This window comes from Humitalea rosea (genome assembly GCF_003253705.1).
Classification (GTDB): Bacteria; Pseudomonadota; Alphaproteobacteria; order Acetobacterales; family Acetobacteraceae; genus Humitalea; species Humitalea rosea.
Window position 1 is genome coordinate 1 of sequence record NZ_QKYU01000008.1, and the last position, 53452, is coordinate 53452.

Sequence of the window (53452 nt, forward strand, 5' to 3'; positions counted from 1 at the left end):
CAGAGCAGGCGCGGGCGGCGTAGTCCCAACACAACGCAGCCGACCGCGCCTGCGGACCACACAAAAAGCGCTTGCTCAGCGTGACGGTATCTCATTGCACCAGTATCTCCACGAAGAGCACATCCACGACACGGGCCGGGGCGGCGACGAGGTTGGCGCGGGCCATCAGCTCCTCCCGCAGGCGATGCGTGCCGGCGCTGCCGCGCAATTCCTCGGGCCGCATCTCGCGCAGATAGGTGGTGTAGAGGTCGAGCAGGCGCGGCATCGCCGCCGCCAGGATCGCGCTGTCCTCGGGCCGCGCCAGCTCCAGCCGCGAACGGATGCGCAGATAGGGCGCGCGCCGCCCCGGCGCGTTCAGGTTCGCGGTGATGTCGGGCATGTCGAGGAAGACCGGCGGGCGCGGCGCGGGGACCGCCCCGGCCGCCGCATGCGCCTCCTCCGGCGGCAGCATTCCCAGCAGGCCAGGCAGGATGCCCGTGACCCACAGCCCCGCCCCGGCCCCGCCCAGGATCAACAGCAGCCCGACCAGCAGGATGATCTTCTTCTTGCCGGATTTGCGCGGCGCCTCGGCCCCGCCCTCCGCCCCCGCTGGTTTCGCCTTGCCCGCCATCCGGCCCACGACCTCCTGTCGCTCCCCGGCCTGCGCCGGGATCTGATGGCGGCAAACTGGCCCTCGAAAGATGAAGGAAGCTTTACGGCGGCGAGGTTTGCCGGGCGGTCGCGGCAAAATCTGCCGCCTCCTGGCACGCAATGTCCGCGAAACCCGGCATTCGGGCTGGCACGCCGCCTGCGTAGCCCCTGTCAGCCCCGTCGCCGCGCCCAGTCCCAGGATGGGGCAGCGCGGCGACGGTCGGCCCCTCACCTGCGGAGCCCGTCATGGACAGCCCCGGCTACATCATCCTCTCCCGCCTGATGGCGCAGACGCGCGCGACGGCGGTGCTGGCCAACAACATGGCCAATGCCGACACGCCCGGCTTCCAGGCGCAGCGCCCGATCTATGCGAGCTATGCGAGCCGCAGCCAGGAGCAAGGCAGCGCCGATGCCCGCAGTTCGGACTACATCTGGGACCGCGCGACCTATCGCGACACCGCGGCGGGGCCGGTGCAGCAGACCGGCAATCCGCTCGACATCGCGATCTCCGGCGAGGGGCTTTTCGTCGTCGAGACCCCGCGCGGCGAACGCTACACCCGCGCCGGGCATTTCACCCTCGATGCCACCGGCCGGGTGGTGACGCAGGCGGGCGAGCCGGTGCTGAACGGCACCGGCCAGCCGCTGACCGTGGCCCCGGGCGACGGGCGGCTCTCGGTCGCGGGCGATGGCACGCTGTCCTCCGAGAACGGGCCGATCGGGCGTTTTCGGGTGGTGCGCTTCGAGGACCCGCAGCGCTTGCAGGCCGAGGGCAACCGGCTTTTCGCCGCGGCCGATCCGCCGATCGACGTCGATCGCCCCGCGCTGCTGCAAGGGGTCGTGGAGGGCAGCAACGTCAGCCCGATCATGGAGATGACGCGGCTGACCGAGGAGCTGCGCGAGTTCCAGATGGCGTCCCAATTCGCCGACAAGGAAGGCGAGCGGTTGCAGGGCGCGATCGACCGCATCCTGAAGCGCCGGTGATGCATCCCGCCCAGATGAGGCCCTGATCCATGCGCTCGCTCTTCACCGCCGGCAGGCTGGTTTGCTGGCGCCGGCTCGCCGCCCAGATGAGGCCCTGATCCATGCGCTCGCTCTTCACCGCCGGCACGGGCATGATGGCCCAGCAGGCCAACGTCGAAGTCATCTCCAACAACATCGCGAACATGAGCACGACCGGCTACAAGCGCCGCCGCGCCGAGTTCCAGGATCTGATCTACCAGAACCTGCGCCGCACCGGCTCGCAATCCTCCGATACCGGCACGACGCTGCCCTCGGGCGCGCAGATCGGGCTCGGGGTGCGGACGGCGGCGATCTACCGCATCCATGAACAGGGCAGCCTGACGCAGACCCAGAACACCTTCGACCTCGCCATCCGCGGCAATGGCTTCTTCCAGGTCACGCTGCCCTCGGGCGAAACCGCCTATACCCGTGATGGCACCTTCGGACTCTCCGCCGAGGGCATGCTGGTCACCGCCGAGGGCTATACCGTGCAGCCCGGCATCACCGTGCCCCCCGCCGCGCGCGACGTCACCATCAATGTGAATGGCGAGGTGCTGGCCAAGCTCGACGGCGCCGTCGATCCGCAGAACGTCGGGCAGATCCAGCTTGCGGTCTTCGCCAATGAGGGCGGGCTGGAAGCGATCGGCGACAATATGCTGATGGCGACACCATCTTCGGGCGCGGCCCAGGTCGCGGCACCGGGCCAGCCGGGCTACGGCTCCACGATGCAGGGCTACATCGAAACCTCCAACGTCAATGTGGTGCAGGAGATCACCAACCTCATCACCGCCCAGCGCGCCTATGAGATGAACAGCAAGGTCATCACCACCAGCGACGAGATGCTGGCGACCCTGACGCGGCTGCGCTGACCATGCGCGCGCTGTTCCTGCTGCTGCTGCTGGCCGCGCCGGCCCTGGCACAGGAGCCCATGGCGATCGCCCGCGCGGTCACGCTGCTCGCCGATCCCACCATCCGCCTCGCCGATCTGTTCGACGGGCTCGGCGAACGCGGGATGGTGCCGCTTGGCGCCGCACCGCCGCCGGGCGGGCGCATCATCATCGAGACGGCACAGCTCGCCGCCATCGCCCGCGCCCAGGGGGTGGTCTGGCGCCCGCTGACCGGCAGCGAACGCGTCGTGCTGGAACGCCCCGGCCGCATGCTGGGGCGGGAGGAGATCGAGGATGTGCTGCGCGCCGCCCTCACACCCCTCGGCCTCGATGCCGAGGCGGAGTTGGAAACCCCGGGCTTCGCCGCGCCCAGCGTGCCGCTCGCGGCCTTCGTGCAGATCATGGCCGAGCAGGCGCATCTGGATGCGGCGACGCATCGCTTCTCGGTGACGCTGGTGGTGGTGGCCGAGGGCATGCCGGTCTGGCGCCAGCGGCTCGCGGGGCGCGCCGTCGCGACCAGCCCCGCCATCGTCGCGACACGGCGCCTCGCGCGGGGCGAGACCATCAGGCCGGAGGACGTGCGCCTCGTGCAGATCCGCGGCGAGCGGCTGCGCCCCGGTGTGGCGACCTCGCTCGACCAGGTCATCGGGCAGGAGGCCCGCCGCCCGCTCGGCCCGGAGCTGCCGGTGATGGCCAATGACGTGGCGGCCCCGGTGCTGATCGCGCGCAACAGCCTCGTCATGCTGCTGCTCGACAGCCCCGGGCTGGCCCTGGCCGCGCAAGGCCGCGCGCTGGAGAACGGCGCCCTCGGCCAGATCATTCCGGTGATGAACCTCGCCAGCCGCAGCATCGTCGAGGGTGTCGCATTCGCCGCCGGCCAGGTCCGCGTCACCTCCGGCAGCACGCCGGTGCTGCGCCCCGATGGCCGCGGCAGCGCCGCCGCCGCCCAGCTTGCCCGCCGCGCGCCCCGATAAGGAGTTTTCGCCATGCGCCTTCTGCATCTTCTGCCGCTGCTGGCGCTGGCCGGCTGCGGCACCGTCGAACGCCTGTCCCGCGTCGGCCAGGCGCCGGCCATGGCGCCGATCACCGACCCGACCCGTGCCCCCGGCTGGCGGCCGGTGAGCATGCCGATGCCGGCGCTGCAAGATGCCTATGCCTCGCCGGCCAGCCTCTGGCGCACCGGCAGCCGCACCTTCCTGCGCGACCAGCGCGCGGCGGCGGTGGGCGACATCGTCACCGTGCTGGTCGCCATCGCCGACAATGCGCAGTTGCAGAACCGCACGAATCGCACCCGCGCCAACACCGAGAACATGGGGCTGCCGCGCATCCTCGGCCTCGATTCCTCCTTCTCCCGCATCCTGCCGAACAGCATCGACCCGAGCCGCCTGATCGAGGCCACCAGCGACACCAGCAGCGACGGCCAGGGCCGCGTGCAGCGCACCGAGACGGTGACCCTGCGCGTCGCCGCGACGGTCACGCAGGTGCTGCCGAACGGGAACCTCGTGATCGACGGGCACCAGCAGGTGCGGGTGAACAATGAGCTGCGCGACCTCGGCCTTGCCGGGATCATCCGGCCGCAGGACATCGCCAGCGACAACACGGTGAAGCACGACCGCCTGGCCGAGGCCCGCATCACCTATGGCGGCCGCGGCACCGTCAGCGACGTGCAGCAGCCGCGCTACGGCCAGCAGGTGCTGGACGCGATCCTGCCGTTCTGATCGGACGGGCTGGCACGGACCAGCCGTGCCGCCGCGTCAGTCGATCAGGCGATCCAGCGTGATCGGGAACTGCCGCACCCGCCGCCCGGTCGCGTGCCAGACGGCATTGGCGATCGCCCCCGCCGTGCCGGTGATGCCGATCTCGCCCACGCCCTTGATCCCCAGCGCGTTCACATGCGCGTCGCGTTCCTCGACGAGGATCGCCTCCACCGACGGCACGTCGGCGTTCACCGGCACATGGTATTCGCCCAGGTCGGCGTTCATGATCCGGCCCGAGCGCCTGTCGGTGACCGCCTTCTCCAGCAGCGCGAAGGACAGGCCCCAGATCATGCCGCCGTAATACTGGCTGCGGACCATCCTCGGGTTGATGATGGTGCCGGCGGCGAAGGCGCCGACCAGCCGCGTCACGCGGATCTGGCCGAGGTCCGGGTCCACCTTCACCTCGGCGAAGACCGCGCCATGCGCGTGCATGGCATAGGCCGATTGCGCCACGGGGTTCGCAGCGCTGCCGCCGCTGCCCTCGATCCCGGCAAGGCCGGCGCGGTCCAGGATGTCGGCATAGCTCTCGCCGCGCGCCTCATCGTCGCGGCGCGACAGCCGCCCGCCGCGCGCCACCACCCCGGCATTCCCCGCGCCGAACAGCGGCGAGCGCTCGTCGCCGGTCGCAAGCTCCGCGAGCCTCGCGATCACATCGGCGCCGGCGCCATGCACCGCCATGCCGGCGGTCGCGGTATGGGCCGAGCCGCCGGCGATCCCGCCATCCGGCAGGTCCGAGGTGCCGGAGCGGAACTCGACCTGGTCGATGTCAAGCCCCAGCCCGTCGGCGGCGATCTGCGCCAGCGCGGTCCAGGCGCCCTGGCCCATGTCATGCGCGCCGATCTCCATCAGCCCGGTGCCATCCCGCCGCAGCGTCGCCCGGGCCTTGGCCTGGAACATCAGCGCCGGAAAGGTCGCCGTGCCCATGCCCCAGCCGACGAGCATGCCCGCCGCGTCGCGCATCATCCGGGGCGCGAGCGGGCGCGACGCCCAGCCGAAGCGCGCGGCGCCCTGCTCGTAGCACTGCCGCAGCGCCTTGGAGGAGAAGGGCTTGCCCGAGATCGGCTCCACCTCGGCATAGTTCTTCAGGCGGAAGGTGAGCGGGTCCATGCCGCAGGCATCCGCCATCTCGTCGATCGCGCTCTCCAGCGCGATGCTGCCGGTGGCCTCGCCGGGCGCGCGCATGAACAACGGCGTGCCGGTATCCAGCCGGACCCCCTCATGCGAGGTGGCGATCGCCGGGCTGGCATAGAGGCTGTGCGAGGCGCCCGAGGCAGGCTCGAAGAAATCGTCGAAGCTGCTCGACGCGGTCTTGGTATGATGCCCGATCGCGGTCAGCGCGCCCCCGGCATCCGCACCCAGGCGCAGCGTCTGCCGCGTCGGCGCCCGGTGGCCGACCGGGCCGTACATCTGCTCGCGCCGCAGCACCAGCTTCACCGGCCGCCCGACCAGCTTCGCGGCCATGATGCCCAGCACCTGCGGCCCCGAGATCATGCCCTTCGACCCGAAGCCGCCGCCCAGGAAGGGGCTGCGGATATGGATGTTCTCGGGCGGGATGCCGAACAGCCCGGCGATCCGCGCCTGTGCCATGGCCATGCCCTGGCTCGGCGTGTCCAGTCGCAGCTTGTCCCCGTCCCAGACGGCGACGATGGCGTGCGGCTCCATCGCGTTGTGGTACTGCGCCGAGGTGTCATAGGTGGCCTCGACCCGCACGGCCGCCGCCGCCATTCCGGCGTCCACATCGCCGTGGTGCTCGGCAGCCGGAGTGCCGGCACCGACCACGGCGGGGAAGAAGCTCTCGGCGTCATGCAGGTCCATGCGGGCCGGCTCCACCTCGTAGCGCGGGGCCAGCAGTGCCGCGCCCTCCGTCGCCGCCTCGATCGTCTCGGCGATCACCACGGCGATCGACTGGTTGGCGTAGCGCACGCGGTCGTCCTGCAGCAGGTCGAGCCGGAAGGCGAAGGGCCCGGCCTTCTCGTCGGGGTCCTGCGCCAGCGCCGGCTTGTGGCCCGGCGTCATCACCTCCACCACGCCCGGATGCGCGCGGGCCGCGGCGAGATCCAGTGCCGCGACCCGGCCGCGCGCGATGGTGCTGACCGCCAGCACCGCATGCAGCAGCCCCGGGGGATGGTTGTCGGCGGCATAGACCGCGCCGCCGGTGACCTTCAGGACGCCGTCGCGCCGCGTCAGCGGCTGGCCGATGCTGGAGCCCTGGCGGAGATGGACGGGCGCCTGGGCAAGGGTGTTCTCGGACATGGCTCAGGCTCCGATCGCGAAGGGGGAGGCCGGCAGCGCCGGCATGCGGGCCGGCGTGCCCGCGGCGGCCAGCGTCAGCGCGCGCACCAGGATGCGGCGCGCCAGCTCGATCTTGAAGGCGTTGTCGCCCGAGGGCCGCGCCGCTTCCAGCGCCGCCTCCGCAGCCAGTCGGAACGCGGCCTCGTCGGGGGTGGCGCCGACCAGCGCCGCTTCGGCGGCGCGCGCCCGCCAGGGCTTCAGCGCCACGCCGCCCAAGGCCAGCCGGGCCTCGGCGATGCGCCCGCCGTCCAGCCGCAGCCCTGCGGCCGCCGAGACCACGGCAAAAGCGTAGGAGGTGCGTTCGCGCACCTTGAGGTAGCGCGCATGGGCGGCGAAGGCTGCCTCAGTGCCCGGCAGCCGCAGGGCGAGGATCAGTTCGCCGGGGGCAAGCAGCGTCTCGCGCTCCGGCGTCTCGCCCGGCAGCAGATGGAACTCCTCCAGCGGGATGTCGCGATGGCCGGTGGCGCCGGCAACTTCCACGATGGCGTTGAAGGCGGCGAGCGGCACGCAGAAGTCGGAGGGATGCGTCGCGATGCAGCCCTCGCTCCAGCCGAGCACGGCATGCAGCCGGTTCTCGCCGCCGCGCGCGTCGCATCCGGCGCCGGGCTCGCGTTTGTTGCAGGCGCTGGCGACGTCATGGAAATAGGCGCAGCGGGTCCGCTGCAGCAGGTTACCGCCCACCGTCGCCGCATTGCGTAGCTGGGCCGAGGCGCCGGAGAGCAAAGCCTCCGCCACCGCAGGGAAGCGGCGCGCGAAACCGGGGTCGTAAGCGAGGTCGGCGTTGCGCACCAGGGCGCCGATCCGCACGCCGCCATCCGGCAGATGCTCGATCGCCGACAGCCCGGGCAGCCGGCCGACATCCACGAGGCGGCTGGGACGGGCGATGCCGCCCTTCATCAGATCGACCAGGTTGGTGCCGGCCGCGAGATAGGCGGCACCCGGCGCCGAAGCGGCCGCCACGGCCTCCGGGATCGTCGTGGGGCGGATGTAGTCGAAGCGATTCATGCCGCCTGCTCCTGTTCGGCGGCGTCCAGGGCGCGCTGCGCCTCCAGCACCGCCTCGGTGATGCCGGCATAGGCGCCGCAGCGGCAGAGATTGCCGCTCATGCCCTCCCGCACCCGCTCGGGGTCGGTGCCGGCCTGGCCTTCCCGGATCAGGCCGATGGCGCTCATGATCTGGCCCGGCGTGCAGTAGCCGCACTGGAACCCGTCATGCGCGATGAAGGCCGCCTGCACCGGGTCCAGCGTGTCGCCATGCGCCACGCCCTCGATGGTCAGGATGTCCGCGCCATCATGGCTGATGGCGAGCGCCAGGCAGGAATTGGTGCGGCGCCCATCGACCAGGATGGTGCAGGCGCCGCAGTGCCCGCGGTCGCAACCCTTCTTGGTTCCGGTGAGATCAAGCCGGTCCCGCAGCAGGTCGAGCAGCGTGACTCGCGGGTCCGGCAGCGCGAGCATCCGCTCCCGGCCGTTGACGGTGAGGGTAATTGATAGATTCATGCTGGACTCCGATCGGGCCTGATGTGGGACATGCGATCTGCCAGGAATATACGGAGGAGTCCTCCGTTTAGCAAGCAATAGGAGTTCGAGGAGTCGTATGACTGAGGCAGGCCGGGCCGCGCGCAAGCCAAGAGCCGATGCCGCGCGGAACCGGGAGCGCGTGCTGGAAGCGGCCAATGTCGTGTTCAACGCCGGCGGGCCCGAGGCGAGCCTGGAGGCGGTCGCCCGGCAGGCCGGCGTCGGCATCGGCACGCTCTACCGGCATTTCCCGACGCGCCAGGCCTTGTTCGAGGCGGTGTACCGGCGCGAGGTGCAGAATCTGGCCGAGTTGGCCGAGCAGTTGCTGGCCGATCGCTCGGCGGCGCTTTCCCCCGTCGAGGCATTGCGCCGCTGGATGCGCTCGAACGTCGCCTTCATCGCGACCAAGAAGGGCATGTCCGCCGCCCTGACCCAGGCGGCGCTGGCCCCGCCGGAACTGATGGCCAATTCGGTCGATCGCCTGACCCAGGCCCTCGGCGGCCTGATGGCGCGCGCGATCGAGGCGGGGGAGATCCGTGCGGATATCGAGCCGCTGGACCTGCTGCGCGGCCTGGTCGGCCTCTGCTACGCCCATGACAGGCCCGGCTGGCAGGAGAATGTGCTGCGGATGGTGGATGTGCTGGTCGATGGCCTGCGACGAGAGCCGGAGCAGCCTGCGCCGAATCACCGATGAGCGGCGGCGGCCCCGCATGCGCCGGCCGCCAAGGCACCGCCGGAGTGGCGGCGCCTTCTGGCGTATCGGAGAGAAGATTTGCTTCGGCGAGAAGCTCAAGGAATTCCTTGAGTCCTGGCGTCCCCAAGGGGATTCGAACCCCTGTTACCGCCGTGAGAGGGCGGTGTCCTAGGCCTCTAGACGATGGGGACATATCCGAGGGTTGCGCCGTGTAGCCCTGCTTCCCGCCGGGATCAACCCCACCTGTTTTCAATCCGCCAGGCGCACCTCGCCGGCGATCGTCCCGCGCCGCGGGTCCAGCAGCAGCACCCGGTCCCCATCGGGGCGATGCACCCAGACGGCGATCCGCCCTTCCGCCGCCGCCATGCCACCGATGGTGGTGCCGGCCGGCTGGCCCAGGCTCGTGGCCATCCGCGGCGCCTCAGCCCCGCCGCCTGCGCGCTGGACGAGCAGCACGACCAGCGTCACGGTGCCCGCCACGATCAGCACCCCCATCACGGTCACCAAAATCTTGAGCGCGCCCACAACCCCTCCCGATCATCACTCTGTCCTGGTCCTGCCCGAGCACGCCGGGGCGCGCCTGGACCGCTTCCTGGCCGAGGCGATAGGCTCGTTGTCGCGCTCCCGCGTCAAGGCGCTGATCGAGGCCGGGCACGCGACCCGGGATGGCATCGCGACCCGCGAGCCCGCCGATGCGGTAAAGGTCGGCGCCACCTACGCGCTGCAAGTGCCGCCGCCGGTCCCCGCGACTCCGCAGGGCCAGGACATCCCGCTGACCATCCTGTTCGAGGACCAGCACCTCATCATCCTCGACAAGCCGGCGGGGCTCGTCGTGCATCCGGCGCCGGGCAATCTCGACGGCACGCTGGTCAACGCGCTGATCTCCCATGCCGGCGACGAGCTGACCGGCATCGGCGGTGAGGCACGGCCGGGAATCGTCCACCGGCTGGACAAGGAGACCTCCGGCGTCATGGTCGTCGCGAAATCGGAGCTGGCGCATCGCCGCCTCTCCGACGCCTTCGCCGCGCGCGACCTGGAACGGGAATACATCGCCCTCGCCTGGGGCCTGCCCGCCCCTGTGAGCGGGGAGGTGGATGCCGCGATCGGCCGCCACGCGACCGACCGCAAGCGCATGGCGGTGGTGGGGCCCGGAGGCGCGCGCTCCGGCAAGAACGCGCTGACCCGCTACGCGACCGACCGGGCCTGGGGGGCCTCGGTCTCGCTGCTGCGGCTGCATCTGGCGACGGGGCGGACGCATCAGATCCGGGTGCATATGGCCCATATCGGCCATCCGCTGGTGGGCGACCCAGTCTATCTGCGCCGCACGCCGGCCGCGGCCAAATCGCTGGGCGTGGCGGTGCGGGAGACCCTGCTCGCCTTTCCCCGCCAGGCGCTGCACGCGGCGAGTCTGGGGTTCCGGCATCCGATCACCGGCGCGGAGCTGTCCTTCGCCACGCCGCTGCCGCCGGACATGCAGGGTCTGCTCGATCAGCTCGATGAAAAATCTCGATGAGGGCGCGTCATCCTCTTGTCTTTGCCCGGAAAACTAACTATTTACCCCATCGGCGCCGCAACAGGCGGTTACCATTCGCGCCCGACGGTCGCCGTCGGATGTTCTTGCACGCCACCCTACCTCCCTGTAATGTTCTGATGTTGGTGATGGCCGGTGCCACTCAAGGCGTCGCGATCTGACTTTCTTCAGCCTCGTTCGTGACCGAGGCGCAGGTTCGCGCGTTAGGGCCGGTAATTGCCAGGTGTCCCATCCCGGGCACCGACCACCGGCCATATGCGAAGCCCTGCCGTCACGGGTGGCTTCCTCTGGCCTAGGAGGATGTGTTCATGGCGTCTTTCGCCCTGCCCATCGCGCCGGAAGGCAACCTCTCCCGCTATCTGCAGGAGATCCGTAAGTTCCCGATGCTCACGCCGGAGGAGGAACTCTCCCTGGCCAAGCGTTGGCGGGACAACGAGGACCATCCGGCCGCCCATAAACTCGTCACCTCGCATCTGCGCCTCGTGGCCAAGATCGCCATGGGCTATCGCGGCTATGGCCTGCCCGTCGGGGAGCTGATCTCCGAAGGCAATGTCGGCATGATGCAGGCCGTCAAGCGCTTCGATCCCGACCGCGGCTTCCGCCTCGCGACCTATGCGATGTGGTGGATCCGCGCCGCCATCCAGGAATACATCCTGCACTCCTGGTCATTGGTGAAGATGGGGACGACCGCGGCCCAGAAGAAGCTGTTTTTCAACCTGCGCCGGCTGAAGGGCCAGATGGCGGCGTTGGAGGAGGGCGATCTGCAGCCCGAACAGGTCGCCAAGATCGCCCACCGGCTCCAGGTGCCGGAGCAGGATGTGATCTCGATGAACCGGCGCCTGGCCAGCTCCGACAACAGCCTGAATGCCCCTCTGCGCGCCGATGGCGACGGCGAGTGGCAGGACTGGCTGGTGGATGAGAGCGACAGCCAGGAGACGGAACTCGCCGAGCGTGAGGATATGGGCAACCGCCGCGATCTGCTGAACGGCGCGCTCAAGACCCTCAACGAACGCGAGCGCCACATCCTGATCGAGCGCCGCCTCAAGGACGAGCCCACAACGCTGGAAGAACTCTCGCAGCAGTACAACATCAGCCGCGAGCGGGTGCGCCAGATCGAAGTGCGCGCCTTCGAGAAGCTGCAGAAGAGCATGAAGACCCAGGTCGTCGAGCGCCGCCTCAGCCTCGCGTGACCGGGGGGCGATCGGAGGCCGGGGCACCATTGCCCCGGCTGATGATCGCCATACCGGCCCGGCATTGGATGCCGCCGCATCGCGATGCCACCTTCATGACTGAAGGAGCATTCGAACAATGACCACCCAACCCCCGAGCCTGCGCATCGGCCATGTGCATCTCAAGGTCGCCGACATGGAGCGCGCCTTGGGCTTCTGGCGCGATGTGATCGGGCTGACGGTGATGCAGCGGATGGGGACCCGCGCGGCCTTCCTCTCCGCCGATGGCTATCATCACCACGTCGGCCTCAACACCTGGGAATCCCTCGGCGGGCATGCCCCCCCGGATGATGCGACCGGGCTCTACCACGTCGCCCTGCTCTATCCCGACCGCGCCGCGCTGGCCGTCGCCCTGCGGCGCCTGGTGGGTGCCGGCGTGGCGCTCGAAGGCGCCTCGGACCATGGCGTCAGCGAGGCGCTGTACCTCCGCGACCCGGATGGCAATGGCGTGGAGCTGTACTGGGACCGGCCCGAGGCCGAATGGCCCCGCACCGCCGAGGGCAAGCTCGCCATGACCACCGCACGGCTGGATTTGCGCGCCCTGCTGGCCGAGGCGGCGCCGGTCAGCGCCACCTGACCGGGTCGCGGCGACCGGCGGCGGGCGGGCGCGTCAGCCCGTCGTGACGCCGGCGCTGCGCACCGCCTCGCGCCACTTCGCGATCTCGGCGAGGACGAAGGCGGTGCATTCCTCCGGGCTCTGCGGCGCCGGGCTGCCGCCCAACTGCACCATGCGCGCGGCCATGGCGGGATCGCGCAGGATCGCGGTCACATCGGTATTGATGCGGGCCACGATCTCACGCGGGGTCGCCGCCGGAACCGCGAGCCCGGCCCAGCCGATGGCCGAAAAGCCCGGCAGGGTCTCGGCGATGGTCGGCACATCCGGCATCTGCGGCGCCCGCTGTGGCGAGGTCACGGCGATGGCGCGGATGCGGCCGCCCTGCACCTGCGGCAAGGCGCTGGAAACGCTGTCGAACATCAGTGGAATATTGCCCGACAGCAGATCGGCCATCGCCGGGCCGCTGCCGCGATAGGGCACATGGCTCAGCTTGATGCCGGCGCGGGCCGAGAACATCTCGGCCGACAAATGCTGCGACGTGCCGGGGCCGCCGCTGCCGTAATCGATGGTGCCGGGGGCGGCACGGGCGGCGGCGATCAGCTCTTCCGTGGTGCGCGGGGCGAAGCTGGGGCCGGCCACGATCACCAGCGGCACGGTGAAGACCGTGGTGATGTAGGAGAAATCCTTCTCCGCATCATAGGGCAGGTTGGGGATCAGGCTCGGGTTGATCCCGATCGTCCCGCTGGTGCTGACGGTGACGGTATAGCCATCGGCGGGCGATCGGAGCCCGGCCTCGGTGCCGACGACGCCGGCGCCGCCGGCCCGGTTCTCCACCACCACCCGCTGCGGCCAGCGCTGGGACAGCGTATCGGCCAGCAGCCGCACCATGGTGTCGGTCGCCTGGCCAGGCGGAAAGGGGATGAGGAAGCGGACCGGCCGGTTCGGCCAGGCCTCCTCGGCGAAGGCGGGGGTGGCGGCCAGGGGGCCGGACGTCAGGGCGGCGGCGGCCGTCAGCAGGCCGCGGCGGCGGATCTCATGGGTCATTGGGGCGTCTCCTTCGGCCGAATCCGATATATCAGGAGCGCGCCCGTTACGAGCCCCGGTAGGTCGAATAAGCCCAAGGGGTGCAGCCCAGCGGCACATGGTAATGCCCCTGCCCCGGCGCGATCCAGACGTTGATCGCGACCACATCGAGGAAGGGCGGCATCGGCCCCAGCCCCCGCGCGGCGAAATAGGCGCCGATGTGGAAGCGCAGCTCGTAGCGCGCGGGCACCGCCGCTTCCTCGGGCAGCAGCGGCACCGGGGAGCGGCCATCGGCATCGGTCATCACGCTGGCCAGGCGCCGCGGCGGATCTTCCATCTGGAACAGCTCGACCAGGACGCCGACGCCGGGGATGCCCTCGGCCTGGTTCAGCACATGGGTGGTGAGCAGGCTCATTCGGCGGCACTCCGCACTTCCTGGGGGATCGGGCTGGTCAGTTCCCATTCATCATAGCCGAGCAGGCTGTCGAGGTGCTGCCCCGCATCCTCCAGCCACAGCATCCGGCAAATGCCATCCACGAGCCGCGCCACGCCGAATTTCAACCCGCTGATCGAGGCGCCGGAGAGGCCCATGCTCGGCGTCGCGCCGTAGTTGATCAGATGGATGTGGCGCAGCCCCGGTGCCGTGCCCGGCGTCTTTTCCCGCAAGGCGAAGGTGGGTTCGAGATACGGGCAGGCGCCGAGCGCCGGCCATTCCAGCCCCTTCGGCGGCGTATAGACGTCGCGCCAGAGCAGGATGTGGGGTGCCAACCCCGCAAGCTCCGGCCGCAGCCCCATGTCGAAGCTGGTGCCGGTGCCGACGATGACATGATCGGCGCGATGCGGGCCTTGCGGGGTGTCGATGACGACCTCCTCGCCCTCCATCCGCGCGCCGAGGCTGGGCGCGCCCATGAACAGCGAGAAGCGCGGATCATGCGCGACGCGGTCCCAGCTTGCCTGCGGCGGCGGCTGGTTCAGGTCGAAGATGTGCCGGGTGAAGCGCCATTTCAGCGCATCGGGCATCGCGTGGAACTGGCCGAGGAACCCCGCCTGCTCCATCCAGCGGAAGGGGTTCACCCGCGGCATGGTCGGGCGGCGGACCAGCATGATGCCGGCGGCCGCGCCTTCCTCCAGCGCCGTCGCCAGATTGTCGAAGGCGGAAGCCCCGGCGCCGATCACGATCACCCGCTTGCCCGCCAATGCGGCGAAATCGACCGGCCCCGAGGTATGCGACACCCGATCCGCCGGCAGCGCGTCGAAGGGGGCCGGGATCGACCAGGCGCCCATCCCATCCATCCCCGTCGCCAGCACCGCTTTTCGCGCGCGCAGCGTGACCGGGCCTTCGGCGGTCATGACCCGCAGCAGCAGCAGGTCGGTCGCCGGGTCATGGTCGATGCCGGTGACGTCGTGCCCATAGCGCACCGGCAGCGCGAGGGTCGCCTGCACCCAATCCAGATAGGCCTGCCAATCGACGCGGCCGATCTTTGCCAGCGCCTCCCAGGCGGCATCGCCATCGCGGGCGCGGAAGAAGGCCTCCGGTGTCAGCGCCGGCACGCCAAGGTCGGGGCCCGAGACATGCTTGGGCGTCCGCAGTGTCCTCATGCGGGCAAAACTGGTCCAGCAGCCGGCGCCGCCGGGTGCGGCGCGGTCCAGGATAGCGACCCGCCCCACCATCTGCCGCCGTAGCCCGAAGGCGGTGGCGAGCCCCGCCTGCCCACCCCCGATGATCGCCACATCCAGCACATCCTCCCCCCGCGACGGCACCCATTCCTCGCGCGGGTAGGAGAGCAGCGCCAATTGGCGATGCACCTCGGCGGTCAGGGCGGGCAGGCTGTCGGACATCGGCGGGCGGTCCCCAAAGCAGGCGGTCTTGCACCGCAGCATGAGGGGCGGTTCCTTGTCGGCGCAAGATCGGAGACAGGCATGACCGTGGCACCCAATCTGGTGGCGGCGGTGCTGGCGGATCTGGGCAATCGCTGAGGCGCCGACGCCAAAAGTTCGCTATACGTTCTTGCGGTGCCACATCGCCCCGGCCACACTCCCGGGGGCTGCTTCGCGGGAAAAGACATGTTCGTGGTCGGGGTCCTGTGGACGGCGTTCTTCCTCGTCAACTTCAACATCGCCATGATGATCCCCCTGCTGCCCTTCGTGCGGCAGGCCCTGGGGCTGTCCGCCGAGCAATCCGGCTGGGTGCTGGCCGCCTTCCCGCTTGCGGCCCTGGTCGGCAATCTCGTCCTCGGCCCCTGGATCGACCGCTTCGGCCGCAAGCGCTTCATCGTCACCGGGGCCGCCACCTGCGCCGGGATCTTCCTGCTGACCGCCCTGGCGACCGGCTCGACCATGCTCATCCTCTGCCGGGCGGCCATCGGGCTGTGCATGCCGATGATCGGCGCCTCCACCTTCGCCGCCATCGCCGATTACATCCGCGCCGAGGACCGGGCGCGGATCGCGGGCTATGTCACCACCGCCGCGCCCATCGCCTTCCTGCTGTCGATGTCCCTTGGCGTCGTGCTCGGCGGGCTGTTTTCCTGGCAGGTGCCGCTGGTGCTGATCGCCGCCGTGGCGGCGGGGCTCGCGCTCTGCGCCGCGCGGCTGCCGCCGACGCCGCCCGGGGCGATGTCGCTGGCGCCGGTCACCGGCCGGACCTACAGCACCCGGCTGCTCTCCCTGTCCATGAACGCGGCGACCCGCTCGCTGTTCATTGGCTATGTCTGCTGGTCGGCGGGGATCTTCGTCTTTCTCGGGCTGTACCCGAGCTGGGTCGTCCAGCGCGGGCTCGCCGGGCATGGCCCGGGCAGCATCGGCGGGATGCTGCTGCTGGGTGAGGTCGGCGGGCTGATCGGGGCGTTGATCGCCGGCCGCCTCGCCCGGCTCACCACCCGGCCCTTCGGCACCTGTGCCCTTGCGGCCCTCGCGACCGCCGGTCTGGTCCTGGCCGTCCCCTTTGGGGAGGGCAGCCCGCTCTGGCAAACCCTTGCCTATGGCGGCTTCGCCTTCGGGCGGGATCTGATGCTGGCCCTGACCCTGGGGGGTGCGATGCTGCTGGTGCCGGCGGTGCAGCGCGGCAGCCTGAGCGCCATCCTCAACGCCCTCTACCAGACCGGGGCCACCGCCGGGCTGCTGGCCAGTGCCTGGCTCTATCGGCTGGAGCCGGATTTCATGGGCAATGCGGCCGCCGCCGGCGTGCTGCTGCTCCTGGCGGGGGCGAGCCTGTGGTCGATCGCCCCGGCCAGGGCCGAGCCCCCGTAACGCCCGCCCCGCCGCCCGCGCGGGGCGGGCTTGCGGCCTCTGGCCTTCCCTCCGGGCTCGGTTACGGGCAGGAAGCGGGCCGAAACGCTTCCTTCACGGACAACTGGCATGAGCCCCAAACTCTCCCTGCCCAAGGACCGCATCCGCATCCTGTTGCTGGAGGGGATCTCCGACACCGCCGCCGCGACCCTGCACGAGGCCGGCTACCGCTCGGTCACCCGCATGGCCAAGGCGCTGGACGGGGCGCTGCTGCATAATGCGCTGAAGGGGGTGCATCTGCTCGGCATCCGCTCGCGCACCCAGATGGATGCCGCCGCCTTCGCCGCGGCGGACCGGCTGATCGCGGTCGGCTGCTTCTCGGTCGGCACCAACCAGGTCGATCTGGAGGCCGCCAAGGCGATCGGCGTGCCGGTGTTCAACGCGCCCTTCAGCAACACGCGCAGCGTCGCCGAGCTGGTGATGGGCGAGATCGTGATGCTGATGCGCCGCATCCCCGACAAGTCCAACGGCGCCCATGCCGGCCGTTGGGAGAAATCCGCCGAAGGCTCGCGCGAGGTGCGCGGCAAGACCCTCGGCATCATCGGCTATGGCAATATCGGCACCCAGCTCAGCGTGCTGGCCGAGGCTTTTGGCCTGCGCGTGATCTTCCACGACGTGATCCCCAAGCTCGCCCACGGCAATGCCTCGGGCAACACGCCGCTGCCCGTGCTGCTGGCGCAGAGCGACATCGTCAGCCTGCATGTCCCGGAAACCGCGGCGACCGAGGGGCTGATGTCGCGCGAGATGATCGCGCGGATGAAGCCGGGCGCGGTGCTGATCAACAACAGCCGCGGCACCGTGGTGGATCTGGACGCCCTGGCCGATGCGCTGCGCGAGGAGCGCCTCGCCGGGGCGGCCGTCGATGTCTTCCCGGTCGAGCCGGGCAAGCCCAACGACATCTTCCGCAGCCCGCTCCAGGGCCTGCCGAACGTGATCCTGACGCCGCATATCGGCGGCAGCACGATGGAAGCGCAGGAGCGCATCGGCGAGGAGGTCTCGCGCAAGCTGGTGGACTGGTCCGACACCGGCACCACCCTCGGTGCGGTGAATTTCCCGGAAGTGGCGCTGCCGGCGCGGCAGATCGGCACCCGCTTCATCCATGTCCACCGCAACCAGCCGGGCGTGCTGGCCGCGGTGAACGACATCTTCCGCGAGGCCCGCGCGAACGTCGCCGCCCAGTTCCTGCAGACCGATCCGCAGATCGGCTATGTGGTCGTCGATGCCGAGGGGATCGAGGACACCGAGGCCGTGCAGGAGGCCCTGCGCACCGTGCCGGGCACCCTGCGCTGCCGGGTGCTCTACGACCGCGGCTGACGCCCTTCAGGCCGGGTGCAAGGTCACCGCCAGGGTTTCCCAAGGGGCGGCGGCCAGCGCCGCCCCCATGGCGGCGGCATCGGGATAGGTCGCGGGGGCGGGCAGCCGCCGCACCTCGGTCTCGACCCGCAGGGCATCGCCCAGGAACGGCCAGGGGTCGCAGATCAACGCCCGCGGCCCGGCCCGGCGGAAGGTCAGCGGCCGGGTGCCGCCATCGGCGGTGGGGGCGTGGCCGGCGACGGTGCCGGCCTCGGTCGTATCGCCCCAGCAGATCACCAGCGACATCTGATCGACCGCGGCGAGCAGCGCGCTGTTGGCGGCGACCTCGGCCTCGCTCGCGCCAAGCTGGCTGATCCAATCGGCCTGCCTGACCGCCTGCTCGGCCATATAGGCATCGGCCGCGGCGGCATCCTCGGCGGCGACGCGGTGGCGGTCCATGAAGCGCGTGTAGATCAGCGTGCCGTGGCGCGAGATCAGCAGCGCCGGCCACAGCCCCCAGGCCGCGAGCGCACGGTCCACGCCGAGCGACCACATCGGCGCATGGATGCGGGCGCCGACATGGCGAAAACCCCGCGGCTGGCCTGTTTCGGCATCGAAGCCGGGCGCCAGCTCCCAGTCCAGCCAGGCGATGTCATGCTGGGCGCAGGCCAGCACCACCGGCTCCAGCGGCGCCGGGCGATGGAAGCCGGGCGCACCCCAGGCGCGGGCCAGTTGGCCGGAGACCACCGCATGCGCGGGCTGGCTGATGCAGAGCAGATCGCCGTCGGGAAGGGTTTGGAGCAGCATCCGGCCATGCTGCGGCGGGACGATCGGGTCCGCAACCATCGAGCGAGCTTGCGTCGTTACTCACGCTTCATCATGGTGCGGCGCGATAGGGTCAAGGGGACAGGCTATGCGCCTTGCGGTGCTGAAGGAACGTCGCGGGGGCGAGACCCGTGTGGCTGCGACGCCGGAAACGGTGAAGAAGTTCATCGCGCTGGGCTGCACCGTTGCCGTCGAATCCGGGCTTGGGCTGCATGCCGGGCTGACTGACGCCGCCTATGCCGAGGCGGGCGCAGACGTCTTCGCCGATGCCGCCACCGTGCTCTCCGGGGCGGGGATTGTGCTCAAGGTCCGCGCGCCCCTCGGCACCGGCGAGGGCGAGGTCGACGAGTTGATGCTGATCCCGCGCGGCGCGCTGGTGATCGGCACGCTCGGCGCCGATGCGGCCGCCGCACAGCGTTTTGCCATGCTCGGCCTGGATGCGGTCTCGATGGAACTGCTGCCGCGCATCACCCGGGCGCAGTCGATGGATGTGCTGTCCTCGCAGGCGAACCTCGCCGGCTACCGCGCGGTGATCGAGGCCGCCTTCGCCTATGACAAGGGCTTCCCGATGCTGATGACCGCGGCGGGCACCATTCCGGCTGCGAATGTGCTGGTGCTGGGTGCGGGCGTCGCGGGGTTGCAGGCGATCGCGACCGCGCGCCGCCTCGGCGGCCGGGTTTCGGCCAGCGACGTGCGCCCGGCGGCCAAGGAGGAAATCAAGAGCCTCGGCGCCGCCTTCGTCGGCTATGAGGATGAGGAGACCAAGGCGGCGCAGACCTCGGGCGGCTATGCCAAGGCGATGAGCCCGGAATACCTCGCCAAACAGGCCGAGGTCGTGGCCGTGGCGGCGGCGAAGGCGGACATCGTGATCTGCACCGCGCTGGTCCAGGGCCGCCGCGCCCCGATCCTGCTGAACGAGGCGATGGTCGCCGCGATGAAGCCGGGCTCGGTCGTGGTCGATCTGGCGGCCGAGGCCGGCGGCAATTGCGCCGCGACCGTCCCGGGCGAGGCCATCACCACCGTCAATGGCGTGAAGGTGCTGGGCTATCGCAACTGGCCGGGCCGCATCGCCGGTGCGGCGAGCAACCTCTACGCCCGCAACCTGCTGACCTTCCTGACCACCTTCTGGGACAAGGAGGCCAAGGCCCCCCTCCTGGTCGAGACGGATGACATCATCAAGGGCGCGCAGATCACGCGCGCGGGCGCCGTGGTGCACCCGAATTTCCTGCCCAAAGCGGCATAAGGAGAGCGAGCGATGAACCCGACCGATCTCGCCATCCAGGCGAAGGTCCAGGCCGAACAGGCCATGAGCCTCGCGGAACGCGCCATGGCCGCGGCCCATGCGATACAGCCGCTGGCCGAGGCGGCGCATCCCTTCCTGCTGCTGCTGACGATCTTCCTCCTCGCCTGCTTCGTCGGCTACTACGTCGTCTGGTCGGTGACCCCGGCGCTGCATTCGCCGCTGATGGGCGTCACCAACGCGATCTCCTCGGTGATCGTGGTCGGCGCCATCCTGGCCGCCGGCATGGCCGAATCGCCGACCGCCCGGGTCTTCGGCTTCCTCGGCGTCACCCTTGCGTCCGTAAATATCTTTGGCGGCTTCATCGTGACGCGACGGATGCTCGCGATGTTCAAGCGGAAGGGCTGAGGCCATGGAGACGATTTCCACCCTCGCCTATCTGGTCGCCTCGGTGCTGTTCATCCTCGCCTTGCGCGGGCTGTCCCACCCCGAGAGCAGCCGCCAGGGCAACATGTTCGGCATGGTCGGCATGGGCATCGCCGTGCTGGCGACGCTGTTCCACCAGGGGATCGATGCCGGCGGCTTCGCGCTGATCATCGTCGCCATCGCGATCGGCGGCAGCATCGGCACGGTGCTGGCGCGACGCATCCAGATGACCTCGCTGCCGCAGCTTGTGGCCTTCTTCCACAGCCTGGTCGGCATGGCGGCGGTGTTTGTCGCGGCCGCGGCCTTCTACTCGCCGGAATCCTTCGGGATCGGGACGCAGGGGCATATCAAGCCCTCCTCCCTCGTCGAGATGACGCTCGGCCTCGCGATCGGCGCGGTGACCTTCTCCGGCTCGCTGATCGCCTTCGCCAAGCTCGACGGACGCATGTCCGGCGCGCCGATCCTGTTCCGCAACCAGCATTGGCTGAACCTCGGCCTCGGCATCCTGATGCTGGTGCTGGCGATCGCCTTCATCACCACGGGGCACCCGCTGCTGTTCTGGGCGATCGCGCTGCTGGCCTTCGGGCTCGGCTTCCTGCTGATCATCCCGATCGGGGGCGCCGACATGCCCGTGGTCGTGTCCATGCTGAACAGCTACTCGGGCTGGGCGGCGGCGGGCATCGGCTTCACCGTCGGCAATCTGCTGCTGATCGTCACCGGCGCGCTGGTCGGTGCCTCGGGCGCGATCCTGTCCTACATCATGTGCAAGGGCATGAACCGCAGCATCATCAACGTGTTGCTGGGTGGCTTCGGCACCGATCCCTCGGCCGCGGCGGCCACTGGCGGCAGCGCCGGCCCCGCCCGCCCGGTCAAGGCGGGCAGCGCCGAGGACGCAGCCTACATCATGAAGAACGCCCAGAAGATCATCATCGTGCCGGGTTACGGCATGGCGGTGGCCCAGGCGCAGCAGGTGGTCCGCGAAATGGCCGATCTGCTGAAGAAGGAAGGGGTGGAGGTCTCCTACGCGATCCACCCCGTCGCGGGCCGCATGCCCGGCCATATGAACGTGCTGCTGGCCGAGGCGAACGTGCCCTACGACGACGTGCATGAGCTGGAGGAGATCAATCCGGAATTCGCCGAGGCCGATGTCGCCTATGTCATCGGGGCGAATGACGTGACCAATCCGGCGGCCAAGACCGACAAATCCTCGGCCATCTACGGCATGCCGATCCTGGATGTGGAGAAGGCGAAGACCGTCTTCTTCGTGAAGCGCGGCATGGCCTCGGGCTATGCCGGCGTCGAGAACGAACTGTTCTTCCGCGACAACACGATGATGCTGTTCGGCGACGCGAAGAAGGTGACGCAGCAGATCGTGCAGGCACTGCAGAAGTAACCCACACCGGGGTTGCGGGGCAGTGTCGCCCCGCAACCCCAGGATGAGGGGACGTGTTGGACGAAATCACGCGGCGGCTGCCGGACCGGATCCTGATGGGGATCGTGGGGGCCTTGGTCTCGCTACGCAGCCTCGCGCTGCTGTGGGGCATCGTTTAGGCAAGCCAAAAGGCGGGGCCACGCAATGCGCAGCCCCGCCTTCCAGAATTCCGGTGCGATACGCCCGCCGAAGCAGGCGTGGCGGCTTAGAAGCCTTCGCGTTCGAGCCGCTTGCGCTCGACCTTGCGGGCGCGGCGGACCGCTTCCGCGGCCTCACGCGCGCGGCGCTCGGACGGCTTCTCATAGTGGCGGCGAAGCTTCATCTCGCGGAAGACGCCCTCACGCTGGAGCTTCTTCTTCAGCGCCTTGAGCGCCTGATCGATGTTATTGTCGCGGACGACGACCTGCACGCGGGGCTACTCCTGCCGATATGGGCGAAAGGGAAACTGCGCCGAACCCGGGGCCCGTCGCGGAAGGCCTGTGTCTAGCATGGTGTCGCGCCGGGGGGAAAGCCCCCGTGGCTCAGGAACAGGGACGAATGCCCCTTTCACCAGGAAATCCCTGGCGGGGTGGTCGCAGGCCCTGTCGCGACGCCAATTCAGCCCCTATCTGCCATCCATGTCCATCCTGAAGATATCCCGACTCGGCCACCCCGTGCTGCTGCGCCCCGCCGAGCCCATTATCGACCCAAGCGCGCCCGAAATCCGGCGACTCGTGCGCGACATGGCCGAAACCATGCTGGATGCCTCCGGCCTCGGCCTCGCGGCGCCGCAGGTCTATCAATCGCTGCGCCTCTTCGTCTGGCGGCAGGGTGAGGGCGTGGCGGCGCTGCTGAACCCCGAGATCGTGGCGCTCGATCCGCCGGAGACCCTGGGCTGGGAGGGCTGCCTGTCCATCCCCGGCCTACGCGGCGCGGTGAAGCGCAGCCTGCGGGTCGGCTTCCGTGGCCTGGACCTTGAGGGCCATGAGGTCGAGGGCGAGGCCGAGGGCATGGTCGCCCGCGTGATGCAGCACGAGTTCGACCATCTGAACGGCGTGCTCTACCCGATGCGGATGCATGACCTTTCGCTGCTCGGCTTCACCGAGGAGCTTGCCCGCCATCCCCCCGCGGAGAATGCGACATGATCGAACGCAGCCCCGAACGCGACGCCGCCCTGCGGGCCATGCTGCCGCAGGTGCCGGAGTTCGGCTGGACCGAGCAGGCCCTGCAACGCGGCCTCGCCCGCGCCGGCCTGCCGGTGGAGGATGCGCCCTTCCTGTTCCCGGCCGGCCCCATCGGCATGGTCGAGGCGTTCAGCGACCTCGCCGATCGGGACATGGAGGCAGCCGCCCTCGCCGAGTCGCTGTCCGAACTGCGGGTTCCCGCGCGCATCCGCCGCGTGATCGCCCTCCGGCTGCAAGCGGCGCAGCCGCATAAGGCAGCGTTGCGGCGCGGCCTGGGGCTGCTGGCCTTGCCCTGGAACCTTCGGGTCGCGCTGCGCTGCACGGCACGGACGGTCGATTCCATGTGGCATGCGGCCGGGGACACCTCGGCCGATTTCTCCTGGTACACCCGGCGGGCATCGCTGGCGGCGGTCTATGCCACCACCCTCGCCTTCTGGCTCGCGAATGCCGATGAGGATCTGACCGCCACACTCGGCTTCCTCGACCGTCGCCTGGCCGGGTTGGCGCGGATGTCGCGGCGCCCGGCGGCACAAGCGGCCTGAGCCGCGCGTTTTCCATCGCCAGGCCCACCCGGCCCCGTTAACCTTCCGCACAATATTGTGAGGGGGGAGTATTCGGGTGGGTCATATCTTGCGCGGGCTCGTCATGGGGCTTGCCGTTGCCGTCTGTTCTCCGGCCGCGCGGGCACAATCCTGCCTCGCCGCAGCGGACCGCCAGGCCTTCGACGTCCGGGCGCTGCAAAGCCAGCTGATGGTCGCCGCCATCACCTGCGGGATGGAGCAGCCGTACAACCAGTTCGTGCGGCGCCACCAAGGCGAGCTGCGCCGCGCCTGGTCCACAATCCAGGGCCATTTCCGCCGGCGTGGTGAGGGGCAAGGCGGCACCGACCGCTACATCACCGGCCTCGCCAATACTCATTCGCAAGACAGTCTCCGCTACGGCGACGCCTTCTGCCGCAGTGTCGGTGGGTTGTTCGATGCGGCGCTGGCCGCACCCAATGGGGTGGCGCTGCAGCAGCTCACGCTAACGGGGCAGATTTCGACCTTGCAGGACGCGCCGGCCTGCACGCGCCCGGCGCCGCTGCGAGTGGCGACCACCAACGGGAGGTAATCTTCCCGGAGGCCAGACGCAAAAAAGGGGCACTCCTCGCGGAGCGCCCCATTCCTGTTGGACCCAGCCCCGGGGGGCTGGGTCCGGATGATCAGCGCAGGACGATCTCGACGCGACGGTTCTGCGGCTCACGCACGCCATCGGCGGTCGGGACCAGCGGGCGGCTCTCGCCGAAGGCCTGGACCACGATCTGCTCGCGGGCCACGCCAAGGCGGGTCAGCTCGGCAGCAACGGTCTCGGCGCGACGCAGCGACAGGCGCTGGTTGTACTGCGGGGTGCCCGAACGGTCGGCGTGGCCGGAGACCTCGATGCGGGTCACCTGGACGCGACGGCTGTTGGTGGCCGCTTCGCCGATGATCTGGCGGGCGCGGTCGGTCAGGTCGGCGCGATCCCAGTCGAAGAAGACCAGGTAGGTGCGGGCCGGGGCCGGGGCGGCCGGCGGGGTCGTCACGACGACGGGCACCGGGGCGGGAGCGACGCCGAAGGCGTAGCGCAGGCCAACGAGCAGCGAGTGGTTGAAGTTCTCGGTCTCGATCTTCGCACGGCCAGCGGTCACGACGCCGGTCGGGGTCGTCACGCGGCCATCGACTTCCGGCGAAAGCGTGCCGAGGAAGCGGTATTCGGCGGTCAGCGACAGGCCGGGGACGGCTTCGATCGGCAGGGCGGCGCCCACGATCGCCTGATAGGCGAAGCGGCCGTCATCGCCATCGATGCGCACGCCGTTCACGCCCGGAGCGGAAGAACGGACGTTATCCCAGTTCTGGATGACATAGCCGGCGCCGAGGCCGACGTAGGGGACAACCGGCAGGCCCAGGTCGAAGTCGTACAGGGCATTCGCCATGACGCCATAGGACTGGGTGAAGCCACCGCTGACGGCGCGGTTGCCCGTGGCGCCGCGGAAGCCCGAGATGCTGTCGATCTTGTTGGAGCGGAAGTTGCCTTCCAACTCGGCGCGGACACCATTGCCGAAGCCGTAGCCGATGCTGAGCACGCCGACGTAGCCGGTCTCGAACGAGGCGGTGCCGGTGCGGGTGCCGATGCCGGCATTGGTGAGAGCGGTGCGGCCCGCGGCGTTCGCGACCGAGAGGTCCGAATCCTGCAGGAAGTTCACACCAGCCCCACCGCCGATGTAGACACCCGAGACGGGCTGCGCCTGGGCGGCAAGCGGCAGGCTCAGGACGGTGGCGGCGAGAAGCGCCGTTTTGAGGTTCATCGAATTTCCCCTTCGAATTCTATTCGGCTGCGTCGGAAGTCGTGACCGAATGGCCGTCCTGACCAACACTGCGTTGAAAGGTCCGATAGCACTTCGTACGAAGCCTTGCCTACTGTGTCCGTACAAGAGATCGGTTACTGTTGCTGTGCGGCCACAGTGGTTATCGGCAAATTGGTCACAGTCCCGCGAGGGCGGCCCCATCCGGCAGGAACCCCAGCGCGCCCGTCGGAAAACGGCGCGTCGCATGGCCCATCTTCCGGCCCGGACGGGCCTCCGCCTTGCCATAGAGATGCAGCGCCACATCGGGCTGGGCGGCGAGGTCCAGGACCCGCGCCATCCCCTCCTGCCCCACCAGATTCCGCATCACCGCATCGGCATGGCGGCCCGGCGGCGGCAGCGGCAGGCCGGCCACGGCGCGGATATGCAGGTCGAACTGGCTGACCGCGCAGGCATCCATGGTCCAATGCCCGGAATTATGCGGCCGCGGCGCCATTTCATTGCCGAGCAGCCGTCCGTCTTCCAGCAGGAAGAACTCGACCGCGAGCACGCCCACCAGTTCCAGGGCCGTAGCCATCGCCGCCGCATGGGCGCGGGCCGCCGCCGCCGTGGCGGCGGGAATACGCGCCGGCGCATAGGAGAGGTCGAGAATATGGTTCCGGTGCCGATTCTCGATCGCATCGAAGGTGACGGTCGCGCCATCCGCCCCGCGGGCCACGATCGCCGAGACCTCGGCGACGAAGGGGATGAAGGCCTCGGCGATCAGCGGATGCGGCGCGAGGCGGTCGAAGGCGGCCTCGGCCTCGGCCAGCGTCTTCACCACCGCCTGGCCGCGACCGTCATAGCCAAGGCGGGTCGTCTTCAGCACCGCGGGCAGCCCGGTCCGCGCCAGCGCCGGGGCAAGGTCGGCCGGCTGCGCGATCAGCGCCCAGGCGCCGACCGGCACCCCGGCCTCGGCCAGCACGCGCTTCTCGACCGCGCGATCCTGGCAGGCGGCGAGCACATGCGGCCCGGGGCGGCAGGCGACGCGGCCCTCAAGCGCCGCCAGGGTCGCATGCGGCACATTCTCGAATTCGAAGGTCACGACATCGACCGCGTCGGCGAAGCCGATCAGCGCGTCCATGTCGCCGTACTCGGCCACGGTGCTCTGGCTCATGACCTGGGCGCCGGGGCCCGCGACCTCGGGCGAAAACACATGGGTGCGGTAGCCGAGCCGCGCCGCCGACAGCGCCGACATCCGCCCCAACTGCCCGCCGCCGAGGATGCCGATGGTCGCCCCCGGCGCCAAAGGCACGGGCAGGCTCATGTTGGCGCCTCGGCCACCGCCTCGGTCTGTTCGGCGCGCAGCGCCTCCAGCCGTTCGGCCAGCGCCGGATCGGACAGGGCCAGGATCGCCCCGGCCAGCAGCCCGGCATTCACCGCCCCCGCACGGCCGATCGCCAGCGTGCCGACCGGGATTCCGGCCGGCATCTGCACGATCGAGAGCAGGCTATCCATGCCGTTCAGCGCCTGGCTCTGCACCGGAACGCCGAGCACCGGCAGCCGGGTCATCGCCGCCGCCATGCCCGGCAGATGCGCCGCCCCGCCGGCCCCGGCGATGATCACGCGCAGGCCGCGCCCCGCGGCGCCACGGGCGTAGTCATAGAGCCGCTCGGGCGTGCGATGGGCGGAGACGACGCGGGTCTCGAAGGGGATGGCCAGGCGTTCCAGCATCTCGGCGGCGTGGCGCATGGTCTCCCAGTCGCTGCGGCTGCCCATGATGACGCCGACGAGCGGGCTCACGCCGAGATATCCGGCACCAGGCGGCTTTCGATCCAGGCGAGCTCATCCTTGAGCTTCAGCTTGCGCTTCTTCAGCCGCTGCAGGTGCAGCAGGTCCGCCGCACCGCCCTCGATCCGCGCGATCACGGTGTCGAGGTCGCGGTGCTCGGTGCGGAGCTCATGAAGGCGTCGGAGCAGGGCGTCGCGATCGGCAAGCATGGCGTGCGGGCGGTGTCCGACAAAAGGCCAGGGGGGAAAACAAACCCGGCGCGGGTTTTGAATGCGCGGGGAGCGCCCCATGTGGTTACCATGGACGGCGGCGGGCGCGCCAGTCGGCGCCGCCCCCGCCAGTCCATACGGTGAAGCACGAGGAGGACGCCTGCCCATGGCCAGCATCGCCAGATTGCGCGCACTCGAGGAACGTCATGCCGCGCTGGAGCGGCGGATCGAGAGTGAGGATGGCCGGCCCCAGCCGGACAATGCCGCCCTCAGCCAACTCAAGCGCGACAAACTGCGGCTGAAAGAGGAAATGCAGAAATTCCGACCCGATCCGCGATAGCGGACCGGGCTGACCCCCTCAGAGGGCCCTGGTTACAGGACCAAGCTCAGTGGTTACAGACTCAGGCGGCGTCATCCGCCTGGGCGTCGGCCAGCGGGACATTGGCCCGCTCGCCCAGCGGCGCGAGGGCCGTGTAAAGATCCGACTGGCTGCACAGGCCGAGGATCACCGGGTCGCGCGGCTTGATGTTGCTGCTGTTCCAATGGGTCCGGTCGCGCACCTTGGCGATGGTCTCCTTGGTGGTGCCGAGCAGCTTGCCGATCGCCGCGTCCGAGAGCAGCGGGTGGTTCCGCAGCAGCCAGGCGATGCCGTCCGGCCGGTCGTTGCGCTTGGCCACGGGGGTGTAGCGCGCGCCCTTGCCCCGCGCCTTCGGCGCCGGGGTGGCGGAGGCGAGGATTTGCAGCCGCAACGCGGGGTCGGCCTCGCAACGCGCGATTTCCTCCTTCGTCAGCTGCATGTTGGCGACCGGATCGTAGCCGACGATGCCCTGGGCGACCTCGCCATCGGCGATCGCCTGCACTTCCAATGGATGCATGCCGACGAAATCGGCAACCTGCTCGAAGGTCAGGGCGGTCTTGTCGATCAGCCACACGGCGGTGGCCTTGGGCATCAGGGGCGTGGACATGGGCGGCACCTTGGATCTGGCGTGCGTAAAAGATAACGCTGCGGCGGCACCAGGGACGCGGCCTTAGGCCGGCCGCGAAAAGGGCGGCCGGCGGCGAAAGGGCCGCGCCGCGGGTTCGGGGTCGATATAGGTGCCCCCGGCCGCAGGGTCAAAGCCGATATCTGGCTTCCATGCGCCGGGGCTGGCATTTTTGCCACGGCAGAACCGGGCAGGAGCAAAGACATGCAGGAAGAAGAGGGGCCACGCCGGCGGGACGCATTCCAGCCCCGCGTGCTGGACGCGATGGGGGAGGAGGATCTCTCCGCCTATATCGGCGAGCTGCGTGGGGAAATCGCCAGGGCCGAGGCGGCGATCCAGGCGCGCCGCGCGCAGAAGCTGGCCGCGGCGGCCTTCTTCCGGCCCGGCTGAGGCACAAAAAAAGGGGCCGGCGGTCGCCCGCCGGCCCCTCTTTGGTCAGGCGGCCTGCTGGGCCGGCTCGGCTTCCAGCACCCGCGGCGCCTGCGGCGCGGCCGAGGCGATCTGGATGCGGCGGGGCTTCAGCGCCTCCGGCACCACGCGGCGCAGGCTGACATGCAGCAGGCCATTGACCAGCTCGGCGCCCGAGACGGTCATATGGTCGGCCAGCACGAAGCGGCGCTCGAAGGCGCGGCCGGCGATGCCACGGTGCAGGTAGCGGTGCTGCCCCTTGTCTTCCGGCAGGCGGCCGGAGATCACCAGGGTATTGTCCTGCGCGCTGATATCGAGGTCGTCCGACGCGAAGCCGGCGACGGCCATGGTCAGGACATAGGTGTCCTCACCGGTCTTCTCGATATTGTAGGGCGGGTAGGACGGGACATCCGCCGTCGTGCGGGCGGTGTCGAGCAGGCGCGCCATGCGGTCGAAGCCGATGGCGGAACGGAACAAGGGCTGGAAATCGACGGTCATCTGAAAAACCTCCTGCATCAGCAAGGTCTGTGACATGGCGGATCGGTCAGGCAGGTCCCCGAGATGGGCAACCCATGGCGAAACCAGCAAGGGGAAAAAACCCAGCCGGACCGCGATCCACCGCCGACGACCCCATCAGGGCATCGCCAGCATGCAGGAGATGGAAAATCCCCCGCCCCGGTTCAAGAGGGGGGCGAGGGAGAAGGTTCAGGGCGCCTTCTTGATGCCGAGGCCGGCGAACTTCTTGTTGAACTTCGCGACCTGGCCGCCGGTGTCCATGATGCGCTGCACGCCGGTCCAGGCCGGATGCGACTTCGGGTCGATGTCCAGACGCAGGGTGTCGCCCGCCTTGCCCATGCAGGAGCGCGTCTTGAAGGTGCTCCCGTCGGTCATGATGAGGTTGATCTCATGGTAGTCGGGGTGGATGTCGGGCTTCATGGCGTGGATCCAGGGTCTGGCGCCGATACCGACCGGCGCGTGAGGATGGGGGCGTATAAGGGAGGGGGGCCGCCGCGGCAACCCGGGCGCGCGGTCAGGCGGCCGTGATCTCCCCCCGCTCGATGACGAAACGCGCCTCGACCAGCGGTTTCAGCAGCTCGGGGTTGCTCTCGGTGATCAATATCGCGACGTCGGGCAGCGCGTCCCGCAGGCGTCGCAGCGCCTCGGCATAGCGCTGCGCCAAAGCCGGGGCGAGGCCCTGGAAGGGTTCGTCCAGCAGCACAGCGCGGGTGCCCACCATCAGTGCCCGGCCGAGTGCCACCATCTTCCCCTGCCCGCCCGAAAGCCCGGCGGCGGGGCGGGGCGCCAGCACCTCCAGTTCCGGCAGCAGGGTGAAGATGGCGTCCAGCCGGCGCGCGATCTCGGCTTTCGGCAGGCGCAGCACCTCGGCCGGCAGCAGCATGTTCTGGCGCACGGTGAAGGCACCGAACAGCCGCCGCTCCTCGGGCGCATAGCCGATGCCGAGGCGGGCGCGGTGGTGCGCGGGCACCCTTGCCGCATCCTCGCCGGCCAGCAGCAGCCGCCCGCCCCCCAGCGGCACCAGCCCCATGATGGCGCGCAGGGTCGTGGTCTTGCCCGCGCCATTGCGCCCGATCAGGGCCACGCGCCCGCCGGGCGGCACCTGCATCGAGACGGCGCGGAGCACGCCGGTGCCGGCGATGGCGACGGAGACGCCCTCCAGCGCGATCATGGCAGCAGCGGGCCCGCTTCGATGCCGATGACCTCGCGGCGCACCTCCGGGTCCTCCAGCACCTGGGCGGCGGGGCCGAGCGCCAGGATCTGGCCCTGCGACCAGACCGCGACGCGGTCGGCGAAGCGGGCCACCACATCCATGTCATGCTCGACGAAGACGGCGGTGACGCCCGCCTGCCGCAGCACGCGGACCAGGGTCTCGACGATCGCCATCTTCTCCGAGGCCGCGACGCCGGAGGTCGGCTCATCCATCAGCAACAGCCGCGGCTTCAGCGCCACGGCCATGGCGATGTCGGTCAGCTTGCGTGCGCCCTCGTTCAGCGCATCGGCGCGGGCATGGGCCAGCGGCAGCAGGCCGAAGCTGTCCAGCAGCGCCTCCGCATCGCGCCGGTATTCGGGGCGCAGCAGGGCGCGCCAGGGCGACCAGAAGCCGGCATGGGCCGCGACGGCCAGGGCGGCATTCTCCAGCACGGTATGCTCGCCCGAAAGCTGCGGCAGTTGGAAGGACCGGGCGATGCCCCGGCGCACGATCTTGCGCGGCGGCAGGCCCAGGATCGGCTGGCCGTCGAAGGCGATGCTGCCCGCCTGCGGCCGCAGATAGCCGGTGGTCATGTTGATGAAGCTGGTCTTGCCCGCCCCATTCGGGCCGATGATCGCCAGGAACTCGCCCTGCATCACATCGAGGTCGATGCCATCCGCCGCGCGCACGCCCCCGAAGGCGAGCCGCAGGCCACGGGCCGAGAGCAGCACGCTCACGCGCGGCGCCCCCGGCGCAGCAGCGCCTCGATCACGCCCCAGAGCCCGCGCGAGGCGAAGAGAATCACCCCCAGCAGCACGCTGCCGAGGATCAGCTGCCAGGAATCGGCCAGGGTCGCGGCGGCATAGACGCGCACAAGCTCGAAGGCGATGGCGCCCAGGAACGGCCCCAGCACCGCCCCTGCCCCGCCGAGCACCGCGATGAAGACCAGCTCGCCGGATGCGGTCCAATAGCCCAGCAGCGGCGTCACATGCCGCGTCGTCATGGCGATGATCGCGCCCGCGCAGCCGGCCAGGAAGGCCGAGGCGACATAGGCGAACAGCAGCGCCGCGCGGGCGGAGATGCCCATGAATTCCAGCCGCGTCTCCCGCGTCTTGATCGCGCTCAGCGCCTGGCCCATCGGCGAGGCGAGGTAGATCCGCGCCAGCCACCCCGCGACCAGGCAGAGGCCCAGCGCGATCCCGAACAGCGCCCATTCGTAGCCGTCCCGCGTCAACGCCATGCCGGCGACGCGGGGCGGCTGGACCCGGATGCCGTCGGTGCCCCGGGTGAAATGGTAGAATTTCTCCAGCAGCGAATAGAACACCATGCTGAGGGCCAGGTTCATCATGCCGAAGAAGATCTCCCGGTAGCGGGAGACGAAGAGGCCGATCACCAGCCCGAGCAGTGCCGCACCCAAGGCCGCCAGCGGCAGCAGCACCAGCGCCTCGGGCACCAGAGGTGCGAGGAAGGCCACGACATAGGCGGCGAAGGCGACATACAGCGCGTGCCCAAAGCTGACCTGCCCCGCCCGCAGCAGCAGCAGGATGCCGAGCACCGCGAGCCCCTTGGCCAGCGCGATGGTCAGCACGAATTTCAGCCAGGGCGCGCCGAAGGCGATGGCGACCAGCGCCGCGGCACCGGCCAGCGCCAGCAGCGCCTCCTGTTTCCCGCCCGGCCTAGACACGCCGCGTCACCGCCACGCCGAACAGCCCCTGCGGCCGCACCAGCAGCACCGCGACCATGATGATGTAGGGCACCACGACCTCGAACTCCGGCGCGAAATAGACGGCGATGGAGCGACCCAGGCCGATCATCAGCGCCGCGATCGCCGCCCCCTCGATCCGCCCGAGCCCCGCCGTCGCGACCACGGCGAAGCTCAGCACGATGGTCGAGGCCCCGACCCCCGGCACCACCGAGGCGGTGGGCGAGGACAACGCGCCCCCGAGCGCCGCCAGCGCCGCGCCGAAGGTGAAGGTCAGCAGGAAGACCCGCGTGCTGTCGATGCCGATGGCGGTCGCGGCCTCGCGATCCTCGGTGACCGCGATGATGACGCGCCCGGTCAGCGTCCGCCGCAGGAACAGCGTCAGCCCGACGAGCACCGTCAGCGCCACCCCCGGCAGCAGAAGAAGCTGATAGGCGTTGAAGGGGATCACATCCGCGCCGAAGGGCACGTCGATGGTGCCGAGCAGCCGCGTCGCGGTGTCGTTCTGCATCGGCTGCACGCCCCAGATCAGTTTTTGGACATCCTCCAGGATCATGAACAGCGCGAAGGTCACCAGCAGTTGCAGCACCGGGTCCTTGTCATAGATCCGGCGCAGCAGCAGCGTCTCGATCAGCGGCCCCGTCACCGCCCCCACCAGCGCCGCCGAGAGCACGATCGCCGGCAGCGAGGCCCAGGCCGGCAGCCCGAGCGAGGCGGCGAAGATCCCGGCACTCGCCGCGGTATAGGCGCCGATCGCATAGAGCGAGCCATGCGCGACGTTCAGGATGCGCATCACGCCGAACACCAGGGTCAGCCCCACCGCGACCATGAAGATCAGGGCAGCGGAGGAAATCCCGTCCAGCAGCGCCAACCCCAGCAGCAGGCCGTTGTCGGCGAACCAGTCGGCCATCAGGCGTAGGGGATCGGCGCCGGCATATCCGCGAGAATGTCCGGCTTCAGGGTCTTCAGCCAGTCGGTGCTGATCTTGCCGGCCGGCGTCGTCACCATCTCGGCGGGGAAGATCACCATATTGTCCAGCACCGCGAAGTCATGCGTGTCCACGCGCTTGGAGGTGCCGATGAGCTGCTGCTCCAGCCCCTGGCCATCCGCGCGGATCGTCATGCGGCTGGTGGGCGTGTCGTATTCCAGCCCCGGGAAGGCCGCCGCCAGCTCGACCTGGTTCGGCCAGGCGCCGCCCTTGGCCGCCAGCGCCTTGGCGTAGCCCGCCTGCAAGGCCGACAGCGCCTGCGCCATGTGGAAGACCGGATAGATCGGATAGGCGTTGTAGCGGCGGCGGTAGTTTTCGACGAAGCGGGTCAGATGCGCCTTGTCGCGCGGGCGCGGATGCATGTGCCAGTGATCGCCGCGCGCGCCGATGATATGCCCCGCCGGCAGGCTGCGCCCGACCCGCTCCAGTGAGGATTCGGCCAGCGGCATCACGAAGGTCGAGCGTTCGAACAGCCGCCGCTCATTGGCCTGGCGGATGAAGGTGTCCAGATCCCCGCCCCAGGAGGCGGAGAGGATCACATCCGGCCGCAGCGCCAGCAGGCGGGTGATCTCGGTGGAGAAATCGGTGGAGCCGAAGCGCGGGAACAGCTCGGCGACGACGCGCGCATCGGGCTTCAGCGCCGCCTGCGCGGTGCGCCAGATCTCCCAGGAATCCCGGCCCCAGGCGTAATCCTGGTTGACCACGGCGACGGTGCGGAAATTCGGCTTGGTCTTCAGCAGATAGAGCAGCGGCGCCAGGATTTCCGGCGTCGCATTGGCCTGGGTGCGGAAGGCGTATTGGTAACTATGCTCCTCGAAGATGCGCTGCGTGCCGCAATCCCAGAGCAGCGTGACCTTCTTCAGCTCCTCGGCCAGCGGCGTGCAGGCGAGGCAGGAGCCGGAGGAGATCGAGGCGAGCATCACATCGACCTGCTCGTTCTGCACCAGGCGCCGGAATTCGCCGACCAGATGGTCCAGGCCCGGCCCCTCATCGACGAAGATCGCGCGCAGCGGGACGCCGCCGATGCCGCCCGCGGCATTGATCTCCTCGATCAGCATCTCCGCCGCCTGCTTGCCCGGCACGCCGAACACCGAGGCGGGGCCGGAGAGGAAGGTGGTGATGCCGAGCTTGATCTCGGTGGGTCTGGTGCCTTGTGCCTGCACCGCGTTGCGCAGCGCATCCGGCAGGAACACCCCGCCAAAGCCCGCGCCGAGCAGGAGTCCGCGACGGGAGAAATCACTGTCGATCATGGCCGTTTCCCTGGGGCACGTCCGCTGCGCGGATCATTGTCCGGGGAGTATGGAGACCGCCCGCATCCCGGCGCAAGGCCCGCGCCGGCCATGCGGCCCGCGCGCATTGCCCCGCCCGGCCCCCGCCCCTAGCCTCGCCGGAGCAGTGAACGGGGCTCGCGCCGCTTGAACATCCTCTCCATCCAGTCCTCGGTCGCCTACGGGCATGTCGGCAATTCCTCGGCGGTCTTCCCATTGCAGCGGCTGGGGGCCGAGGTCTGGGCGATCAACACGGTCCAGTTCAGCAACCACACCGGCTATGGCGCCTGGCGGGGCGAGGTGTTTTCGGCCGGGCTGATCCGCGAGCTGCTCCAGGGCATCGCCGAGCGCGGCGTGCTGCCGGGGTGCTCGGCCGTGCTCACCGGCTACATGGGCGATGCCGCGATCGGGGAAGCGATCCTGGATGCCGTCGCCCAGGTCAAAGCGGCCAATCCCGAGGCGATCTGGTGCTGCGACCCGGTGATCGGCGATGTCGGCCGCGGCATCTTCGTCCGCCCCGGCATCCCCGAGTTCTTCCGCGACCGCGCCCTGCCGATGGCCGATCTGGTCACGCCCAACCAGTTCGAGTTGGAATGGCTGACCGGCACCGCCGTCACCACGCTGGCTGAAGCGCGCGCGGCCTGCGCCGCCTTGTCGGCGCTGGGGCCCCGGATCGTGATGGTGACGAGCCTCGCGGTCGAGGACACGCCCGCCGATTGCGTCGATCTGCTGGTCGCCGAGGCCGGCCGTTGCCACCGGCTACGCACGCCGCGGCTGGCGCTTTCGGTCAATGGCGCGGGGGATGCGATCGCGGCGCTGTTCCTGTTCCACGTGCTGCGCGGCGCCGGCGGGGCCGGGGCCATGGCGGCGGCCGCCAGCAGCATCTGGGGCCTGCTGCGCGCGACCGAGGCCGCGGGTTCACGCGAGATCCTGACCGTCGCGGCGCAGGAGGAATTCGTCTCCCCGAGCCGGCACTTCACGCCCGAAGAGGTCTAGTTTGTGTGGACTCTAGGGAGTCCCGATCTGTGTTGGACGTGATTCAAGGCGGCCTTGGGCGTGATGGACGATTGGTGCTGAGCGATACGGCATGGGAGCGGATGGCGCCGCAAGGGCGTGTGATGGCGCATCTTCGAGGCCATGTCGGACGACCCTGACTTCGAATACCTGATCGTCGACAGCACCATCATCCGTGCCCATCAACACGCCGCCGGCGCCCCAAAGGGGGTCTGAAGATCAGGCCCTTGGCCGTTCCCGCGGCGGGCTGAGCACCAAGATCCATCTGGCCGTCCGGGGCCTCGGCATGCCTGTGCGCTTTACGCTGACCGGCGGCCAGCGCGGCGATTGTCCGCGGACCCACGCCCTGATCGAGAACCTGCCCGCCGAGGTCGTCATGGCCGACACCGCCTACGACCGCCGATCCTCTGCCACGCGCCACGAGAAGACCACAAGACACTACCGCGCCATCGTCACCATCCTAATGCCTATGGCAAGTGTCCACAGGGCCAGCATTACAGTTGTATTTTGGTTTACGGTGTAAGAGCCGCGCTGCGGCTTGATGCGGCGGATTTCCTGGATCGACCAACGGATCAGCGCAGGCGCGACAGCGTCCTCATCCTGGGTTGTGTTTTTGGGGGCGTCGTGGTGTTCGCATGATGCCGGATGGCCTGCTGACGCCAAGGGCCGGGGTCGCCGGTCGCCTCCGCCCGCATCCATCCGGTCTTGCGCCGTGGAGTTGCCCAGCAGCCCATCCAGGAACAGCCCCGCCGAAGCCGCTACCCGCGCTTGCGTGAACAAGGGGCGCATGCGTGCCTTGATGTCACGCAGCGAGGCAGCCCAGAGCTCCAGCGATCGTCTCGACCGATGCGCCAGACATCCATGACCTCCCAAATCATGGCTGCCCAGTGATTGCCAGGCCTGCTGTATCTCCGTCTTCAGCGGCACTGACGCGGCTCGGGCAATGGCCATCGTGAAACGCGGCCGATACCATCGTATGGCGTCCAATCTGGAGCGGCATCTGCGGATCATATGAGAGCGACATCTCAGAGCCTCACAATGCGGTCTGGAGGGAAGTCCTGAACATCGGGCAAAAGCCCGCCCGGTCTCGGAGCCCGGTCTCGGAGATCAACCTCGCGTCCTGGGCCTCCATTCGGCCACGGCCGCCGCCTGCCGCGACCGGGGGACCTCGCCGAGTGGCTTCTGCTGGCGAAGCCTGTGCAACCCGGGCACAACCCATCCAGACGCACCCCGATATTTTGCACGTTGCGCAACAGGATTTTACCAGAAAGCCGTTGCTATATCTACAATCTATCGTGTTCCCGCTGGCGCCTACCCTATTGGGATGGCATCATCGAACATCACCAGCGCGAGGATACCGCCGTGTCAGAGATCGCACATCCGATAAAGACGGCGATATGGCGTGACAGCCTCGTGAAGCGGTGCCTTGCCGCCGCCGCCTATCCGCTGGTCTGGGCCTTCAACCGCCCTTCCGCCGCCTGGGCCTCGCGGGCGCTCTATGATTTCGCGCTTCGCTGCAATGGCATCGCCATCAACTTCAAGGGCCGTCACGGGCTCAACCGCGCCGAGGAGCGCTTCCTCGACAGCATCGCGCCGCGGTTACAGGGCGGCGTGCTGCTCGATGTCGGTGCCAATTATGGCTCCTATGCCGACTACCTCTCACAGCTTGCGCCCACCGCCGAGATCCACGCCTTCGAACCACATCCGAGCACATTCGCCCGGCTCACCCGGCATCTCGCCGGCCGGCGCGTGACCCTGGTGCAGAAGGCGCTCGGCGATACCAGCGGCACGCTGTCGCTGTTCGATTTCGCAAGCGGCGACGGATCGACGCAGGCGAGCCTGAGCCGCGATGCCATCGGCATCTTCGACAGCCAGATCGTCGAGCATCAGATCGTCTGCACCACCTTGGATGACTATCTCCGGGACGAAGGGATCGGAACCGTCGATTTCCTCAAGATCGATACCGAAGGCTTCGACCTCAATGTGTTGAAGGGGGCCGCCGCCGCCATTCGCGGCCAGCGGATCAAGCTGATCCAGTTCGAGTTCGTGCCCGCGAATATCGCGACGCATGTGACCATGCGCGATTTCTTCGAGGCGCTGCCTGGCTACAACATCTATCGGCTCTGCCTGAACGGCGAGCTGATGCCGCTGTTCCCCTATGACGTGAAGCGCTGCGAGATCTACGTCACGCAGAACCTGATCGCGCGTCCGGCCTAGGCGTCCGGCGCCGGCAACCGCTCGGGCCCATGGGCGAATTGCGCGTGGTAGGTGCCGACCAGCGCGCGATCCGACACCGGCGCCCCATCCCGCCGCCGGCCAAAGAACCAGCAGCCGCCCGCCGCATCGGCACCGTGCCGCAGCAGCCCGTCGAGCAGCCGCAACGGCGGCGTGCACAACAGGCCAAAGCCCCGCGCGATCAGCCGCCATCGGCGCCCCGGCGAAACCGACTGCAGCAACGCGCCAAAGGTCCAGGCGGTGACGCTGCCGATTCCCATCGCGACGCCGGCCGCCACCTCGTCAAAGCGCCGGAACAGCCGGCGATGTCCGATCGGCGTGAACCGCGTAAAATCATACGCGCCCATGTGCACCGGTTGCAGGAAGGGCGTTACCGCGAAGACATGCCCGCCCTGGTCCAGCACCCGCCAGATCTCCGCGACGCAGCGTGCGGGATCGGCGACATGCTCCAGCACCGCGACCGCCACCACGAGATCGAAGACGCCATCAGGGAAAGGCAGCCCATGGGCATCGGCGATGGCATCGACCGCGGGGCCGAAGGCGACATCGCTGTGCAGCACATGATCATCCACCCCGCCGAAGCGCAAGCCGCCCGATCCGATCACCAGCACACGCGGGTTCGGGCGGGAGGCGGCGACATAGGCCAGCGCATCGGCGGGATCGGGATGGCGGATGCTCGACCCGGTATCGCCAAGCCACCGCGCCACACGGCGGTACAGCCGGCGCACTCCGCTCGCGCGATCCGCCTCACGGCCATAGCTCGGGCCGGTATAGCCATCACCGCTCTGGTAGTCGGCGATGGCGAAGGCCGAGGCCTCGTCGTCGATCAGCACCGGCACGCCGCCAACAACGGGAAAGCAGGTGCCGCAGCGGTGGCAGCGCAGGGCTGCCCCCTCGGCGTACAGGCTCTCGCCATCGCGCGGGCAGGCGAGCGGAAAGCCGCGCAGCATCGCCGTGGCACTGGTCTCGATCCCGTCCATCACCGCGCCACCAGCCCGTCGATCAGGGCCGCATGGGATTGGAACATCGTCTCCTGGTCATAGACCTGCTCCGCCCGCGCCCGGTTGGCGGCGCCAAGCCGCCGCCGCAGCGGCGGATCGCCCAGCAACCCATGCAGCGCCGAGGCCAGCGCCGCGTCATCGGGCCGCGCGATATGGGGATGGTTCTCAGGCGCCAGCATGGTGCGGATATCTCCCACATCGGTGGCCGCGACCGGCAGGCCGGAGGCCATGGCCTCCAGCACCGAGAACGGCATCTGTTCGGTATCGGAACACAGGCAAAACACGTCCAGCGCGCGATACGCCGCCGCCGGATCGGGCATATGCCCGGCGAAGAGCACCTGCTCCGCGATGCCCAACTCCGCTGCCAGCGCCTCAAGCATCTCCCGTTCCGGTCCCTCGCCGATAATCACCAGGCGAAACACCGCGCCATCCCGCCGCAGCAGCGCCGCGGCGCGCAGCAACCGTCCCAGGTTCTTTTCGGGCCGCAGCGCCGCGACGATGCCGATCAGCGGCCCCTCCCCCGGCACCGCCAATGCCGCCTTCGGTCCGGAGGGGGTGAAATGGCGCAGGTCGAGGCCGTTGGGAATATGGTGCAGCCGCGCCTCTGGCAGGCGCCAGGATCGCGCGGCGCGGAGCAAGGTCGTCGAGGGCAGCACCACCGTGCTCCAGCGCAGCGACAGGCGGCGCGCCAGCACGCGGCGGCCGATCTGGCCGCCGCTTTCCTCCTTGCCGAAACCGTCCTCGGTATGCAGATGCGGCAGCCGGGGTGAGGCGAGATTGGCGATGGCCCATTCGATGCTCCCCCAATTGCTGGTCACCAGAAGTGCGGGCCGCAACCGTCGCAGCACTGCGGCGATGCCAAGCAGGCGTTGCGGCCCCCCCCCGCCGGCGGGCGGCCGCACCAGGGTCAGCGACACGCCCCGATCGATGCGCAAGGCGCAGTCAGTCTGGCCATCGAGCGCGACCACCGCGTGGCGCCAGCGCGGCCCGAAGCGGTTGGCCACGGCGGCAAAGCGCACCTGCGCGCCCCCCACGGCGAAGCTCGGGAAAACATGCAGCAGCAGCGGCGCGGTGGAGGGCAGCCCGGCGACAGGACGCTGCGCGAGGGTCTGGCTCATTCGACGGGCTCCCATGCGGCGCTGCGTGTGGCCCCGGGCGCGGCCATGGCCTCCGTCGCCAGGGCGACGACGCGGCGCGCATGGCCGCTCCAGGTCAGATCCCGCCGCAGTATGGCGGCCCGCGCCGCCTCACCCAGCCCCCGGCGCAGCTCCGCGTTGCGCGCCAGCAGCAGCACATTCGCCCAGAAGGCCTCGGGGTGACGAGGATCGAACAGCAGGCCGGTGCTGCCATGTTCCAGCAACTCGCGCAGATTCGCCTGATCGGGGGCGAGGATCGCCCGCCCGGCCGCCATGTATTCCAACACCTTCAGCGGGCAGGCATACGCCACCGCCGCCGGCTGCAGCGCGATGTCGAAGCCCGCGATCAACCCCGGCACCGCGGTGCGCGCGGCGAGCCCGGTGAAGCGCAGCCGGTCGGCGATGCCAAGCTCCGCCGCAAGCCGCTCCAGGCCCGGCCGCGCCGGCCCATCGCCGACGATCTGCAACACCATCCGCGGCTCACCCTTCCAACCCGCGATGCCGCGCAGCAAAGCATCCAGCCCGTGCCAGTCACGCAGGAAGCCGATGAAGCCGAGCACGATCTCTCCCCCTTCGGGCCGGGCCGGAGCGGGCGGAAAATCGCGCGGGTCGATGCCATTCGGCACCACCGCGATGCGTGACACCGGCACGCCGGCCGCGACGATATGCTTGGCCAATACCGCGGTGACCGGCAGCACGCGTGTGGCCCGACGCCAGACGAAGCGTTCGCCCGCGGCAGCGATGCGCCGCAGCGCCAGCCCGCCGAAGCGCGCGCGTTCCTGCGCCAGCGGCGCATTCACCTCAAGCAGGAGCGGCAGCCCCCGTCGCCATGCCACCAGCGCCCCGGCGAAATGGAACAGATTGGCGCGTTCGTAGATGACATCGGGGTGGAAGGCTGCCGCGGCACGATCCAGTCGCCAGCTCGCGGGAAGGGCATAGGCGAGCTCGGCCAATTCCCCGACCCAGGCCGGCAGCAGCCGCCGGATCAGTGCCACCATGCGGCTGTCCTCGCCAAGGCCGGTGGTGGCGAAGCCCGCCGGCCCCACGACGCGGACCTCATGCCCCGCCGCGCGCAGCGCCGCGACCATGGCCTCCAGATGCACCGACTGCCCATCGCGCGACCGGATGCGGTGGCTGTAAAGGATCTTCATGCGCACCCCTCCACCGATTGCAGCCACCCCGCGATCCGCCGGCGGCCCTGGCCCATCGTCTGCCGCGCCAGTTCGAGCATCCCGGCCGGATGCCACGGGTCGGTCAGCGCGACGCCGATGCGTTGCCGCCGTTGCGTGACCCACTGCGCCTTGTACGGATCATCGCCCCGGCCGAAGTCCAGTTCGGCGACACCGACATCGTCGATCAGCCCGCGAATCATCAGCGCCGTCAGCGCCGTGCCGGGGGATGCCGCGCGCTGCGCCTCGTCATGCGCGAGCTTCAGCAGCGCCGCGCGCCCCCCGGAAACAACCCAGTACTGCGCCGCCACCGGCCGCTCCTCCCGATCGCGCAGCACGCCGAGGCGCAGCAGCCCCGCGGCGGCCGCGGCCCGCATCAGCGCCGCATCGAAATCGGGGAAGGGTTCGGCGGGCTTCCAGCTGCGGTCGCGCACCGCGACATAGGCGGCGATCCCGGCCTCCAGCGCGGGCCCCGGTGCGGTCATCAGGCTGAACCGCATCTCGCGCCCGGCGCGGGCCAGCTTGCGCAGGATGGTGGTGCGCAGGACCGGCGGCCGCGCCGCGAGATAGCCCGACCAGCTGAGGCCCGGCGGCAAAGCCTCCCGCCAATTGCCGAAATGGCGGTAGCGGCCGAGCGCCAGCCCCGCCGATGCCACGCCCTCCAGGATAGCCTCCAGCCCCGGCGTGTCATCCGCCAGCGCCTCCAGGAGCGTCGGGCCGCGCCGACGCAGCAGCCGGGCGAGGCCGCGCCCTGCCGCCCTCAGCGTCCCGGGCCCGGCCCCCGCCGCGTTCAAGGGGCGCCAACTGAGCGTATAGGGCGTCACCAGGCTGCGGAGCCGGCTGCCCTGCCGCAGCAGGGGCAGCAGCACCGCATCCGAGCGGCCGCAGACGGCAAGCACCGGCTCCGATCCCACCGGCAGCGCATGCGCCAGGATGCTGTCGTACCAGACCCGGCCGGCGAAGAAATCGCCGCTGTCCCCGGCTGCGAGATAGGCGTCGCACCAAGCCGGAAGACAGGACCGGGCCAGCGGGATCAGCCGTGCGGCGGGGTCAGTCGCGAAGCGCATAGACGAGCCTCCCCACCCATTCGCGAAGCGCGAACCAGCTTTCCGGCAACCGGTCGGGCCGCGGCATCCAATCGGCCCAGGACAGGTCCGGCGCGCGGCCGAGGCGCAGCGGCGCCGGCACCGTCGCCAGCCCCTGCCGCGCGAAGGCGGCCAGCGCGCGCGGCAGGTGCCAGGCGTGGCTGACGACATAGGCGGAGCCGATCCCGTCGGCGCGCAGCAGCGCGGCGCTGAAGGCGGCGTTGTCCCGGGTATCGGCGGCATGGGCCTCGATCCAGCGCGCCGGGGTGCCGAAATCCTCGGCGAGGCTGCGGGCCATCAGCACCGCGATCGCCGGATCGCCCGGCGACAGCACGCCGCCGGTCACCAGCAGCGGCAGGCCGGTGCGGCGATGCAGCGCCGCCCCCGCGCGCAGCCGCTCCAGCGTCAGCGGGCCGACCTCGGCGCCACCGCTGCCATGCGCCACCTCGGCGCCCAGCACGATGATCGCGCCGGGGCTGGCGGGGCCCTGTTGGGCGGTGTCGCGGCCGAGCTCGCGTTCCAGCGAGAACATCAGCAGCCCGGCGATGGCCGGGGTCGCCAGCAGCAGGACCAGTGCGGCACTGAGCACCACCCATGGCCCCGCCCGCCGCGCCCCACCCCAGGCCAGGATGCCGCCGAACAGGCAGGCGATCACCAGCCCGAGCGGCGGCAGCACCAGCGCGGTCAGAACCTGTTGCAGCGACAGCACCGCGGGCATCAGAGCGCCGCCGCCATCGCCGGCGCCGCGGCCGCGAGCGAAGCCTCGCCGCCAAGCCGCACCTCGCGCCAAGTGGCGCTGCGGCCACCGATCTCCTCACGGAAGAAGGCGTAGTATTCATCGAGCCAGGCGAGGAAACGCTCCCGCTGCGCCAGCGTCCGCACATAGGGCGTGTTGCCCGGCACCAGCGATGGCGAATGGTACGTCAGCACGAAGACGCGATGGCCCTGCGCGAGCAGGAACCGGGTCAGCCGCTTCGCCTCGTCAATGGTCATGCCTTCCGGGGTCAGGCGAATGCGTTCCAGCAGGCCCATGTGTGCGGCGGCACCGGCAAGCCTGAGGCGCTGGCTGCGCGGGTGAAACAGCAGCGGCGCGAGGCGCTGCCCCTGCCGCCCGGCCAGCCGCCCGACCAGCGCCGCCGAGACCGGGATCTCCATCAGGCTCTGCTCCCGGTCCACCCAATAGGGGCCGGGGGAGCTGGCCCAGGCGTCGCGGCCTTGCCGCATCGCCGCCTGCGGCCAGCAGGGCGACACGCTGCTGTCGGCGATGTAGCCGAGCCGCTTCAACACATCGGCCGTCCGCACCCCGACGCCGAAGCGCCCCGTGCGGTAGATCAGCGGTGCGGCGCCGAAGGCATCGCCGAGCACACCGGTCAGGCGGCGCGCCTTTTCCAGCTCCATCGCGACCGGCAGGTTGCCGGCATAGCTGTTGTCCTCGCCGACCTCCTCGGTGAAGGGCGGCGTGACCCAGGGATGCAGCTGCGCCCCGACATCGCAGAGCCCATCACGCAACAACTCGCGCAGCGGTCCACGTCCGGCCTCCTGCGCGGCGACCGGGTAATCGGCCAGATAGACCGGCACCACCCCATGGCGGGCAAAGACGCGATGGGCCAGGTGCTGGCTGCCCATCGAGCTTACGTCATGGGCGTCGCGGGACAGCGGGGACGACCAGTCGAAGGCCTCCTCGGCGTCCACCGTGGTGATCAGCAGCGGCGTGCGGGCCGGATCGCCCGACGGGCCGCAACTGGCGGGGACATGAAAGCGGCTGTCGATGATCGAGGCGGTGCAGCCGAGCCCGGTCTCGACCGCGGCCGGGCGGATCCTGCCCGCCATGCCGTAGATGCCGAGGTAGCGCGCCGCCACCTGCCGCATGTCGAACTCGCGCCGCGCCAGCGCGCGGCCCGCGGCGCCGATGCGCAGCCGCAGCCCCCGATCGGCGGCCAGACGCAGCACGGCATCGAGGTAGCCACGCATATCGTCGAACAGGAAGCCGGTCTCGCCGTGGAGCACGAAGCTGTCGTTGACGCCCGGCAGCCGGCGCACCACCACGGGCAGCCCATGCGCCATCGCCTCCGGCACCACCGTGCCAAAGCCTTCGAGCCGTGAGGCGAAGACCAGAACATCGGCGGCCACGAAATAGGGATGCGGGTCGAGCTGTTCGCCGGCGAAGATCACGGCCTTGCCAAGCCCGGCCGCCGCCACCGCGCGTTCCATGTCGCGGAGATAATCGGGCTCCAGCGCCGGGCCGACCAGCAGCAGGCGCGCGCCCGGGTGGCGCATGAGCACGCCCGGCAGCGCGTCGATCAGGAAGCCCGGATCCTTGCGCGCGCACAGGCCGCCGACGAACAGCAGCACCAGATCCTCAGGCCCGATGCCCAAGGCCGCGCGCATCCGCGCCCGTTCGCCGGGCATGTCGGGCGGCAGGCTGATGCCGCAGGCGACGAGATGGCAGCGCGCGGCATCCTCGATCACGGCGCGCGTCTGCTGGAACAGCTTGGGGCTGATGCTGACATAGGCGTGGAACAGGCGAAACCCGAGCGTCGCAATTCGTCGCAGACGTGGCCGATAATGTCCGACCAGAACCGGGATGCTGTCGTCCAGCGTCGCCGACAGCACCAGCCGGCGCCCGGCCAGCCGGGTCAGCAGATAGGTCACGAAATACCAATCCGCATGGGTACGGAAATGCACCGTGTCGTAGCGGCGCAGGTGGCAGAGGAACCACCAGGTCAAGCGCAGTTGGCGCCGCAGCGTGGAGAGCGGGCCGCCGCCGAGGTAGATGACGCGCCGCAAGGTCGAGCAGAAGCCCGCCGCCGCCGGATCGGCCGGCCGCGTGGTGTGGGTGACCAGCAGGTCGTGTTCCACATCGCCCGCCACTTCCTGCATCACGGCGCTGGAGCGTTCGAGGAACACCCCCTCCCCGGTGAAGGTCGGCCGGTAGTATTTGAGCACGTGCAAAATACGACGCGGGGGCGTGTTCGCGCAGGCGGTCATGGCGTCCTCCGCCACTCTGTGCTTCCTGGCGGGAACATGGCGGCACGAGCATGACTGTGCGGATCTATTCCACCCCGGTGCGGAGCTTCGAGGAGCTCGGCGCCGACTGGCGCGCGCTGGAGGCCGAGGTTCCCGGACGCTCCTTCTTCCAGTCCTGGAGCTGGGTCGGTTGCCTCGCCGAGGAACGCTATCCCGATCCCGTGCTGCTGCGCGCCGAGGCGGAGGGGCGCACCCTGGGGCTTGCGCTGTTCAACCGGCGCCAGGGCCGGCTCTGCCTCGCGGAAAGCGGCGATGCCGCGCTGGATGCACCGTTTATCGAGCACAATGCACCATTGAGCCTCGGTGACGACATCCGGCGCGGCCTGTTGCGCGCGGCCTGGGGCGTGGCGGGCGCACGCCGGCTCGTGCTCAGCGGCGTGGCGCCCGAGGTCCTGCACGCGGCGGGCGGCACCGCGCTGCGGCTGCAGGCGCGTCCGGCGCCGCTGGTGGATCTCGGCGCGGTGCGGACGGCGGGGGGGGACTACCTCGCGACCCGCAGCGCCAATACCCGCTATCAGCTGCGCCGCTCCGCCCGCTTCTACGCGGCGGGCGGCGAGGTGCTGTTGCAGCGCGCCGCCGATGCGGCCGAGGCGCTGGATTGGTTCGATGCCTTGCTGCGGCTGCATGAAAGCACCTGGCGCGAACGCGGCGGCGCCGGCGCCTTCGCAACCCCCTTCCTGCAACGCTTTCATCGCAGCCTGATCGCGCAAGGGGCTTCGCGCGGCGAGGTCGACATGCTGCGCGTGACCGCCGGGGAGCAGGAGGTCGGGTATCTCTACAACCTGCGCCTCGCCGGGCGCGTCTTTGCCTATCAGAGCGGGCTCGACCACGCCGGTGCCGGCACGCATGGCAAGCCGGGGCTGACCTGCCACGCCATGGCGGTGCAGCGGGCACTGGAGATGGGCGATGCCATCTATGATTTCCTGGCCGGGGCGGACCAGTACAAGCGCAGCCTCGCCACCGGCAGCGAGCCGATGGTCTGGGCAGAGCTGTTGCCTGTCTGGTCGCCCCTGGGCATGGCCGCCCGGCTGCGGCGGCTGGTGCTGCGCTAGCCGGATCATCTCGCCTCCACCTCGGCCAGCAGCCGCGGCGTAAGATCCAGCCGTGGCCGGGCGCCACGCATCCGCCGCAGCGCCAGCACCGCGAAGGGGTCGCGCCAGAGGCGCGGTGTGCGCAGGCGCGGCGCCGCGGCGATCCAGTCCAGCACACAGGTGTCGGCATCCTCGGGCAGGGCCGTGAAGCCGCCGGGATAGATGGCGTCGCGAATGGCCGCCCATTGCAACCGGCCGCGCCCCTGCTGCACCAGCCGGTGCCAATGCCGGCGCGCATCCCGCGGATGCCAAAGGCGCAGGCTGGGCGCCCGCCAGGTCGCGCCGGGTTCCACAGCCAGGCGCTCCAGGACCCAGCCGCCGCGCTCCGCATCGAGATCATGCAGCACGAAGGATCCCACCAACCCATCGCCACGATACAGTCCGACCGGCAGCCGCAGCCCGAGTGACGCCAGCCGCGCGACGAAGCTGCCGCGCAGCGCGAACAACGAGCCGTGCAGCCCGGGCTCCTCCAGCATCTGCCGCGTCAGGAACGCAGCGCTGCGCCCCGTGCTGGGCACCGCCGCCGCGGCCTGGGCCTGGGGCGCATCCCGCAGCCGCGCGGCCAGGTGTCGCAGCGCGCCGGGCGCGACGGCGGCGTAGCCATCGACGAAGATGTAGGTCGCGGCCTCGGGGCGCAGCCGGTGGATGAACTGGTTGAAGGCATTCGCCTTGTCACCCTGCGCGATCGCATGGACGCTGCCGCGCAGCCCGGTCTCACGCAGCGCCGCGACGGCGATCTCCGCCGAGCCATCGGTGCTGCCATTGAGCAGCACCGTCACCCGCAGATCCACCCCCTCCCCCGCCCGAGCAAGGGCGCGCAGGCAGGCCGCGAGCGAGGGTGCCTCATTGCGCGCGAAGACGGCGGCACTCCATTCGGCGGCGCTCGCAACGCGACGGCTTGACGCCTGGGCCTGAAGAATCGTGTCCATGACTAGCCCTGACGCACTGCGCCGAGGCGCTGGCGTAAGACCCGTCCGCCCATGCGGCGGAGAAGCCCGATCATGTCGGCCTCGGCGCCCGCCGGGCAACCGGCGGCGAACCAGGCGGTCGCAAGCATCGCGGTGAAGCTGACAACCCCAAGCGGGATCGACACCAGCAGCATCCGTGCCGCCGTGGCGGCCGCCTCGGGCGGCGCGGTCCAGCCGAGGCCGCTCGCCCACAGCAGCACTGCCATCACCGCCGTGGCCAGCGCCGGGCGCTGGATGCAGGCGAGGAACTGCCGCAGCGGCAGTTGCAGCAATCGCAGGGCGCAGGCGACCAGCACCACATGCTCGGCAACGACGGCGGCCCCCACGGCGATGCCGGCCCCGAGCAGCCCATAGGCAGGGGTCAGCACCAGCAGCAGCACCACGCGCAACGCCGCCGAGGCAGCCGTCACGCCGAAGATGCCGCGCAGCATCGTCTTGGCGCTGAGCAGCGCGGCGCTGACGTTGCCGAACAAGGTCAGCGTGCAGGCAATGCCCAGGATGGTGACGAGGGGTGCGGCCTCAAGCCACGCGGGGCCGAAGGCCAGCGCCACCACCGGCCCCGCCACCAGCGACACACCGACGCCCGCCGGCAAGGTCAGCAAGGCTGTCAGTGCGACGATCCGCAGGTAGGAGGATTTCAGCTCGGCACTGCCGCCGCGCAGCGACGCGGCGAAGCTCGGCATGCAGGCGCGGCAGATGGGGTCTACCATCTCGGTCGTCGGCAACACGGCGACCTCGACGCCCACGGCATAGATGCCGAGCGGCGTCGGCCCCAGGATGCGGCCGATCACCATGCTGTCGGCGCGGTCACGCACCAAGGTGACGATGCTGATCGCCCAGGCCCAGCAGGAGACGCCGGCCAGATCCCGCCACGCGGACAGGGAGAGGCGAGGGCGGTAGGGGTGCAGCAGATGGCTCATCGCGACGATGCCGAGGCGATTGGTCAGGATGCCCAGCACCAGCGCCCAATGGCTGCGCAGCACCCAGGCGCCCACGACCGTCACCACGATACCGGCGAGGCGCGGCACGAATTGCAGCTGGAACTCCTTGTTGAACATCAGGCGGCGGCGGAAATCGGCAACCCCGACATTCGTCGCGCCACTCAGCGCCGCCGAGACGGCAAGCGCCAGCAGCACCGGCTCCAGCCTCGGCTCGCCAAAGAACCCCGCCGCCGGCCCCGCCGCGATGGCGATCAGCCCACCCACGACGAAGGAGCGCAGCAGGTTCAACGTAAAAGCTGTGTCGTACAGCGCGGGGTGTGGATCTTGGGCACGGACGATCTGATCCTCCACACCGATGGCAAGACAGACATCCAGCGCCAGCGCGAAGGCGGTCGCGAGCGCGACCAGCCCGAAATCCCCGGGCGGCAGCAGGCGGACCAGCACCAGCGTGCTGGCAAGCCCCAGCAGCCGCGTCATCATCCGCCAGGCGATGACCCAACTCGCGCCACGCGCCGTGCGCGCAAGGATGCTCTCCGGCACACCATCGCTCATGGTGACGGCACCGCGAGTCTCTCCTCCGGCATGGTCAGCCGCATGCCCCCGATGTCGGCGAGAAAACCCTCAAGGACCAACAACTGCCAGAGCGCCTGGGAATGATCGAAGCTGCCGGCCATATGCTGGTCCACCAGCCGTGCCAGGGCCGGTGCGTCGAAGACTCCGCTGTCCAGCATCGGCCCGCCGAGCAGGCGCGCCCGCACCGCCCCCGCCTGGGCCCGCAACTGTTGCCCGATCGGGGCGGCGAAGCCCTGCTTGCGACGCTGCAGCACCTCGGCTGGCAGGATCGAGCGCAGCGCGACGCGCAGCAGGTGCTTGCCCTGGCCCCCTTGGAGCTTCAGCCCGGCGGGCAGCGCCAATCCCCAGGCGGCCAGCGTCGGGTCGAGCAGCGGTGGCCTGACTTCGAGCGACACCGCCATGCTGGTGCGATCGACCTTGGTCAGAATATCGCCGGGCAGATAGGTGTGCAGATCGGCATATTGCGCTTGCAGCAACGAGTCATCAGGATCGCACTCCTCCATCAGCGCGCCGAAGCGCGCGGCCGGATCATGGCCATCGACCGCCGCGCGCATCCCCGGCGACAGCAACGCGCGGCGACGCTCCTGCCCGATGCGGGAAACGGTGCCGTAGTAGCCGAGCGCGCTGTCCAGGCTGATTTCGGTCAGCGTGTGCTTCGCCCGCAGCCAGCGCGGCGCGCGGTCGAGCTTGGGGTAGGCGCGCGCGAGCCCGCCGATCACCGGACGGCGAATCCGCGCCGGAATATGCCGCCGCACCGCCTCGGCCATCTGGTGCCAGCGGTAGCGGCGGTAGCCCGCGAAGACCTCGTCGCCGCCATCGCCCGAGAGCGCCACGGTGACATGCCGCCGCGCCAGGCGGCAGACCGCCAGTGTCGGGATTGCTGACACATCGCCGAAGGGTTCGCCGAACAGCGCCGCCTGGTGCCGGGCGGCGGCGACGTAATCGCTCGTCGCCATCGCCTCATGGTGCCGGGTGCCGAGCTGGGCCGCGAGATGCGCCGCCTGCGCCCGCTCATCGCACTCCCCGTCGAAGCCGATCGTAAAACTGTCCAACGGGCCCTTGGTCGCGGCGGCCGCGAGGGTGGTGATCGCGCCTGAGTCGATGCCGCCCGACAGGAAGCAGCCAAGCGGCACATCGGACATCAGCCTCAGGCGCACCGCCTCGTGCAGCCGCGATGCAAGCTCGCGGCCACCATCCCTCGGTGCCGCCACCACCTGCGTCGGAGGCTGCCAATAGCGTCGGGGCGGCGGCAGCGCGCCGATGCTCGCGCGATGCAGCACCAGATAATGTGCCGGCGGCAGACGGCGGATATCGGCATAGATCGTGTTGGGGTCGGGCACGTAGCCGAGGGCGAGGAAATCATCCAGCGCCGTGGGGTCGAGCCGGCGTGACAGCCCCGGCAGCATCAGCAAGCCCGCGATCTCGGAGGCAAAGGCGATGGTGCCATCGGGCAGGCGCGCGTAATGCAATGGCTTCTCGCCCAGCCGATCGCGCGCCAGCACCAACTGGCCGCGCTCACGATCCCAGAGCGCGAAGGCGAACATGCCGTTCAGGCGATCGAGGCAGCCCGGCCCCCACTCCCGCCACGCATGCAGGATGGCCTCGGTATCCGAACGTGTGCGGAAGTGGTGCCCCAGCGCCTCGAGATCCCGCCGCAGCGCCTCATGATTGTAGATCTCGCCGTTGAAGGAGATGACGAGGCTGCCATCCGCGTTGCTCATGGGCTGCGCGCCGCCGGCCAGGTCCACGATCGCAAGCCGGCGATGGCCGAGCGCCAGACCCGGCTCCGCGTGGTAGCCCGCGCCATCCGGACCGCGATGACGCAGCGCATCGGCCATCCGCCGGACGAGGCCGCTATCCGGCGACCTTGGGCTGGTGGGATGGAAAAGGCCAACCACGGCACACATACGATGCTCCTATTGCTGCTTGCTCCGGTCGCTGACCGGGCCGGTGCGGTGCTATCCTCGGCGTGCCGACGGGGAATGGATTGGATGCACGCCGCCACAAGACAGGCCCGGAATCTCTGTGCATGATGTCGGAACGACGAAGACGCTGCCCGGGGACGTCCACAGGACTGGCGCGGTCGTCTGGGAGAAGATGCGGCGCATGACTTCAGACCAAGGCCCGGACGAGCCCACCCCCAGCCGTCGCTTCACCTGGCCGGCGGCGGCGCTGCTCATCCTCGTCCTGTGCATCCTGGCCTGGCTGCTCATCGGTGCCATCACCTGGTGGTTCCTGCACTGACCACGGCACGGACGGGCGCGGGATCCTTGCGCGTCGCAAGGCCCGGGCCGCCGGCACGGAGCCAGGACAGCGTCGTGGCAAGCCCGCTGCGCAGCCCGACAGCGGGTCCGAGCCCGAGCCGCTCCTGCGCCCATTCCGGTGCACCGACGGAATGGCGTATCTCGCCCTGCCGCGCCGGCCGGTGCCGCACCGCGAACTCCCCGCCGCAAAGCTCCGCGATCATGGCGCCCAGCGCGAGGACCGAGGTCGCGCGCCCGGTGCAGACATTGAAGACGGGCGCGGTGACCGAGGCATGCCGCATCGCGCGGACAAGCGCGCGGACGACATCGCCGACGAAGACGAAATCGCGCGTCTGCATTCCGTCGCCGAAGACGTCGATGGGTTCCCCGCGCCGCATCCTGTCGCAGAAGATCGAGATGACGCCGGAATAGGGTGAACGCGGATCCTGGCGCGGGCCGAAGACGTTGAAGAAGCGCAGGCCCGCGGTGGGCACGCCATGGACGTGGCCAGCCACCCGCGCATGCTGCTCGCAGCCGAGCTTGTCGGCCCCATAAGCGGAAAGCGGTCGCAGGATCGAGGCCTCGTCGAGCGGCAAGGTGCCGCCCGACCCGTAAACCGCCGCGGAGGATGCGTAGACCACGGGCACCCCGCGGGCCCGGGCCGCATCGAACACGCCGATGGTCGCGGAGAGGTTGGTGCGATGGGTGCCCATCCAATCCTGCACGCCACGCTCGACAGAGGCGATGGCGGCAAGATGGTAGCAGGCATCGACCTCCGACATCACCTCCCGCACGACCTCCCGATCGGAGATGTCGCCGAGGAGGAGGGTCGCACCCGGGGCGAGGTTGGCCTCCGTCCCGGTCGAGAGATCGTCCAGCACCAAGACCTGATCCCCCTGGACCCGCAGTGCCGCACACAGGTGGGAGCCGATGAAGCCGCAGCCGCCAGTGACAAGGATCCTTGCCATCTCTGTAAAACCTCCTGACATCGCGTCGGGTCGGGACGATATCGAAGGACCCCAAAAAGGCGAAGTAGAAAAGCTGACACTTATTGATTTACATGTTGCATGTAATTATTTTCATTGCATTTATCCAGATGAAATCGAAAGATATTTCGAATACGTCTTCCAAATACTCTTGGTCTGGAGAATATACGACTGTAAAGAATGGCACGTCTGTGGCGACGCCCGCCTGAAAGGGAGCCGGTGGAGATCAGCGTCATCTGCCCCGTATTCGATACCTCCCCGCCGCTGTTGCAGGCCGCGGTGGCCTCGGTCCTCGCCGAGGGGGGAGAGACGGAACTCGAGCTCATCCTCGTCGATGACGCATCGCGCTCGAGCGACACCGTGGCGGCGCTCGATGCACTCGCGGCCAATGATTCCCGCATCCGTCTCGCGCGGCGCTGCGCAAATGCCGGCCCCGCCTCGGCGCGCAACGAAGGGATCGGTCTCGCGCGTGGTGAATGGATCGGCTTCATCGACGCCGACGACCTTTGGCTGCCGGGACGCATCGCGCGGTCGCGCATTCTGCTCGATCGCAAGGACGTCGCCTGGATCGGCGGGCGGCACCGCCTGCTGCATCCCGATGGCCTGTTGCATGACACGCCCAACCTGCCCGGGCGGGTGCTGGCCAGCCCGGAGCTGACCCGGATGTTCATCGCCAACTTCTGGATGCATCTCGGCGCGACCTTGGTGCGCCGGCATCTCGTGGAGCGTATCGGCGGCTTTTCCGAGGGGCTGAGCTACTATGAGGATTTCCTGTTCCTGACAAAGCTTTCCGTGCTTTCGGCGCTGCACCCGATCGATGCGGACGTCTATGCATGGCGGCGCGCCGGCACGGGGCTGACGGCATCGCCTGCGCGGCTCGCGGCGCGCTCGATGCGCATGCACGGCCTGGCCGCAGCCGATCCGTTGCTGCGAGGCTTCCGGCGCGAATTGCGCTGGGCGCGCTACAGCGCGCGCAAGGGGCTGGCGCTCAACAACCTGCTCGCCGGCCGCCGCGGTCCCGCCCTGGCCCTGGCCTTAGACGCCTGGCGAATGGACCCGCGGGAATTCCGCGACCTGATCGTCTTCCTCGGCCTTTGGGCGAGGCACCGCACTGCGGCACTGGCGCATAGCCGGCGCTACAGCCCTGTCGAACACTTCCAACTGCAGGACAGCCAATGACCGCGATCACCCAGAGCCGCGCCGAAGGGTTTGCGCTTCGCACCGCCTGCGCCGGCCTGCGCCTGTACTTCCAGCACGCGCCGGGCCGCCGCGGGAAGGCGTGGGTCTGGGACCGGATTGTCCGGCGCTACATCACATGGCGGTCCTTCAACATCGAGGCGCGCACCCGCTTCGGCGCGCGGCTTGAAGGTGGCTTCCCGGATTCGGTGCATAGCTATGTGTATTTCTTTGGCGTATGGGAACCGGCGATCACGGCATTGTACCGCGCGGCGCTGCGGCCCGGCGATGTCGTCATCGATATCGGGGCCAATGTCGGGCTGCATACGCTGCTTGCATCGCGCCTTGTCGGGCCGACCGGGCACGTGCATGCGGTCGAGGCTTCACCCTGGATCTTCCAGCGGCTGCAACGAAACTTAGCGACGAATGGGGCGGCGAACGTCCAGCCGTACAACATGGCGGCGACGGCCACGGCCGGCCCGGTGCCGGTGTATCTGCATGACGAGAGCAACCTCGGCGGCACGACCATCGTCGCGGCCGAGGCGGCCAAGACCGGCACCTTGCAGGAGGCCGTGGTCGAGGGCCGCCCCCTGCCCGACATCGTGCCGCTCGTCGAAATCACCGCCGCCCGGCTGATCAAGATCGATGTCGAAGGCGCCGAGTGGCTCGTCG

Annotated in this window: 56 protein-coding genes, 1 tRNA gene and 2 pseudogenes (1 of these 59 cut by a window edge); 25 read left to right on the top strand and 34 right to left on the bottom strand. The window is 69.7% G+C overall.

The genetic code is table 11. The features are described 5' to 3' along the window. Positions 1–91 precede the first annotated feature (91 nt). The gene (locus C8P66_RS08145; RefSeq protein ID WP_146422764.1) at positions 92–610 is read right to left on the bottom strand and encodes a flagellar basal body-associated FliL family protein; all 519 of its coding nucleotides are present in this window, start codon (positions 608–610) and stop codon (positions 92–94) included. A gap of 266 nt (positions 611–876) precedes the next feature. Here C8P66_RS08145 and flgF point away from each other — a divergent pair, with 266 nt between their 5' ends. The 4 genes from flgF (at position 877) to flgH (ending at position 4234) form a co-directional block, all read left to right on the top strand. Next, on the top strand, positions 877–1611 hold the full coding sequence (gene flgF, locus C8P66_RS08150; RefSeq protein WP_111397760.1) for a flagellar basal-body rod protein FlgF: 735 nt from the start codon (positions 877–879) through the stop codon (positions 1609–1611). A 101-nt stretch (positions 1612–1712) separates the two neighbouring features. After that, entirely contained in the window at positions 1713–2498 is a 786-nt protein-coding gene (gene flgG / locus C8P66_RS08155) for a flagellar basal-body rod protein FlgG (RefSeq protein ID WP_111397761.1), read from the top strand. A 2-nt stretch (positions 2499–2500) separates the two neighbouring features. Beyond that, entirely contained in the window at positions 2501–3490 is a 990-nt protein-coding gene (gene flgA / locus C8P66_RS08160; protein ID WP_111397762.1) for a flagellar basal body P-ring formation chaperone FlgA, read from the top strand. Positions 3491–3502: 12 nt separating this feature from the next. Continuing rightward, positions 3503–4234, top strand: coding sequence for a flagellar basal body L-ring protein FlgH (flgH, locus tag C8P66_RS08165; RefSeq protein WP_111397763.1), 732 nt, complete (start codon positions 3503–3505; stop codon positions 4232–4234). A 36-nt stretch (positions 4235–4270) separates the two neighbouring features. Here flgH and C8P66_RS08170 read toward each other — a convergent pair whose 3' ends face one another. Genes C8P66_RS08170 through C8P66_RS08180 form a run of 3 tightly spaced genes read right to left on the bottom strand, consistent with a single transcriptional unit; the run spans position 4271 to position 8064 of the window. Next, positions 4271–6526 (bottom strand): xanthine dehydrogenase family protein molybdopterin-binding subunit, encoded by a 2256-nt coding sequence (locus C8P66_RS08170; RefSeq protein WP_111397764.1) that lies wholly within the window; start codon positions 6524–6526, stop codon positions 4271–4273. Positions 6527–6529: 3 nt separating this feature from the next. Continuing rightward, complete coding sequence (locus C8P66_RS08175) at positions 6530–7570, bottom strand: FAD binding domain-containing protein (protein ID WP_111397765.1); 1041 nt, start codon at positions 7568–7570, stop codon at positions 6530–6532. Next, positions 7567–8064: a (2Fe-2S)-binding protein gene (locus C8P66_RS08180; RefSeq protein ID WP_111397766.1), complete on the bottom strand. Its 498-nt coding sequence runs from the start codon at positions 8062–8064 to the stop codon at positions 7567–7569. The genes C8P66_RS08175 and C8P66_RS08180 overlap by 4 nt, the downstream gene beginning before the upstream one ends. Positions 8065–8161: 97 nt before the next feature. Here C8P66_RS08180 and C8P66_RS08185 point away from each other — a divergent pair, with 97 nt between their 5' ends. Next, positions 8162–8776, top strand: coding sequence for a TetR/AcrR family transcriptional regulator (locus tag C8P66_RS08185; protein WP_111397767.1), 615 nt, complete (start codon positions 8162–8164; stop codon positions 8774–8776). Positions 8777–8891: 115 nt separating this feature from the next. Here the strand turns inward: C8P66_RS08185 and C8P66_RS08190 are convergent. After that, a tRNA-Glu gene (locus C8P66_RS08190) sits at positions 8892–8967 on the bottom strand. Positions 8968–9025: 58 nt separating this feature from the next. Next, a complete protein-coding gene (locus tag C8P66_RS08195; protein WP_245903324.1) occupies positions 9026–9301 on the bottom strand; it encodes a DUF6476 family protein in 276 nt (91 codons plus the stop codon). Between C8P66_RS08195 and C8P66_RS08200 the strand changes: the two genes are divergently transcribed. The 3 genes from C8P66_RS08200 (at position 9288) to C8P66_RS08210 (ending at position 12113) form a co-directional block, all read left to right on the top strand. After that, entirely contained in the window at positions 9288–10289 is a 1002-nt protein-coding gene (locus C8P66_RS08200; protein WP_245903325.1) for an RluA family pseudouridine synthase, read from the top strand. The genes C8P66_RS08195 and C8P66_RS08200 overlap by 14 nt on opposite strands. A gap of 326 nt (positions 10290–10615) precedes the next feature. Continuing rightward, positions 10616–11497: an RNA polymerase sigma factor RpoH gene (rpoH, locus tag C8P66_RS08205; protein WP_211314080.1), complete on the top strand. Its 882-nt coding sequence runs from the start codon at positions 10616–10618 to the stop codon at positions 11495–11497. Between the two features lie 118 nt (positions 11498–11615). Continuing rightward, positions 11616–12113: a VOC family protein gene (locus C8P66_RS08210; protein ID WP_111397768.1), complete on the top strand. Its 498-nt coding sequence runs from the start codon at positions 11616–11618 to the stop codon at positions 12111–12113. Positions 12114–12146: 33 nt separating this feature from the next. Here the strand turns inward: C8P66_RS08210 and C8P66_RS08215 are convergent, their stop codons facing one another. Genes C8P66_RS08215 through C8P66_RS08225 form a run of 3 tightly spaced genes read right to left on the bottom strand, consistent with a single transcriptional unit; the run spans position 12147 to position 14996 of the window. Next, positions 12147–13136, bottom strand: a complete 990-nt coding sequence (locus C8P66_RS08215) for a Bug family tripartite tricarboxylate transporter substrate binding protein (RefSeq protein WP_111397769.1) — start codon at positions 13134–13136, stop codon at positions 12147–12149. A gap of 46 nt (positions 13137–13182) precedes the next feature. Next, positions 13183–13530, bottom strand: a complete 348-nt coding sequence (gene uraH / locus C8P66_RS08220) for a hydroxyisourate hydrolase (protein WP_111397770.1) — start codon at positions 13528–13530, stop codon at positions 13183–13185. After that, the gene (locus C8P66_RS08225) at positions 13527–14996 is read right to left on the bottom strand and encodes a SidA/IucD/PvdA family monooxygenase (RefSeq protein WP_245903327.1); all 1470 of its coding nucleotides are present in this window, start codon (positions 14994–14996) and stop codon (positions 13527–13529) included. The genes uraH and C8P66_RS08225 overlap by 4 nt, the downstream gene beginning before the upstream one ends. A 183-nt stretch (positions 14997–15179) precedes the next feature. Between C8P66_RS08225 and C8P66_RS08230 the strand changes: the two genes are divergently transcribed. Next, positions 15180–16361 carry an MFS transporter gene (locus tag C8P66_RS08230; RefSeq protein WP_111397771.1) on the top strand — a complete coding sequence of 394 codons (1182 nt, stop codon included), beginning with the start codon at positions 15180–15182 and terminating at the stop codon, positions 16359–16361. Positions 16362–16469: 108 nt separating this feature from the next. Beyond that, positions 16470–17714, top strand: coding sequence for a phosphoglycerate dehydrogenase (gene serA / locus C8P66_RS08235; RefSeq protein ID WP_111397772.1), 1245 nt, complete (start codon positions 16470–16472; stop codon positions 17712–17714). Between the two features lie 6 nt (positions 17715–17720). Here the strand turns inward: serA and C8P66_RS08240 are convergent, their stop codons facing one another. Continuing rightward, complete coding sequence (locus C8P66_RS08240; RefSeq protein ID WP_111397773.1) at positions 17721–18539, bottom strand: DUF3891 family protein; 819 nt, start codon at positions 18537–18539, stop codon at positions 17721–17723. Between the two features lie 67 nt (positions 18540–18606). Between C8P66_RS08240 and C8P66_RS08245 the strand changes: the two genes are divergently transcribed. Genes C8P66_RS08245 through C8P66_RS08255 form a run of 3 tightly spaced genes read left to right on the top strand, consistent with a single transcriptional unit; the run spans position 18607 to position 21577 of the window. Beyond that, positions 18607–19761, top strand: coding sequence for an NAD(P) transhydrogenase subunit alpha (locus C8P66_RS08245; RefSeq protein ID WP_111397774.1), 1155 nt, complete (start codon positions 18607–18609; stop codon positions 19759–19761). A gap of 12 nt (positions 19762–19773) precedes the next feature. Next, positions 19774–20166 (top strand): NAD(P) transhydrogenase subunit alpha, encoded by a 393-nt coding sequence (locus tag C8P66_RS08250; protein ID WP_111397775.1) that lies wholly within the window; start codon positions 19774–19776, stop codon positions 20164–20166. Positions 20167–20170: 4 nt separating this feature from the next. Next, the gene (locus C8P66_RS08255; RefSeq protein WP_111397776.1) at positions 20171–21577 is read left to right on the top strand and encodes an NAD(P)(+) transhydrogenase (Re/Si-specific) subunit beta; all 1407 of its coding nucleotides are present in this window, start codon (positions 20171–20173) and stop codon (positions 21575–21577) included. 244 nt (positions 21578–21821) lie between these two features. On the opposite strand, the gene rpsU is transcribed toward C8P66_RS08255, so the two are convergent. Beyond that, positions 21822–22025, bottom strand: a complete 204-nt coding sequence (gene rpsU / locus C8P66_RS08260) for a 30S ribosomal protein S21 (RefSeq protein ID WP_007006360.1) — start codon at positions 22023–22025, stop codon at positions 21822–21824. A 208-nt stretch (positions 22026–22233) separates the two neighbouring features. Between rpsU and def the strand changes: the two genes are divergently transcribed. From def to C8P66_RS08275, 3 genes are all read left to right on the top strand, one after another. Continuing rightward, on the top strand, positions 22234–22740 hold the full coding sequence (gene def, locus C8P66_RS08265) for a peptide deformylase (protein ID WP_111397777.1): 507 nt from the start codon (positions 22234–22236) through the stop codon (positions 22738–22740). Next, positions 22737–23321, top strand: coding sequence for a COQ9 family protein (locus tag C8P66_RS08270; RefSeq protein WP_111397778.1), 585 nt, complete (start codon positions 22737–22739; stop codon positions 23319–23321). The genes def and C8P66_RS08270 overlap by 4 nt, the downstream gene beginning before the upstream one ends. A 76-nt stretch (positions 23322–23397) precedes the next feature. After that, complete coding sequence (locus tag C8P66_RS08275; RefSeq protein WP_146422766.1) at positions 23398–23889, top strand: hypothetical protein; 492 nt, start codon at positions 23398–23400, stop codon at positions 23887–23889. A gap of 91 nt (positions 23890–23980) precedes the next feature. Here the strand turns inward: C8P66_RS08275 and C8P66_RS08280 are convergent, their stop codons facing one another. From C8P66_RS08280 to C8P66_RS08295, 4 genes are all read right to left on the bottom strand, one after another. Beyond that, positions 23981–25102 carry an OmpA family protein gene (locus C8P66_RS08280; RefSeq protein WP_111397780.1) on the bottom strand — a complete coding sequence of 374 codons (1122 nt, stop codon included), beginning with the start codon at positions 25100–25102 and terminating at the stop codon, positions 23981–23983. A 175-nt stretch (positions 25103–25277) separates the two neighbouring features. Further along, positions 25278–26405 carry a 5-(carboxyamino)imidazole ribonucleotide synthase gene (locus tag C8P66_RS08285; RefSeq protein ID WP_111397781.1) on the bottom strand — a complete coding sequence of 376 codons (1128 nt, stop codon included), beginning with the start codon at positions 26403–26405 and terminating at the stop codon, positions 25278–25280. Beyond that, on the bottom strand, positions 26402–26857 hold the full coding sequence (gene purE / locus C8P66_RS08290) for a 5-(carboxyamino)imidazole ribonucleotide mutase (RefSeq protein WP_111397909.1): 456 nt from the start codon (positions 26855–26857) through the stop codon (positions 26402–26404). The genes C8P66_RS08285 and purE overlap by 4 nt, the downstream gene beginning before the upstream one ends. Before the next feature lie 20 nt (positions 26858–26877). Next, the gene (locus C8P66_RS08295) at positions 26878–27078 is read right to left on the bottom strand and encodes a YdcH family protein (protein WP_111397782.1); all 201 of its coding nucleotides are present in this window, start codon (positions 27076–27078) and stop codon (positions 26878–26880) included. Positions 27079–27244: 166 nt separating this feature from the next. Between C8P66_RS08295 and C8P66_RS08300 the strand changes: the two genes are divergently transcribed. Further along, on the top strand, positions 27245–27418 hold the full coding sequence (locus C8P66_RS08300; RefSeq protein WP_111397783.1) for a YdcH family protein: 174 nt from the start codon (positions 27245–27247) through the stop codon (positions 27416–27418). Positions 27419–27479: 61 nt separating this feature from the next. Here C8P66_RS08300 and C8P66_RS08305 read toward each other — a convergent pair whose 3' ends face one another. Continuing rightward, the gene (locus tag C8P66_RS08305; RefSeq protein WP_111397784.1) at positions 27480–28043 is read right to left on the bottom strand and encodes a DUF1013 domain-containing protein; all 564 of its coding nucleotides are present in this window, start codon (positions 28041–28043) and stop codon (positions 27480–27482) included. A 222-nt stretch (positions 28044–28265) separates the two neighbouring features. On the opposite strand from C8P66_RS08305, the gene C8P66_RS08310 reads away from it, so the two are divergent. Beyond that, complete coding sequence (locus C8P66_RS08310) at positions 28266–28451, top strand: DUF1192 domain-containing protein (protein ID WP_111397785.1); 186 nt, start codon at positions 28266–28268, stop codon at positions 28449–28451. Between the two features lie 45 nt (positions 28452–28496). Here the strand turns inward: C8P66_RS08310 and C8P66_RS08315 are convergent, their stop codons facing one another. From C8P66_RS08315 to C8P66_RS08345, 7 genes are all read right to left on the bottom strand, one after another. Next, complete coding sequence (locus tag C8P66_RS08315; RefSeq protein ID WP_111397910.1) at positions 28497–28967, bottom strand: Hsp20 family protein; 471 nt, start codon at positions 28965–28967, stop codon at positions 28497–28499. Between the two features lie 207 nt (positions 28968–29174). After that, positions 29175–29405, bottom strand: coding sequence for a 50S ribosomal protein L31 (rpmE, locus tag C8P66_RS08320; RefSeq protein WP_111397786.1), 231 nt, complete (start codon positions 29403–29405; stop codon positions 29175–29177). Between the two features lie 94 nt (positions 29406–29499). After that, complete coding sequence (locus tag C8P66_RS08325) at positions 29500–30156, bottom strand: ATP-binding cassette domain-containing protein (protein ID WP_111397787.1); 657 nt, start codon at positions 30154–30156, stop codon at positions 29500–29502. After that, complete coding sequence (locus tag C8P66_RS08330) at positions 30153–30914, bottom strand: ABC transporter ATP-binding protein (protein WP_111397788.1); 762 nt, start codon at positions 30912–30914, stop codon at positions 30153–30155. The genes C8P66_RS08325 and C8P66_RS08330 overlap by 4 nt, the downstream gene beginning before the upstream one ends. Then, positions 30911–31861, bottom strand: a complete 951-nt coding sequence (locus tag C8P66_RS08335) for a branched-chain amino acid ABC transporter permease (RefSeq protein ID WP_111397789.1) — start codon at positions 31859–31861, stop codon at positions 30911–30913. The genes C8P66_RS08330 and C8P66_RS08335 overlap by 4 nt, the downstream gene beginning before the upstream one ends. Beyond that, complete coding sequence (locus C8P66_RS08340; protein ID WP_111397790.1) at positions 31854–32789, bottom strand: branched-chain amino acid ABC transporter permease; 936 nt, start codon at positions 32787–32789, stop codon at positions 31854–31856. The genes C8P66_RS08335 and C8P66_RS08340 overlap by 8 nt, the downstream gene beginning before the upstream one ends. After that, complete coding sequence (locus tag C8P66_RS08345) at positions 32789–34117, bottom strand: ABC transporter substrate-binding protein (RefSeq protein ID WP_111397791.1); 1329 nt, start codon at positions 34115–34117, stop codon at positions 32789–32791. The genes C8P66_RS08340 and C8P66_RS08345 overlap by 1 nt, the downstream gene beginning before the upstream one ends. 165 nt (positions 34118–34282) lie before the next feature. Here C8P66_RS08345 and pdxY point away from each other — a divergent pair, with 165 nt between their 5' ends. Then, complete coding sequence (gene pdxY, locus C8P66_RS08350) at positions 34283–35131, top strand: pyridoxal kinase PdxY (RefSeq protein WP_111397792.1); 849 nt, start codon at positions 34283–34285, stop codon at positions 35129–35131. An 87-nt stretch (positions 35132–35218) separates the two neighbouring features. Further along, positions 35219–35546 (top strand): annotated as a pseudogene (locus C8P66_RS08355) (transposase); the annotation flags it as partial. A gap of 247 nt (positions 35547–35793) precedes the next feature. Here the strand turns inward: C8P66_RS08355 and C8P66_RS08360 are convergent. After that, positions 35794–36008, bottom strand: a pseudogene (locus C8P66_RS08360) (IS701 family transposase); the annotation flags it as partial. Positions 36009–36511: 503 nt separating this feature from the next. Here C8P66_RS08360 and C8P66_RS08365 point away from each other — a divergent pair. After that, positions 36512–37366, top strand: a complete 855-nt coding sequence (locus C8P66_RS08365; RefSeq protein ID WP_158537152.1) for an FkbM family methyltransferase — start codon at positions 36512–36514, stop codon at positions 37364–37366. Here C8P66_RS08365 and C8P66_RS08370 read toward each other — a convergent pair. The 6 genes from C8P66_RS08370 to C8P66_RS08395 are packed head-to-tail and all read right to left on the bottom strand — an operon-like array spanning position 37363 to position 44763. After that, on the bottom strand, positions 37363–38364 hold the full coding sequence (locus C8P66_RS08370) for a methyltransferase domain-containing protein (RefSeq protein ID WP_111397794.1): 1002 nt from the start codon (positions 38362–38364) through the stop codon (positions 37363–37365). The two genes, C8P66_RS08365 and C8P66_RS08370, sit on opposite strands and share 4 nt — an antisense overlap. Continuing rightward, positions 38364–39503, bottom strand: coding sequence for a glycosyltransferase family 4 protein (locus C8P66_RS08375; RefSeq protein ID WP_158537153.1), 1140 nt, complete (start codon positions 39501–39503; stop codon positions 38364–38366). The genes C8P66_RS08370 and C8P66_RS08375 overlap by 1 nt, the downstream gene beginning before the upstream one ends. Beyond that, positions 39500–40672: a glycosyltransferase family 4 protein gene (locus C8P66_RS08380; protein ID WP_111397796.1), complete on the bottom strand. Its 1173-nt coding sequence runs from the start codon at positions 40670–40672 to the stop codon at positions 39500–39502. Before C8P66_RS08380 ends, C8P66_RS08375 begins: the two co-directional genes overlap by 4 nt. Continuing rightward, positions 40669–41757 carry a GNAT family N-acetyltransferase gene (locus C8P66_RS08385; protein ID WP_111397797.1) on the bottom strand — a complete coding sequence of 363 codons (1089 nt, stop codon included), beginning with the start codon at positions 41755–41757 and terminating at the stop codon, positions 40669–40671. Before C8P66_RS08385 ends, C8P66_RS08380 begins: the two co-directional genes overlap by 4 nt. Continuing rightward, a complete protein-coding gene (locus C8P66_RS08390) occupies positions 41741–42493 on the bottom strand; it encodes a YdcF family protein (RefSeq protein WP_146422768.1) in 753 nt (250 codons plus the stop codon). The genes C8P66_RS08385 and C8P66_RS08390 overlap by 17 nt, the downstream gene beginning before the upstream one ends. After that, positions 42493–44763, bottom strand: a complete 2271-nt coding sequence (locus tag C8P66_RS08395) for a glycosyltransferase (RefSeq protein ID WP_146422770.1) — start codon at positions 44761–44763, stop codon at positions 42493–42495. Before C8P66_RS08395 ends, C8P66_RS08390 begins: the two co-directional genes overlap by 1 nt. Positions 44764–44813: 50 nt before the next feature. On the opposite strand from C8P66_RS08395, the gene C8P66_RS08400 reads away from it, so the two are divergent. Then, entirely contained in the window at positions 44814–45854 is a 1041-nt protein-coding gene (locus tag C8P66_RS08400; RefSeq protein WP_111397800.1) for a GNAT family N-acetyltransferase, read from the top strand. A gap of 5 nt (positions 45855–45859) precedes the next feature. On the opposite strand, the gene C8P66_RS08405 is transcribed toward C8P66_RS08400, so the two are convergent. The 3 genes from C8P66_RS08405 to asnB are packed head-to-tail and all read right to left on the bottom strand — an operon-like array spanning position 45860 to position 50282. Beyond that, positions 45860–46822, bottom strand: a complete 963-nt coding sequence (locus tag C8P66_RS08405) for a glycosyltransferase (RefSeq protein WP_111397801.1) — start codon at positions 46820–46822, stop codon at positions 45860–45862. Between the two features lie 2 nt (positions 46823–46824). Continuing rightward, positions 46825–48354, bottom strand: a complete 1530-nt coding sequence (locus tag C8P66_RS08410) for an oligosaccharide flippase family protein (RefSeq protein WP_111397802.1) — start codon at positions 48352–48354, stop codon at positions 46825–46827. Beyond that, on the bottom strand, positions 48351–50282 hold the full coding sequence (asnB, locus tag C8P66_RS08415) for an asparagine synthase (glutamine-hydrolyzing) (RefSeq protein ID WP_111397803.1): 1932 nt from the start codon (positions 50280–50282) through the stop codon (positions 48351–48353). The genes C8P66_RS08410 and asnB overlap by 4 nt, the downstream gene beginning before the upstream one ends. A 199-nt stretch (positions 50283–50481) precedes the next feature. On the opposite strand from asnB, the gene C8P66_RS23790 reads away from it, so the two are divergent. Then, the gene (locus tag C8P66_RS23790) at positions 50482–50619 is read left to right on the top strand and encodes a hypothetical protein (RefSeq protein ID WP_158537154.1); all 138 of its coding nucleotides are present in this window, start codon (positions 50482–50484) and stop codon (positions 50617–50619) included. Here the strand turns inward: C8P66_RS23790 and C8P66_RS08425 are convergent. Beyond that, positions 50597–51586, bottom strand: a complete 990-nt coding sequence (locus tag C8P66_RS08425) for an NAD-dependent epimerase/dehydratase family protein (RefSeq protein ID WP_111397805.1) — start codon at positions 51584–51586, stop codon at positions 50597–50599. The two genes, C8P66_RS23790 and C8P66_RS08425, sit on opposite strands and share 23 nt — an antisense overlap. Before the next feature lie 237 nt (positions 51587–51823). Here C8P66_RS08425 and C8P66_RS08430 point away from each other — a divergent pair, with 237 nt between their 5' ends. Beyond that, on the top strand, positions 51824–52783 hold the full coding sequence (locus C8P66_RS08430) for a glycosyltransferase family 2 protein (protein WP_158537155.1): 960 nt from the start codon (positions 51824–51826) through the stop codon (positions 52781–52783). Continuing rightward, on the top strand, positions 52780–53452 hold the 5' portion of the coding sequence (locus tag C8P66_RS08435; protein WP_111397807.1) for an FkbM family methyltransferase. It continues 269 nt past the right edge of the window; 673 of the gene's 942 nt are visible here — the first part of the coding sequence; its start codon is at positions 52780–52782; its stop codon lies off the right edge, out of view. Before C8P66_RS08430 ends, C8P66_RS08435 begins: the two co-directional genes overlap by 4 nt.

What these genes read in the sequence shown, in the direction of transcription:
- C8P66_RS08340 (WP_111397790.1), bottom strand. Translation starts at nt 32,789, where the DNA reads ATGGCCGACTGGTTCGCCGACAACGGCCTGCTGCTGGGGTTGGCGCTG.
- C8P66_RS08325 (WP_111397787.1), bottom strand. Translation starts at nt 30,156, where the DNA reads ATGATCGCGCTGGAGGGCGTCTCCGTCGCCATCGCCGGCACCGGCGTG.
- C8P66_RS08295 (WP_111397782.1), bottom strand. Translation starts at nt 27,078, where the DNA reads ATGCTTGCCGATCGCGACGCCCTGCTCCGACGCCTTCATGAGCTCCGC.
- flgG (WP_111397761.1), top strand. Translation starts at nt 1,713, where the DNA reads ATGCGCTCGCTCTTCACCGCCGGCACGGGCATGATGGCCCAGCAGGCC.
- C8P66_RS08245 (WP_111397774.1), top strand. Translation starts at nt 18,607, where the DNA reads ATGCGCCTTGCGGTGCTGAAGGAACGTCGCGGGGGCGAGACCCGTGTG.
- def (WP_111397777.1), top strand. Translation starts at nt 22,234, where the DNA reads ATGTCCATCCTGAAGATATCCCGACTCGGCCACCCCGTGCTGCTGCGC.
- C8P66_RS08410 (WP_111397802.1), bottom strand. Translation starts at nt 48,354, where the DNA reads ATGAGCGATGGTGTGCCGGAGAGCATCCTTGCGCGCACGGCGCGTGGC.
- C8P66_RS08280 (WP_111397780.1), bottom strand. Translation starts at nt 25,102, where the DNA reads ATGAACCTCAAAACGGCGCTTCTCGCCGCCACCGTCCTGAGCCTGCCG.
- C8P66_RS08390 (WP_146422768.1), bottom strand. Translation starts at nt 42,493, where the DNA reads ATGCCCGCGGTGCTGTCGCTGCAACAGGTTCTGACCGCGCTGGTGCTG.
- flgA (WP_111397762.1), top strand. Translation starts at nt 2,501, where the DNA reads ATGCGCGCGCTGTTCCTGCTGCTGCTGCTGGCCGCGCCGGCCCTGGCA.
- C8P66_RS08250 (WP_111397775.1), top strand. Translation starts at nt 19,774, where the DNA reads ATGAACCCGACCGATCTCGCCATCCAGGCGAAGGTCCAGGCCGAACAG.
- serA (WP_111397772.1), top strand. Translation starts at nt 16,470, where the DNA reads ATGAGCCCCAAACTCTCCCTGCCCAAGGACCGCATCCGCATCCTGTTG.
- flgH (WP_111397763.1), top strand. Translation starts at nt 3,503, where the DNA reads ATGCGCCTTCTGCATCTTCTGCCGCTGCTGGCGCTGGCCGGCTGCGGC.
- C8P66_RS08310 (WP_111397785.1), top strand. Translation starts at nt 28,266, where the DNA reads ATGCAGGAAGAAGAGGGGCCACGCCGGCGGGACGCATTCCAGCCCCGC.
- C8P66_RS08395 (WP_146422770.1), bottom strand. Translation starts at nt 44,763, where the DNA reads ATGACCGCCTGCGCGAACACGCCCCCGCGTCGTATTTTGCACGTGCTC.
- C8P66_RS08315 (WP_111397910.1), bottom strand. Translation starts at nt 28,967, where the DNA reads ATGACCGTCGATTTCCAGCCCTTGTTCCGTTCCGCCATCGGCTTCGAC.
- C8P66_RS08215 (WP_111397769.1), bottom strand. Translation starts at nt 13,136, where the DNA reads ATGACCCATGAGATCCGCCGCCGCGGCCTGCTGACGGCCGCCGCCGCC.
- C8P66_RS08270 (WP_111397778.1), top strand. Translation starts at nt 22,737, where the DNA reads ATGATCGAACGCAGCCCCGAACGCGACGCCGCCCTGCGGGCCATGCTG.
- C8P66_RS08255 (WP_111397776.1), top strand. Translation starts at nt 20,171, where the DNA reads ATGGAGACGATTTCCACCCTCGCCTATCTGGTCGCCTCGGTGCTGTTC.
- purE (WP_111397909.1), bottom strand. Translation starts at nt 26,857, where the DNA reads ATGGGCAGCCGCAGCGACTGGGAGACCATGCGCCACGCCGCCGAGATG.
- flgF (WP_111397760.1), top strand. Translation starts at nt 877, where the DNA reads ATGGACAGCCCCGGCTACATCATCCTCTCCCGCCTGATGGCGCAGACG.
- C8P66_RS08300 (WP_111397783.1), top strand. Translation starts at nt 27,245, where the DNA reads ATGGCCAGCATCGCCAGATTGCGCGCACTCGAGGAACGTCATGCCGCG.
- C8P66_RS08230 (WP_111397771.1), top strand. Translation starts at nt 15,180, where the DNA reads ATGTTCGTGGTCGGGGTCCTGTGGACGGCGTTCTTCCTCGTCAACTTC.
- C8P66_RS08425 (WP_111397805.1), bottom strand. Translation starts at nt 51,586, where the DNA reads ATGGCAAGGATCCTTGTCACTGGCGGCTGCGGCTTCATCGGCTCCCAC.
- C8P66_RS08305 (WP_111397784.1), bottom strand. Translation starts at nt 28,043, where the DNA reads ATGTCCACGCCCCTGATGCCCAAGGCCACCGCCGTGTGGCTGATCGAC.
- C8P66_RS23790 (WP_158537154.1), top strand. Translation starts at nt 50,482, where the DNA reads ATGACTTCAGACCAAGGCCCGGACGAGCCCACCCCCAGCCGTCGCTTC.
- rpmE (WP_111397786.1), bottom strand. Translation starts at nt 29,405, where the DNA reads ATGAAGCCCGACATCCACCCCGACTACCATGAGATCAACCTCATCATG.
- C8P66_RS08185 (WP_111397767.1), top strand. Translation starts at nt 8,162, where the DNA reads ATGACTGAGGCAGGCCGGGCCGCGCGCAAGCCAAGAGCCGATGCCGCG.
- C8P66_RS08225 (WP_245903327.1), bottom strand. Translation starts at nt 14,996, where the DNA reads ATGCTGCGGTGCAAGACCGCCTGCTTTGGGGACCGCCCGCCGATGTCC.
- C8P66_RS08375 (WP_158537153.1), bottom strand. Translation starts at nt 39,503, where the DNA reads ATGAGCCAGACCCTCGCGCAGCGTCCTGTCGCCGGGCTGCCCTCCACC.
- asnB (WP_111397803.1), bottom strand. Translation starts at nt 50,282, where the DNA reads ATGTGTGCCGTGGTTGGCCTTTTCCATCCCACCAGCCCAAGGTCGCCG.
- C8P66_RS08405 (WP_111397801.1), bottom strand. Translation starts at nt 46,822, where the DNA reads ATGGACACGATTCTTCAGGCCCAGGCGTCAAGCCGTCGCGTTGCGAGC.
- C8P66_RS08370 (WP_111397794.1), bottom strand. Translation starts at nt 38,364, where the DNA reads ATGGACGGGATCGAGACCAGTGCCACGGCGATGCTGCGCGGCTTTCCG.
- C8P66_RS08210 (WP_111397768.1), top strand. Translation starts at nt 11,616, where the DNA reads ATGACCACCCAACCCCCGAGCCTGCGCATCGGCCATGTGCATCTCAAG.
- C8P66_RS08400 (WP_111397800.1), top strand. Translation starts at nt 44,814, where the DNA reads ATGACTGTGCGGATCTATTCCACCCCGGTGCGGAGCTTCGAGGAGCTC.
- C8P66_RS08180 (WP_111397766.1), bottom strand. Translation starts at nt 8,064, where the DNA reads ATGAATCTATCAATTACCCTCACCGTCAACGGCCGGGAGCGGATGCTC.
- C8P66_RS08170 (WP_111397764.1), bottom strand. Translation starts at nt 6,526, where the DNA reads ATGTCCGAGAACACCCTTGCCCAGGCGCCCGTCCATCTCCGCCAGGGC.
- C8P66_RS08385 (WP_111397797.1), bottom strand. Translation starts at nt 41,757, where the DNA reads ATGCGCTTCGCGACTGACCCCGCCGCACGGCTGATCCCGCTGGCCCGG.
- C8P66_RS08380 (WP_111397796.1), bottom strand. Translation starts at nt 40,672, where the DNA reads ATGAAGATCCTTTACAGCCACCGCATCCGGTCGCGCGATGGGCAGTCG.
- rpoH (WP_211314080.1), top strand. Translation starts at nt 10,616, where the DNA reads ATGGCGTCTTTCGCCCTGCCCATCGCGCCGGAAGGCAACCTCTCCCGC.
- C8P66_RS08145 (WP_146422764.1), bottom strand. Translation starts at nt 610, where the DNA reads ATGGCGGGCAAGGCGAAACCAGCGGGGGCGGAGGGCGGGGCCGAGGCG.
- C8P66_RS08175 (WP_111397765.1), bottom strand. Translation starts at nt 7,570, where the DNA reads ATGAATCGCTTCGACTACATCCGCCCCACGACGATCCCGGAGGCCGTG.
- C8P66_RS08345 (WP_111397791.1), bottom strand. Translation starts at nt 34,117, where the DNA reads ATGATCGACAGTGATTTCTCCCGTCGCGGACTCCTGCTCGGCGCGGGC.
- C8P66_RS08285 (WP_111397781.1), bottom strand. Translation starts at nt 26,405, where the DNA reads ATGAGCCTGCCCGTGCCTTTGGCGCCGGGGGCGACCATCGGCATCCTC.
- C8P66_RS08240 (WP_111397773.1), bottom strand. Translation starts at nt 18,539, where the DNA reads ATGGTTGCGGACCCGATCGTCCCGCCGCAGCATGGCCGGATGCTGCTC.
- uraH (WP_111397770.1), bottom strand. Translation starts at nt 13,530, where the DNA reads ATGAGCCTGCTCACCACCCATGTGCTGAACCAGGCCGAGGGCATCCCC.